Source organism: Bacillus sp. NEAU-Y102, assembly GCF_054788175.1.
The window spans coordinates 230,687-281,228 of the sequence record NZ_JBTWFK010000007.1 but is presented as its reverse complement, the minus strand read 5'-3'; the positions used below and the strand labels follow the sequence as shown (position 1 = coordinate 281,228).

The 50,542-nt window shown below is 38.0% G+C and carries 102 protein-coding genes; all 102 read right to left on the bottom strand.

The genetic code is table 11. The features are described from left to right. Window positions 1-127 precede the first annotated feature (127 nt). Window positions 128-412 carry a hypothetical protein gene (locus ACYFX0_RS20105; RefSeq protein ID WP_460271729.1) on the bottom strand — a complete coding sequence of 95 codons (285 nt, stop codon included), beginning with the start codon at window positions 410-412 and terminating at the stop codon, window positions 128-130. Between the two features lie 107 nt (window positions 413-519). After that, the gene (locus tag ACYFX0_RS20100; RefSeq protein ID WP_460271727.1) at window positions 520-714 is read right to left on the bottom strand and encodes a hypothetical protein; all 195 of its coding nucleotides are present in this window, start codon (window positions 712-714) and stop codon (window positions 520-522) included. Between the two features lie 156 nt (window positions 715-870). Next, window positions 871-1,278, bottom strand: coding sequence for a DUF4240 domain-containing protein (locus ACYFX0_RS20095; protein ID WP_460271725.1), 408 nt, complete (start codon window positions 1,276-1,278; stop codon window positions 871-873). A gap of 117 nt (window positions 1,279-1,395) precedes the next feature. Next, window positions 1,396-1,719, bottom strand: coding sequence for a hypothetical protein (locus ACYFX0_RS20090; protein WP_460271723.1), 324 nt, complete (start codon window positions 1,717-1,719; stop codon window positions 1,396-1,398). Window positions 1,720-1,810: 91 nt separating this feature from the next. Further along, window positions 1,811-2,233 (bottom strand): DUF4240 domain-containing protein, encoded by a 423-nt coding sequence (locus ACYFX0_RS20085; protein WP_460271721.1) that lies wholly within the window; start codon window positions 2,231-2,233, stop codon window positions 1,811-1,813. A 133-nt stretch (window positions 2,234-2,366) separates the two neighbouring features. After that, window positions 2,367-2,633, bottom strand: coding sequence for a hypothetical protein (locus tag ACYFX0_RS20080; protein ID WP_460271719.1), 267 nt, complete (start codon window positions 2,631-2,633; stop codon window positions 2,367-2,369). A gap of 170 nt (window positions 2,634-2,803) precedes the next feature. Beyond that, a complete protein-coding gene (locus ACYFX0_RS20075; RefSeq protein ID WP_460271717.1) occupies window positions 2,804-3,238 on the bottom strand; it encodes a DUF4240 domain-containing protein in 435 nt (144 codons plus the stop codon). Window positions 3,239-3,382: 144 nt separating this feature from the next. Next, a complete protein-coding gene (locus ACYFX0_RS20070) occupies window positions 3,383-3,736 on the bottom strand; it encodes a hypothetical protein (RefSeq protein ID WP_460271715.1) in 354 nt (117 codons plus the stop codon). A 25-nt stretch (window positions 3,737-3,761) separates the two neighbouring features. Beyond that, entirely contained in the window at window positions 3,762-4,034 is a 273-nt protein-coding gene (locus ACYFX0_RS20065) for a hypothetical protein (protein WP_460271712.1), read from the bottom strand. 31 nt (window positions 4,035-4,065) lie between these two features. Then, window positions 4,066-4,290, bottom strand: coding sequence for a hypothetical protein (locus ACYFX0_RS20060; protein WP_460271711.1), 225 nt, complete (start codon window positions 4,288-4,290; stop codon window positions 4,066-4,068). Window positions 4,291-4,465: 175 nt separating this feature from the next. Further along, window positions 4,466-4,795 carry a hypothetical protein gene (locus ACYFX0_RS20055; protein ID WP_460271709.1) on the bottom strand — a complete coding sequence of 110 codons (330 nt, stop codon included), beginning with the start codon at window positions 4,793-4,795 and terminating at the stop codon, window positions 4,466-4,468. 104 nt (window positions 4,796-4,899) lie between these two features. Further along, window positions 4,900-5,472, bottom strand: coding sequence for a hypothetical protein (locus tag ACYFX0_RS20050; RefSeq protein ID WP_460271707.1), 573 nt, complete (start codon window positions 5,470-5,472; stop codon window positions 4,900-4,902). After that, window positions 5,472-5,990: a hypothetical protein gene (locus ACYFX0_RS20045; RefSeq protein ID WP_460271705.1), complete on the bottom strand. Its 519-nt coding sequence runs from the start codon at window positions 5,988-5,990 to the stop codon at window positions 5,472-5,474. Before ACYFX0_RS20045 ends, ACYFX0_RS20050 begins: the two co-directional genes overlap by 1 nt. A gap of 15 nt (window positions 5,991-6,005) precedes the next feature. Further along, window positions 6,006-6,380: a hypothetical protein gene (locus ACYFX0_RS20040; protein ID WP_460271703.1), complete on the bottom strand. Its 375-nt coding sequence runs from the start codon at window positions 6,378-6,380 to the stop codon at window positions 6,006-6,008. Further along, window positions 6,364-6,609 (bottom strand): hypothetical protein, encoded by a 246-nt coding sequence (locus ACYFX0_RS20035; protein WP_221660564.1) that lies wholly within the window; start codon window positions 6,607-6,609, stop codon window positions 6,364-6,366. The genes ACYFX0_RS20040 and ACYFX0_RS20035 overlap by 17 nt, the downstream gene beginning before the upstream one ends. 22 nt (window positions 6,610-6,631) lie before the next feature. Next, complete coding sequence (locus tag ACYFX0_RS20030; RefSeq protein WP_460271701.1) at window positions 6,632-6,892, bottom strand: hypothetical protein; 261 nt, start codon at window positions 6,890-6,892, stop codon at window positions 6,632-6,634. Window positions 6,893-6,917: 25 nt separating this feature from the next. Next, window positions 6,918-7,187 carry a hypothetical protein gene (locus ACYFX0_RS20025; RefSeq protein WP_460271699.1) on the bottom strand — a complete coding sequence of 90 codons (270 nt, stop codon included), beginning with the start codon at window positions 7,185-7,187 and terminating at the stop codon, window positions 6,918-6,920. 16 nt (window positions 7,188-7,203) lie between these two features. Then, window positions 7,204-7,740 (bottom strand): hypothetical protein, encoded by a 537-nt coding sequence (locus ACYFX0_RS20020; protein WP_460271697.1) that lies wholly within the window; start codon window positions 7,738-7,740, stop codon window positions 7,204-7,206. Window positions 7,741-7,764: 24 nt separating this feature from the next. Then, the gene (locus tag ACYFX0_RS20015) at window positions 7,765-7,983 is read right to left on the bottom strand and encodes a hypothetical protein (protein WP_460271695.1); all 219 of its coding nucleotides are present in this window, start codon (window positions 7,981-7,983) and stop codon (window positions 7,765-7,767) included. A gap of 13 nt (window positions 7,984-7,996) precedes the next feature. Further along, entirely contained in the window at window positions 7,997-8,233 is a 237-nt protein-coding gene (locus ACYFX0_RS20010) for a hypothetical protein (protein ID WP_221660559.1), read from the bottom strand. A 12-nt stretch (window positions 8,234-8,245) separates the two neighbouring features. Then, complete coding sequence (locus tag ACYFX0_RS20005; protein ID WP_460271692.1) at window positions 8,246-8,440, bottom strand: hypothetical protein; 195 nt, start codon at window positions 8,438-8,440, stop codon at window positions 8,246-8,248. A 273-nt stretch (window positions 8,441-8,713) separates the two neighbouring features. Beyond that, window positions 8,714-9,208 (bottom strand): hypothetical protein, encoded by a 495-nt coding sequence (locus ACYFX0_RS20000; RefSeq protein WP_460271691.1) that lies wholly within the window; start codon window positions 9,206-9,208, stop codon window positions 8,714-8,716. A gap of 11 nt (window positions 9,209-9,219) precedes the next feature. Further along, window positions 9,220-9,777 (bottom strand): hypothetical protein, encoded by a 558-nt coding sequence (locus tag ACYFX0_RS19995; protein ID WP_460271690.1) that lies wholly within the window; start codon window positions 9,775-9,777, stop codon window positions 9,220-9,222. Beyond that, complete coding sequence (locus ACYFX0_RS19990) at window positions 9,767-10,063, bottom strand: hypothetical protein (protein ID WP_460271689.1); 297 nt, start codon at window positions 10,061-10,063, stop codon at window positions 9,767-9,769. Before ACYFX0_RS19990 ends, ACYFX0_RS19995 begins: the two co-directional genes overlap by 11 nt. After that, a complete protein-coding gene (locus tag ACYFX0_RS19985) occupies window positions 10,060-10,392 on the bottom strand; it encodes a hypothetical protein (RefSeq protein WP_460271688.1) in 333 nt (110 codons plus the stop codon). Before ACYFX0_RS19985 ends, ACYFX0_RS19990 begins: the two co-directional genes overlap by 4 nt. Before the next feature lie 19 nt (window positions 10,393-10,411). After that, the gene (locus ACYFX0_RS19980) at window positions 10,412-10,714 is read right to left on the bottom strand and encodes a hypothetical protein (RefSeq protein ID WP_460271686.1); all 303 of its coding nucleotides are present in this window, start codon (window positions 10,712-10,714) and stop codon (window positions 10,412-10,414) included. A 36-nt stretch (window positions 10,715-10,750) separates the two neighbouring features. Next, complete coding sequence (locus ACYFX0_RS19975) at window positions 10,751-11,095, bottom strand: hypothetical protein (protein ID WP_460271684.1); 345 nt, start codon at window positions 11,093-11,095, stop codon at window positions 10,751-10,753. A 13-nt stretch (window positions 11,096-11,108) separates the two neighbouring features. Continuing rightward, window positions 11,109-11,255: a hypothetical protein gene (locus ACYFX0_RS19970; protein WP_460271682.1), complete on the bottom strand. Its 147-nt coding sequence runs from the start codon at window positions 11,253-11,255 to the stop codon at window positions 11,109-11,111. Between the two features lie 11 nt (window positions 11,256-11,266). Beyond that, on the bottom strand, window positions 11,267-11,449 hold the full coding sequence (locus ACYFX0_RS19965; RefSeq protein ID WP_460271680.1) for a hypothetical protein: 183 nt from the start codon (window positions 11,447-11,449) through the stop codon (window positions 11,267-11,269). A gap of 147 nt (window positions 11,450-11,596) precedes the next feature. Next, complete coding sequence (locus ACYFX0_RS19960; protein WP_460271678.1) at window positions 11,597-11,776, bottom strand: hypothetical protein; 180 nt, start codon at window positions 11,774-11,776, stop codon at window positions 11,597-11,599. 133 nt (window positions 11,777-11,909) lie between these two features. Continuing rightward, a complete protein-coding gene (locus tag ACYFX0_RS19955; protein WP_460271677.1) occupies window positions 11,910-12,353 on the bottom strand; it encodes a hypothetical protein in 444 nt (147 codons plus the stop codon). A 106-nt stretch (window positions 12,354-12,459) separates the two neighbouring features. After that, window positions 12,460-13,122: an HD domain-containing protein gene (locus tag ACYFX0_RS19950; RefSeq protein ID WP_460271675.1), complete on the bottom strand. Its 663-nt coding sequence runs from the start codon at window positions 13,120-13,122 to the stop codon at window positions 12,460-12,462. Between the two features lie 55 nt (window positions 13,123-13,177). Continuing rightward, the gene (locus ACYFX0_RS19945) at window positions 13,178-13,387 is read right to left on the bottom strand and encodes a hypothetical protein (RefSeq protein WP_460271673.1); all 210 of its coding nucleotides are present in this window, start codon (window positions 13,385-13,387) and stop codon (window positions 13,178-13,180) included. 105 nt (window positions 13,388-13,492) lie between these two features. Further along, window positions 13,493-13,771, bottom strand: coding sequence for a hypothetical protein (locus ACYFX0_RS19940; RefSeq protein WP_460271671.1), 279 nt, complete (start codon window positions 13,769-13,771; stop codon window positions 13,493-13,495). Window positions 13,772-13,813: 42 nt separating this feature from the next. After that, window positions 13,814-14,095 (bottom strand): hypothetical protein, encoded by a 282-nt coding sequence (locus tag ACYFX0_RS19935; protein ID WP_460271670.1) that lies wholly within the window; start codon window positions 14,093-14,095, stop codon window positions 13,814-13,816. Window positions 14,096-14,198: 103 nt separating this feature from the next. Next, on the bottom strand, window positions 14,199-14,621 hold the full coding sequence (locus ACYFX0_RS19930) for a hypothetical protein (protein ID WP_460271668.1): 423 nt from the start codon (window positions 14,619-14,621) through the stop codon (window positions 14,199-14,201). Window positions 14,622-14,830: 209 nt separating this feature from the next. Then, on the bottom strand, window positions 14,831-15,067 hold the full coding sequence (locus ACYFX0_RS19925) for a hypothetical protein (RefSeq protein WP_460271666.1): 237 nt from the start codon (window positions 15,065-15,067) through the stop codon (window positions 14,831-14,833). 63 nt (window positions 15,068-15,130) lie between these two features. Further along, on the bottom strand, window positions 15,131-15,415 hold the full coding sequence (locus ACYFX0_RS19920; RefSeq protein ID WP_460271664.1) for a hypothetical protein: 285 nt from the start codon (window positions 15,413-15,415) through the stop codon (window positions 15,131-15,133). Between the two features lie 159 nt (window positions 15,416-15,574). Continuing rightward, window positions 15,575-16,036, bottom strand: a complete 462-nt coding sequence (locus tag ACYFX0_RS19915; RefSeq protein ID WP_460271662.1) for a hypothetical protein — start codon at window positions 16,034-16,036, stop codon at window positions 15,575-15,577. 138 nt (window positions 16,037-16,174) lie between these two features. After that, window positions 16,175-16,357 (bottom strand): hypothetical protein, encoded by a 183-nt coding sequence (locus ACYFX0_RS19910; RefSeq protein ID WP_460271660.1) that lies wholly within the window; start codon window positions 16,355-16,357, stop codon window positions 16,175-16,177. A 115-nt stretch (window positions 16,358-16,472) separates the two neighbouring features. Then, window positions 16,473-16,673 carry a hypothetical protein gene (locus ACYFX0_RS19905; RefSeq protein WP_460271658.1) on the bottom strand — a complete coding sequence of 67 codons (201 nt, stop codon included), beginning with the start codon at window positions 16,671-16,673 and terminating at the stop codon, window positions 16,473-16,475. 2 nt (window positions 16,674-16,675) lie between these two features. Beyond that, on the bottom strand, window positions 16,676-16,834 hold the full coding sequence (locus ACYFX0_RS19900; protein ID WP_460271656.1) for a hypothetical protein: 159 nt from the start codon (window positions 16,832-16,834) through the stop codon (window positions 16,676-16,678). 11 nt (window positions 16,835-16,845) lie between these two features. Next, entirely contained in the window at window positions 16,846-17,220 is a 375-nt protein-coding gene (locus tag ACYFX0_RS19895) for a hypothetical protein (protein WP_460271654.1), read from the bottom strand. Between the two features lie 152 nt (window positions 17,221-17,372). Beyond that, the gene (locus ACYFX0_RS19890; protein WP_460271652.1) at window positions 17,373-17,540 is read right to left on the bottom strand and encodes a hypothetical protein; all 168 of its coding nucleotides are present in this window, start codon (window positions 17,538-17,540) and stop codon (window positions 17,373-17,375) included. 18 nt (window positions 17,541-17,558) lie between these two features. After that, on the bottom strand, window positions 17,559-18,041 hold the full coding sequence (locus tag ACYFX0_RS19885; protein WP_460271651.1) for a dUTP diphosphatase: 483 nt from the start codon (window positions 18,039-18,041) through the stop codon (window positions 17,559-17,561). An 85-nt stretch (window positions 18,042-18,126) separates the two neighbouring features. After that, window positions 18,127-19,212: a hypothetical protein gene (locus ACYFX0_RS19880; RefSeq protein ID WP_460271649.1), complete on the bottom strand. Its 1,086-nt coding sequence runs from the start codon at window positions 19,210-19,212 to the stop codon at window positions 18,127-18,129. A 21-nt stretch (window positions 19,213-19,233) separates the two neighbouring features. Beyond that, window positions 19,234-19,467, bottom strand: coding sequence for a hypothetical protein (locus tag ACYFX0_RS19875; RefSeq protein WP_460271648.1), 234 nt, complete (start codon window positions 19,465-19,467; stop codon window positions 19,234-19,236). Window positions 19,468-19,511: 44 nt separating this feature from the next. Continuing rightward, the gene (locus tag ACYFX0_RS19870) at window positions 19,512-19,910 is read right to left on the bottom strand and encodes a hypothetical protein (protein ID WP_460271646.1); all 399 of its coding nucleotides are present in this window, start codon (window positions 19,908-19,910) and stop codon (window positions 19,512-19,514) included. 95 nt (window positions 19,911-20,005) lie between these two features. After that, complete coding sequence (locus tag ACYFX0_RS19865; RefSeq protein ID WP_460271644.1) at window positions 20,006-20,362, bottom strand: hypothetical protein; 357 nt, start codon at window positions 20,360-20,362, stop codon at window positions 20,006-20,008. A gap of 83 nt (window positions 20,363-20,445) precedes the next feature. After that, the gene (locus ACYFX0_RS19860) at window positions 20,446-20,715 is read right to left on the bottom strand and encodes a hypothetical protein (protein WP_221660530.1); all 270 of its coding nucleotides are present in this window, start codon (window positions 20,713-20,715) and stop codon (window positions 20,446-20,448) included. Between the two features lie 59 nt (window positions 20,716-20,774). Continuing rightward, window positions 20,775-20,957, bottom strand: coding sequence for a hypothetical protein (locus tag ACYFX0_RS19855; RefSeq protein WP_193635500.1), 183 nt, complete (start codon window positions 20,955-20,957; stop codon window positions 20,775-20,777). Between the two features lie 433 nt (window positions 20,958-21,390). Continuing rightward, window positions 21,391-21,633 (bottom strand): hypothetical protein, encoded by a 243-nt coding sequence (locus tag ACYFX0_RS19850; RefSeq protein ID WP_460271642.1) that lies wholly within the window; start codon window positions 21,631-21,633, stop codon window positions 21,391-21,393. 5 nt (window positions 21,634-21,638) lie between these two features. Continuing rightward, window positions 21,639-22,448 (bottom strand): ATP-grasp domain-containing protein, encoded by an 810-nt coding sequence (locus ACYFX0_RS19845; protein ID WP_460271640.1) that lies wholly within the window; start codon window positions 22,446-22,448, stop codon window positions 21,639-21,641. Window positions 22,449-22,460: 12 nt separating this feature from the next. Beyond that, the gene (locus ACYFX0_RS19840) at window positions 22,461-24,530 is read right to left on the bottom strand and encodes a class I SAM-dependent methyltransferase (RefSeq protein ID WP_460271638.1); all 2,070 of its coding nucleotides are present in this window, start codon (window positions 24,528-24,530) and stop codon (window positions 22,461-22,463) included. Window positions 24,531-24,545: 15 nt separating this feature from the next. Next, window positions 24,546-24,998 (bottom strand): hypothetical protein, encoded by a 453-nt coding sequence (locus tag ACYFX0_RS19835; RefSeq protein WP_460271637.1) that lies wholly within the window; start codon window positions 24,996-24,998, stop codon window positions 24,546-24,548. A gap of 104 nt (window positions 24,999-25,102) precedes the next feature. Then, window positions 25,103-25,609, bottom strand: a complete 507-nt coding sequence (locus ACYFX0_RS19830) for a hypothetical protein (protein WP_460271635.1) — start codon at window positions 25,607-25,609, stop codon at window positions 25,103-25,105. 102 nt (window positions 25,610-25,711) lie between these two features. Beyond that, window positions 25,712-26,443, bottom strand: coding sequence for a DNA polymerase beta superfamily protein (locus tag ACYFX0_RS19825; RefSeq protein WP_460271633.1), 732 nt, complete (start codon window positions 26,441-26,443; stop codon window positions 25,712-25,714). Between the two features lie 85 nt (window positions 26,444-26,528). Beyond that, window positions 26,529-26,672 (bottom strand): hypothetical protein, encoded by a 144-nt coding sequence (locus tag ACYFX0_RS19820; RefSeq protein WP_460271631.1) that lies wholly within the window; start codon window positions 26,670-26,672, stop codon window positions 26,529-26,531. 84 nt (window positions 26,673-26,756) lie between these two features. Next, a complete protein-coding gene (locus ACYFX0_RS19815; protein WP_460271630.1) occupies window positions 26,757-27,032 on the bottom strand; it encodes a hypothetical protein in 276 nt (91 codons plus the stop codon). A gap of 89 nt (window positions 27,033-27,121) precedes the next feature. Continuing rightward, window positions 27,122-27,310 (bottom strand): hypothetical protein, encoded by a 189-nt coding sequence (locus tag ACYFX0_RS19810; protein ID WP_460271628.1) that lies wholly within the window; start codon window positions 27,308-27,310, stop codon window positions 27,122-27,124. A gap of 3 nt (window positions 27,311-27,313) precedes the next feature. After that, window positions 27,314-27,508: a hypothetical protein gene (locus ACYFX0_RS19805; protein ID WP_460271626.1), complete on the bottom strand. Its 195-nt coding sequence runs from the start codon at window positions 27,506-27,508 to the stop codon at window positions 27,314-27,316. 18 nt (window positions 27,509-27,526) lie between these two features. Further along, window positions 27,527-27,694, bottom strand: coding sequence for a hypothetical protein (locus tag ACYFX0_RS19800; protein ID WP_460271625.1), 168 nt, complete (start codon window positions 27,692-27,694; stop codon window positions 27,527-27,529). A gap of 14 nt (window positions 27,695-27,708) precedes the next feature. After that, window positions 27,709-28,047 (bottom strand): hypothetical protein, encoded by a 339-nt coding sequence (locus tag ACYFX0_RS19795; RefSeq protein ID WP_460271624.1) that lies wholly within the window; start codon window positions 28,045-28,047, stop codon window positions 27,709-27,711. A 39-nt stretch (window positions 28,048-28,086) separates the two neighbouring features. Then, window positions 28,087-28,404 carry a hypothetical protein gene (locus ACYFX0_RS19790; RefSeq protein ID WP_460271622.1) on the bottom strand — a complete coding sequence of 106 codons (318 nt, stop codon included), beginning with the start codon at window positions 28,402-28,404 and terminating at the stop codon, window positions 28,087-28,089. A 152-nt stretch (window positions 28,405-28,556) separates the two neighbouring features. Next, window positions 28,557-29,066: a hypothetical protein gene (locus ACYFX0_RS19785; RefSeq protein WP_460271621.1), complete on the bottom strand. Its 510-nt coding sequence runs from the start codon at window positions 29,064-29,066 to the stop codon at window positions 28,557-28,559. A 54-nt stretch (window positions 29,067-29,120) separates the two neighbouring features. After that, complete coding sequence (locus ACYFX0_RS19780; RefSeq protein ID WP_460271620.1) at window positions 29,121-29,831, bottom strand: hypothetical protein; 711 nt, start codon at window positions 29,829-29,831, stop codon at window positions 29,121-29,123. Window positions 29,832-29,844: 13 nt separating this feature from the next. Next, window positions 29,845-30,375, bottom strand: coding sequence for a hypothetical protein (locus ACYFX0_RS19775; protein ID WP_460271619.1), 531 nt, complete (start codon window positions 30,373-30,375; stop codon window positions 29,845-29,847). A 114-nt stretch (window positions 30,376-30,489) separates the two neighbouring features. Then, a complete protein-coding gene (locus ACYFX0_RS19770) occupies window positions 30,490-30,816 on the bottom strand; it encodes a hypothetical protein (RefSeq protein ID WP_221660510.1) in 327 nt (108 codons plus the stop codon). A 56-nt stretch (window positions 30,817-30,872) separates the two neighbouring features. Beyond that, complete coding sequence (locus ACYFX0_RS19765) at window positions 30,873-31,103, bottom strand: hypothetical protein (protein ID WP_460271618.1); 231 nt, start codon at window positions 31,101-31,103, stop codon at window positions 30,873-30,875. Between the two features lie 93 nt (window positions 31,104-31,196). Then, window positions 31,197-31,772: a hypothetical protein gene (locus ACYFX0_RS19760; protein WP_460271617.1), complete on the bottom strand. Its 576-nt coding sequence runs from the start codon at window positions 31,770-31,772 to the stop codon at window positions 31,197-31,199. Between the two features lie 58 nt (window positions 31,773-31,830). Next, the gene (locus ACYFX0_RS19755; RefSeq protein ID WP_460271616.1) at window positions 31,831-32,205 is read right to left on the bottom strand and encodes a hypothetical protein; all 375 of its coding nucleotides are present in this window, start codon (window positions 32,203-32,205) and stop codon (window positions 31,831-31,833) included. Between the two features lie 99 nt (window positions 32,206-32,304). After that, window positions 32,305-33,384, bottom strand: a complete 1,080-nt coding sequence (locus ACYFX0_RS19750; RefSeq protein WP_460271615.1) for a hypothetical protein — start codon at window positions 33,382-33,384, stop codon at window positions 32,305-32,307. Between the two features lie 140 nt (window positions 33,385-33,524). Beyond that, a complete protein-coding gene (locus ACYFX0_RS19745) occupies window positions 33,525-33,797 on the bottom strand; it encodes a hypothetical protein (RefSeq protein ID WP_460271614.1) in 273 nt (90 codons plus the stop codon). A 3-nt stretch (window positions 33,798-33,800) separates the two neighbouring features. After that, a complete protein-coding gene (locus ACYFX0_RS19740; RefSeq protein ID WP_460271613.1) occupies window positions 33,801-34,007 on the bottom strand; it encodes a hypothetical protein in 207 nt (68 codons plus the stop codon). Window positions 34,008-34,043: 36 nt separating this feature from the next. After that, window positions 34,044-34,424: a hypothetical protein gene (locus ACYFX0_RS19735; RefSeq protein ID WP_460271612.1), complete on the bottom strand. Its 381-nt coding sequence runs from the start codon at window positions 34,422-34,424 to the stop codon at window positions 34,044-34,046. Between the two features lie 99 nt (window positions 34,425-34,523). Continuing rightward, window positions 34,524-35,711: a competence protein CoiA family protein gene (locus ACYFX0_RS19730; protein WP_460271611.1), complete on the bottom strand. Its 1,188-nt coding sequence runs from the start codon at window positions 35,709-35,711 to the stop codon at window positions 34,524-34,526. Between the two features lie 89 nt (window positions 35,712-35,800). Then, complete coding sequence (locus tag ACYFX0_RS19725; RefSeq protein ID WP_221660501.1) at window positions 35,801-36,160, bottom strand: hypothetical protein; 360 nt, start codon at window positions 36,158-36,160, stop codon at window positions 35,801-35,803. Between the two features lie 27 nt (window positions 36,161-36,187). Beyond that, the gene (locus ACYFX0_RS19720; RefSeq protein WP_460271610.1) at window positions 36,188-36,388 is read right to left on the bottom strand and encodes a defense against restriction DarA-related protein; all 201 of its coding nucleotides are present in this window, start codon (window positions 36,386-36,388) and stop codon (window positions 36,188-36,190) included. A gap of 19 nt (window positions 36,389-36,407) precedes the next feature. Further along, the gene (locus tag ACYFX0_RS19715; protein WP_460271608.1) at window positions 36,408-36,614 is read right to left on the bottom strand and encodes a hypothetical protein; all 207 of its coding nucleotides are present in this window, start codon (window positions 36,612-36,614) and stop codon (window positions 36,408-36,410) included. Window positions 36,615-36,724: 110 nt separating this feature from the next. Continuing rightward, entirely contained in the window at window positions 36,725-37,171 is a 447-nt protein-coding gene (locus tag ACYFX0_RS19710) for a hypothetical protein (RefSeq protein ID WP_460271607.1), read from the bottom strand. 28 nt (window positions 37,172-37,199) lie between these two features. After that, the gene (locus tag ACYFX0_RS19705; RefSeq protein ID WP_460271606.1) at window positions 37,200-37,595 is read right to left on the bottom strand and encodes a hypothetical protein; all 396 of its coding nucleotides are present in this window, start codon (window positions 37,593-37,595) and stop codon (window positions 37,200-37,202) included. A 40-nt stretch (window positions 37,596-37,635) separates the two neighbouring features. Then, complete coding sequence (locus ACYFX0_RS19700) at window positions 37,636-37,950, bottom strand: hypothetical protein (RefSeq protein ID WP_460271604.1); 315 nt, start codon at window positions 37,948-37,950, stop codon at window positions 37,636-37,638. Window positions 37,951-38,205: 255 nt separating this feature from the next. Then, entirely contained in the window at window positions 38,206-38,655 is a 450-nt protein-coding gene (locus tag ACYFX0_RS19695) for a hypothetical protein (RefSeq protein ID WP_193635468.1), read from the bottom strand. 91 nt (window positions 38,656-38,746) lie between these two features. Continuing rightward, on the bottom strand, window positions 38,747-40,234 hold the full coding sequence (locus tag ACYFX0_RS19690; protein ID WP_460271602.1) for an S-layer homology domain-containing protein: 1,488 nt from the start codon (window positions 40,232-40,234) through the stop codon (window positions 38,747-38,749). A gap of 494 nt (window positions 40,235-40,728) precedes the next feature. Next, complete coding sequence (locus ACYFX0_RS19685) at window positions 40,729-41,235, bottom strand: GNAT family N-acetyltransferase (protein ID WP_460271601.1); 507 nt, start codon at window positions 41,233-41,235, stop codon at window positions 40,729-40,731. A gap of 81 nt (window positions 41,236-41,316) precedes the next feature. Next, a complete protein-coding gene (locus tag ACYFX0_RS19680; protein WP_460271599.1) occupies window positions 41,317-42,006 on the bottom strand; it encodes a hypothetical protein in 690 nt (229 codons plus the stop codon). A 101-nt stretch (window positions 42,007-42,107) separates the two neighbouring features. Next, a complete protein-coding gene (locus tag ACYFX0_RS19675) occupies window positions 42,108-42,923 on the bottom strand; it encodes a hypothetical protein (RefSeq protein ID WP_221660492.1) in 816 nt (271 codons plus the stop codon). Between the two features lie 137 nt (window positions 42,924-43,060). Then, window positions 43,061-43,399: a hypothetical protein gene (locus ACYFX0_RS19670; RefSeq protein ID WP_460271597.1), complete on the bottom strand. Its 339-nt coding sequence runs from the start codon at window positions 43,397-43,399 to the stop codon at window positions 43,061-43,063. 102 nt (window positions 43,400-43,501) lie between these two features. After that, on the bottom strand, window positions 43,502-43,696 hold the full coding sequence (locus ACYFX0_RS19665) for a hypothetical protein (protein WP_460271595.1): 195 nt from the start codon (window positions 43,694-43,696) through the stop codon (window positions 43,502-43,504). A gap of 15 nt (window positions 43,697-43,711) precedes the next feature. Continuing rightward, entirely contained in the window at window positions 43,712-44,023 is a 312-nt protein-coding gene (locus tag ACYFX0_RS19660; protein ID WP_460271593.1) for a hypothetical protein, read from the bottom strand. A gap of 125 nt (window positions 44,024-44,148) precedes the next feature. Continuing rightward, complete coding sequence (locus tag ACYFX0_RS19655) at window positions 44,149-44,400, bottom strand: hypothetical protein (protein WP_460271591.1); 252 nt, start codon at window positions 44,398-44,400, stop codon at window positions 44,149-44,151. Then, window positions 44,401-44,637 (bottom strand): hypothetical protein, encoded by a 237-nt coding sequence (locus ACYFX0_RS19650; protein WP_460271589.1) that lies wholly within the window; start codon window positions 44,635-44,637, stop codon window positions 44,401-44,403. 35 nt (window positions 44,638-44,672) lie between these two features. Beyond that, the gene (locus ACYFX0_RS19645) at window positions 44,673-45,170 is read right to left on the bottom strand and encodes a hypothetical protein (protein WP_460271588.1); all 498 of its coding nucleotides are present in this window, start codon (window positions 45,168-45,170) and stop codon (window positions 44,673-44,675) included. 60 nt (window positions 45,171-45,230) lie between these two features. Continuing rightward, on the bottom strand, window positions 45,231-47,285 hold the full coding sequence (ligA, locus tag ACYFX0_RS19640; RefSeq protein WP_460271586.1) for an NAD-dependent DNA ligase LigA: 2,055 nt from the start codon (window positions 47,283-47,285) through the stop codon (window positions 45,231-45,233). 147 nt (window positions 47,286-47,432) lie between these two features. Further along, the gene (locus ACYFX0_RS19635; protein ID WP_460271584.1) at window positions 47,433-47,759 is read right to left on the bottom strand and encodes a hypothetical protein; all 327 of its coding nucleotides are present in this window, start codon (window positions 47,757-47,759) and stop codon (window positions 47,433-47,435) included. Between the two features lie 271 nt (window positions 47,760-48,030). Further along, entirely contained in the window at window positions 48,031-48,348 is a 318-nt protein-coding gene (locus ACYFX0_RS19630) for a hypothetical protein (RefSeq protein ID WP_460271582.1), read from the bottom strand. Window positions 48,349-48,414: 66 nt separating this feature from the next. Continuing rightward, on the bottom strand, window positions 48,415-48,774 hold the full coding sequence (locus ACYFX0_RS19625; RefSeq protein ID WP_460271581.1) for a hypothetical protein: 360 nt from the start codon (window positions 48,772-48,774) through the stop codon (window positions 48,415-48,417). 14 nt (window positions 48,775-48,788) lie between these two features. Beyond that, complete coding sequence (locus ACYFX0_RS19620) at window positions 48,789-49,214, bottom strand: hypothetical protein (RefSeq protein ID WP_460271579.1); 426 nt, start codon at window positions 49,212-49,214, stop codon at window positions 48,789-48,791. A gap of 31 nt (window positions 49,215-49,245) precedes the next feature. Next, a complete protein-coding gene (locus tag ACYFX0_RS19615) occupies window positions 49,246-49,602 on the bottom strand; it encodes a hypothetical protein (protein WP_460271577.1) in 357 nt (118 codons plus the stop codon). Between the two features lie 13 nt (window positions 49,603-49,615). Further along, complete coding sequence (locus ACYFX0_RS19610) at window positions 49,616-49,993, bottom strand: hypothetical protein (protein ID WP_460271575.1); 378 nt, start codon at window positions 49,991-49,993, stop codon at window positions 49,616-49,618. A 22-nt stretch (window positions 49,994-50,015) separates the two neighbouring features. Then, window positions 50,016-50,162, bottom strand: coding sequence for a hypothetical protein (locus ACYFX0_RS19605; protein ID WP_460271573.1), 147 nt, complete (start codon window positions 50,160-50,162; stop codon window positions 50,016-50,018). After that, entirely contained in the window at window positions 50,159-50,542 is a 384-nt protein-coding gene (locus tag ACYFX0_RS19600; protein WP_460271571.1) for a hypothetical protein, read from the bottom strand. The genes ACYFX0_RS19605 and ACYFX0_RS19600 overlap by 4 nt, the downstream gene beginning before the upstream one ends.

The window sequence follows — 50,542 nt, the reverse complement described above, 5'->3', positions numbered from 1 at the left end:
CATTACTTAGTACCTTATCCTTTTGTGAAGGGGTATATAAATCCTTACCCCTTCTTGTAACCCTACCTGCAAACCCTCTGCTTAGATTCACCATAACCAACCCTTTACATATAGCTACCTAGCCGCTTTATTTGCTAATTTCAATTTGTTCTAATGCCACGTTAATCCCATCTAGCTCATCACGTAAACGATTTCGTCGTTCCTTAAGCTCTTCCTCCAATTTCTCTAACGGCTCTATTCCCGTACAGAAGTGTTGATTGATTCCCGCCGTAACCATGTGAAGCGTTGGGTAAAACTCTTTCAGTTCATAATACACCTGCTCTGCCATCTTTGCGTTTGCCATAGATGCCTGACCGTTACCCCCATCCAAATCACGCTTTACCAATACTGCAGCATTACTTAATTCACTCATCTTCATTATCTCCTTTGTACTTTTATTGTTAGGTATTCTTTATTACAAAAAAGCAGGAGATTATACATCACCTGCTCCATACATTTATTATAAAATTTTTACTTATATCAAACCGTTACAGTCTTATCATTTCGCACCTTTTTCTTTCCTTTTCTTGCCACAATCAAAGTAATTGCAACAATGAATAACGGCAACCAAAATAGTGTAGCCAACACTCTCGTTATAGGCTTCCATTTCTCCGGTTTTTCAAAATACAGACCTACTAACACATTAACCAACGCTAGAGCAATACCCCACAACATAAACGAACAACCCCTTTGTTTTATTGTGCAGAACCTTGTTCGATAATGTAAATAGGCTCTGCCTTACCGTTACCTGTATTGTATCAGCTTCCCTTATTTAAAAGGCGTTAGTTGTTATCAAATAAAAAAGGCTTCACTATAGAAGCCTTTAACCTTTTACTTATCTTCCCAAAACTGTTGGAACACATAACCCATACACTCATATCTATAATCTTTAGGAGCTACCTTATGTTTTCTTTTATACTCAATAACCGCTATATGACCTCTTTCATTGAAATCCTTGTACAACGTTTCTCCTTGCGCCACTAACCAGTTTGCAAAATCCATATAGAAACCAACATCTCCGGTATTAACAAAGCCACCATTACCTTTATGTAACTTATCAAATTCAGCATCCTTACCCCACTTGCTTACGATACCTTGCCACTCTTCCTCGATTTTCTTTATATTCTCTTTAGGTAGTTTTGATAAAATCTTTTCTAAGTTTTTATATTGCGTTCTACTTGTCATAAATTCTTTTCCTGCTTTAGATTCTTCAATAACTTCCCACATTGTTTTTTCCATTTTATACAGCCCCTATCGGTTTATTTGTTTGTTGTTTGTTAACTTACTTATACTATACCATGTTATTATATTTTAGTCAACAATTGCACGTAAAAAAGACCTCTTTTCAGAAGTCTGTTATACTAAGTTATTTTCCTGCTGCATACGTCTCCAGTCACCATACAACTCTTCCACAACTAATCTAGCACTTTTCATTAACCCTTTATCTTGCACTTGTACATACTCTCCCGATTCCTTTGTTACTGCTGACATCTCCTGCAGCCTGTGGTTTACAATGATATATACCGGTACAGTGAATCCATCTAGCCTATGTGTTACCTCAATAACTCCCGGTTCATGTTCAAACTCCTCAGATAAATCAACCGTTTCAATTTTCGTAAGTATATACGTAGTTTTATTAATGACCTTTTCCATTTTATTTAATCCGCTTATAAATCCCACAACACAACACCCTTTCTTTTTGTTATTTCTATACTCATTAAAAGCACCCAGGTATTAGCATAGTTAACCTAATACCGGGCTACCCCTTACATCAATCCAAGTAAGGATGTAAAGCGTAAATCATGCACTCAAATCGGTACTCAGACTCCCCAATTTGATGTTTGTTTACGTAATCAACGACAGCCATGTGACCTCTTTCTTTCATTTCGTTATACAATTCTTCGCCTTGTACAAGAAGCCAATTTCTAAAATCCATGTAGAACCCGTCATCCCCGGCATTAACAAACCCACCTTCACTTATATGTAACTTGTTAAATTCTACATCATCATACCAAGCGTCCGTGATTTTTCTCCATTCAGTGTTTATAATTTTCACATTCTCTATATCTAAACTTGCTAAGACTTTTTCTAAATTTTCATATTGTTTTTGGCTATTTAAATACTCTTTACCATCCTTGGTTTCTTTTATAACTTCCCATAACGTTTTATACCCTTTAGACATTTCGATACCCATTTAAAACATCTCCTTAGTTATTACTTGTCTTCCTAACTTACTTATAATATACCATATTATTATATTTTAGTCAATATATTTATTGTAAATCAGGTTCTTAAGACATAACAACCTGATTTTATCCAGTAGTTTATTATTTCACTTCAAACTCGGTAAAATCCTTCCACGCATCAGGAGCAGTAAAATCAAACGCCATACCTCCATCAGCAAAAGACTCCTCGATAACTACAGGATGTACAAAATAGTTGGCATCCAACCGTGTTTCAATTACCTGTTCAGCTAACCACTCTGTAGGTAGTAGGCATCGCTCCGAGAACCCGTCAATATCCACCAACTCCATTGTTTCTAAATCCAAGTATTTATAACCCGTATCTTTATGTAAGATGAAAAACATTTTCATAATCCATACCTCCAGTATTTTTCCTTACTTATACTATACCATTTTATTATATTTTAGTCAACAGTTTGTGATGTGTTTAAACTACTTATAACAAAAAACAATCCCCGACGTTTTTAAACATAAATATACCCCACTTAATTCCAATAAGTGAGGTATCACCTTGCCTTTTATTAATCAATATAAGGATGAAACGCATATATCATACACTCAAACACATAATCATCTTCACTTACTTTATGTTTATTAACATATTCAGCGACCGCCTTAACACCTCTTGTTTTAAAATCATTGTATAACTCTTCCCCTTGAACCATTAACCAGTGAGCGAAATCCATATAAAACCCATCATCACCCGCCCATACAAAACCGCCGTTACCCCCATGTAACAAATTAAACACAACATCGTCATGCCACGGGCTTGTGATTTCCTTCCAATCTTTATAAACCTGTTTTATATTTTCTTCTTCCATTGTTGCTAAGATATTTTTCAAGTTTTCATATTGTGTTTCACTATCTAAATACTCTTTACCTGCTTTTGATTCTTCGATAACTTCCCATAACGTTTTATATTTTGTAGTTACTTCTTTAGTTAATTGTATATTCATTTTAAAAACAGCTCCTTAGCTATTATTTATATTTTAAGTTTTTATTTGTTGTTTTCCTTGTTAGCTTACTTATACTATACCACTTTATTATATTTCAGTCAATAGTATCGAATTAAAAAAGAGAGCCTTACGACCCTCTAACCGTTAGTCAAATTGCCCGCAATCCACTTGACCCTTTTTATATTTAGGCTCTAACGATACCCCACCGCCATCCATTTTTCGGGCATAAATATAGATGTATTTACATTGTGTATCTACATCACGCAGTAGTTTCATTTCTTCTATAGTATCGGTATCATGCCTTAAATCTTGGGTAGCTCCGTAGTCCTTTAACACCTCGAAGTCTCCCAACCTCTGAAGTTCTTTACCTTTATTGTTTTGTTTCCCGATTTCCTCGGCTGCTTGCTTTGAAGTTTTAGTGTTTTGAACATCAGAACCCCCACCGCAACCCGTTAGCACAATAGCAACCAATATAACCCCTATGACTTTTTTAAACATATAAAAGCTCCTTACTGCCTACTTTTTACTCATCTTTAACAAACGAGAAATTCTCAATTTCAGACTCAGAACTAGAAGGCGAGTCTGGGAATCCACCAGATACCTCAACCACATTAAATCCATGATTTTGTTTTAACGTATGCGCGATATCTTTAGCGCCGCCATCATATTTATGTTTATCTTCTACTTTATCTAGAATACTGTTCAGCTCTTTCTCACTTAAACCATCCGGAACCTCTACTGTAATATCACTTCTATATTTGATTGTTTCCTCTACAGAAATAACTACTTTAGCCATTACTCTTCTCCACCTTTACTGTTTTATTTACTTACATTTCAGCTACCACATACGTAAACGACCCGCTGCGCTCAAGCACCTCTAGCGTAACCGTTACGGGCTTGTAGTCGATACATAACTCATCCTCAATAATTTGATTTGCTAAACTATCAGAAGGTAAAAAACACTCCTCGTTTAACGTATCGGTATCTTCACCCTTCTTTACGTTATAAAACACATCTTCCTCATCTTTTCTCATAATTGCAACGAACTTCACGATATCCCCTCCTTCTTTTGCGTCTCTATTAACTCGATACCCTCGTCAAAGCTATAACCCTTACCAGTCTCATCGACAAACCACTGACCCTGCCCCTGACAATCCGGGCAAGGGATATGCATATACTCACTTCCAGTACCGCCACACCACTTACACTCTTTATATTCTAATTTTGTCATAACTCAATCTCTACCTTACGCTGAAACCAATCCTCTATCTTAGCAAAATCGGTCATAGTTAATTCCCAGTTTTCTAAGAACTCTGTAAAATCACTACGTCTTACCTCTTTCATAACCCCATACATAAACGCCACCAACCCTTTAGGTACATCCGGAGCAGCTCCTGACTCTTTAACCTTTACGACACTTGTCACGACCTTGTACGCCTCATCTTCAATACTTTGATAGTCTTCCATTGTTTGAATGGTTTCTGGCGTGAGGTCTAACTCGTCCATAACCTGCTTATCGATATGTACCTCTGCTTTTAGCGTTACGTCTAGCTTCAAATCAACACCCCCATACAAGAAATAAAATTCCTATATTTATATTACTAAATACATCATGGAAAAAGGTGCTAAATCTTATCAAAGACTCAACACCTCCCTATGTACTAATCTACTTTACTTTCATTTCGTGCCTCTTTTTCTGCGTCATAAATACAATCGTCACAAATAACACTCTCATTTACTACCTCACCGGAATCATTATCTGTAAAGGAGCTGCACCACAAACATTCATATAACCAACCATGTTTCATCATCTCTGCAAACGGTATTTTTTGCGTATCTGAGTATTTATCAAAATGGGGTTGTCTCTTGGCGCACATATCCTCCACATACCCACTCATACCGAATGCCTGACTCATCTTAATTGCTTTCCTACTTGTTTCTGCAAACACAACTTCATGCCCTGCCTCATCACCCTCACCTGTTTTATCCCAAACATGGTAAGCCTTTTTCTGCGGTTCATAATCTACGAACGTGTTCTCAAAGAAAAAGTTAAACGTCTTCTCACTTAGCATAACCTCATCATTGTTATCACCGAATCGTACATATAAACCTTCCTCTTTTATTGTATACGCCTCGATATTCTTACGTTTCTTACCCTCTAACACAACCCAATAGGTTTTCATACGTTCTATTACTTTACGCCCCGTATACGTAGCCGTAGCGACCTCACACATTACGCAACACCTTCTTCTGGATTTCGATTTAGATAATCCGTTCGAATCTTCATGTAATCCAATTCTGAAATGAACTCCATGTCTTTATGTAATAACTCATTTTTGTCATCTTTTTCATACGCCGTGAAGTAAAAATCATCGTCCATTGCGTGGAAATGATGGAATCGTGGCTGCCTAAATTGTGGTAATAAACCATACATTCGAATAACCGTCTTTAAGTCCATAAACTGAACTCCTGTTTCCTTTACAAATTCATCCCAGTCTTTTTTAACCTGTGAACGAACTTTAACCTCATAGTATCCATAGCCATTAGGATTTTTCTTGAATTGATTTTTTAACTCTTCCGGTACTTTTAATAGCTGTAAGTCTGTACTCCCCGCTAAATTATCTTCCATACTGCAACCAATAACCTTTTCAATTCTATCCTTGTTTTCAATTACCTTATCTATATCTCTTCCCGCAAGAACAAGGGAATCATATAACCTTGTTCCACGTTTTACTCTAATATAGCGAACCATGTTTACTCCCCCTTCTTAGTTGTGTAACGCTTCCCTATACGCATGTATCGATTCTTTTGTAATTTCGATAGCTTTTTCTAGTTTTTCTTTATAGTCTCCAGTAGCCCCACTTAACTCACGTTGTAGATACTCCAATTGGCTTTTTGCTCCCAACACAACAGACTCTAACCGTCTTTGTCTCTCCTGCATTATCTCCTCTTCCGTTGCGTAACGTTCTAACATATCTAGAGAAACCAATTGCTCACGTAAGTGGAACAACTCATCGACCTCAACGGCATCTTTATCTTCTACCCGAATAATCCGACAAATACAACCATCCAAGACAACCCAAGTCCCTACATCTGGAACACCTGTAATTGCGAGTTTACCTGCTTCAGCTTCCCAACTCATAACGAACCCCCTCACAATGCTCTAACAATGGATATGAGCTTTCATCCCAACACCCTTCATCTTGGTCGAATTTGTAGCAAAAAGCATTACCATCTTCATCCACAAAGGGATTTGTATACGTATCGTAAGGCGGTACTCCTTTTGCATAGTACGTCATGACCGTTTTCTTTAACATCGGGCAGTAAATTTCTCCCCACTCTACAGCGTTTTCCCAACTAAGTTCTCTCATATTCTTTACACCCTTCCCGTCTTTATTTGTTATGCCACACAACATGTAAAACCCCTAAGCTACCCTGCTTGTTTTCTAGATAACTCTTATTTTCCATTACATCCGACGGACTACACTCACCATCAAATACGACATAATTATTTAATAGAATCGCAGAAATAACACCGTCACTATCCGTGAATCCTCTACACTCACATCCACCAATAAACGCATCTAGCGTCATTACATCCCCGTCCGAATCTTCGTATTTCTTATGACTGTTACTGTTTATTTCAAATACCATTACTCTCGTTCCTCCCTTTTACAGCCTATAAAGACCCTCTTAAATTTTCACTTTTACGTCGTTTCATTTCATCTTCAATTTCTTTAGCCGTTGCCAACGAGCGGATATAAGATGCATTTGCTGTATAAATCTTTTCCCCATCCAGATACTCACCAATATGACTACCCTTCGAAGTAAATTTATCTATCCTCATAACAGCCGTATACCCTTTATACTCGTTGTAACCTATAAGTGCTACGATATCGCCTACACTGTACGTCTTTCCACGTATATGTACCTTTGTCACTTCTTCCATACATTAACCCTCCTTATTACCTAGCAGCGCTCCGTGGCACTCGTCTCCTACGTTCCTCTTGGTATTTTCTTCGGTACTCTTCTTTTTGCTTACGTTCATTTCTTAATTGCCTTTGCAACGAATCTACAACCGCAGGGTTTTTACTTCTAATCGTTTTATCCGCCTCACGGTACAACGACCGAATGAGTGAATCTTTTAACACCTGCTCATCCACTGTAAGCTCCTGCTTCCTTGCCCGCTTCACTAGTGTCCCGCCCAGATATACACCAACATGTTTAGGTATCTCGTCCTTTACTTTCTCGTACAGTTCCTCAGGCATTACATAGTAGTTAAAATGACCACAGAACGTTTTATTTGCTTTACTCCTAAAGTCCGCTAGCGACACTTTAACCTCATAGCAGCGCCAAATCCCCTTTGTATCGTACGTAATATAATCGACTCTTTCCTTACCGAACCACCCGATAGTAACCTCGAAACATGCAAACACACCCTTCTTTTTCGTAGCCGTGTATATTTGACGTTCCATCTCGGATGTAAGCTCTGTCTTTGCCACTTCCGCTCACCCTTTAGTGTTTATTTAGTAATCTATTGTGTACTCATGCGCTTTTACTTCTTGTAGCAGCAAAATTAAATCATCTACATCTTCCTTATTGATACGTACCGTCCCATTCTTTAACCCGTACAGGTGGAATTCTCCGTCCCCTACATCTTGCACATGAGGTCTGTTTTCCCCATTTTGTTCGAATCTAAGACCATTCCCATCGTAATCTACGATTTTGTTTTTAGGCTTCAACATACTTCTCAACCCCTTAGTAGTTCCCATCTTCATATAACCAGTATGCTAATTTATCCGCACAATCACTGAACATAAAATCAGCTAAGGTATCGTACTCCCTGTAATAATTCTCGGAGCGATATTCCTCTTCAATCCTAAACAATAATTTCTTTGCAAAACGTTCTTCATCTTCCTTATTCGGAAATTCATACTCCCCGTTATTGATGAACGTATCTTTAACCTTTTGTAGATTGTTTTCTGTATCTATCAATTTACTTCCTCCTTACTCCTTGTAGGTATGCCCCGACCCCTCTTTAACGAAAGACGGTAACTTATCTCCTGCTAGTACCCTATTCATCTTCCTGTCGATAGGTTTTCCTAACTTATCGACCCGTCTATAATAGATTTCACCGTCTTCTGTAACTCGAAAGACAGCAATCCTCTCTGTTCTATTTACCCAAAATCCTCGTAGATTCATATTTACTCATCCTCTACATCAACATCCGACCCACAGTCAGAGCAACGATGTACTCCTTCTGTATCGGCAAATGTCCCTACTTTATATTTGCAATTACAGCAATACCCTAGCAACACAACACACCCCTTAACCTGTTTTAAATACAGAAAAAGCAGGGATTGTCACCAACACCTGCTTATCCGAAGAACTAAGATGTGTCCCTAGTTCTTTCCCGTTAATTCAATTATATCAAGTCTTCCACAACCAGAATGGCTCGTCCTTATCACTGCCAGATTACTCCACTTCTATCTCAACAATTACAACAGTTGTGAAGTTCCTTTCCCACTCAACACACTCCCCACCTGTTTGATACCAATAGTTAAGCACACCCTCTTTTAATGCCGGTTCGTGCATGGTTTCCCCGCCTACACTGACATATACAGGAGCATCCCCAACTGGGAAGTCATCGTCATCAGTAGCGACCAACTGCAACTCGCCCTGCAATTCAGCCATCTTTTTATCGAATGCCTTTTCTGCCTTATCTAAACGTTTGAAGAATTTTTCATCTTCACATTCCCCATAAGGATTCATTTCGCACACTTTAAAGATTCTGTCTTTCTTTTTAAGCTCTGGGTTTTCCAGATACTCTAGTTGTTTTCGCAACTCTACCGTCTCCTGCAGCAACACTAACGATACTTGCTTATTAGAAGTTTCGTAGCCCTCAAGCTCTGCAATGATTTTCTTTGTTTCTTCAATCGCCTGTAATCGAATTTCCTCTTTTTGCTCCACATTAACCTCTCCTATCTATACGTTCTTGGAAACGTATCAGTATCTAACACAAGAACTGGGTCATCTGAAATATCCCCCAGTTCCTCGTCATGGAATTTAACCTCATAACTGCACTTCAGTTTCCCACTGTTCCACATCTCAATTCGACCTATATTAAACTCTGGTGCGTGTTTATATAACTCACGTAACCTAGTAATAATTTCATCTTCATTATCCCCAACGTATACTGTTTCCGTATAGTTTTGATGGTAGGCTATTCCCACTAACGTAACCTTACTTGCGAATTGATACCCGCCGAAATCAACCTCTTTAGGGTTATCTAACCTATCGACGTTGTACTCTACGGTAACATGCGGCTCAACCCCGCCGCTCGGCATAATATATTTGTATTTTCTAACAAGTTCCCCATCTTTACTTGCCTCAACGAACCCGTAAACAAACCCATCTTCTTTGCTAGACTTTCTTACTGCACGAATTACCTCAGCACCCTCAGTCCCTCTATATACCTGTACCTTATGTGTTTCTTGTACTGTATACACTAAAAAATCAATCTTATTTTCATTCAGCATCTTCTTTTACCTCCTGTAAAAATGACTCCACTTCTTCATCTACATCAAACTCAACATTTTCGAACCCCGGCATAAGCTCCATATCAGGTGTTTCCTCATAATCTAGACCCGAAACCCTATAGGTTCTTAGTTTTTTACCATCTTTCCATAACTCAATATAGCTATCTACAAACGACGAACTCTCACGGTATGCCTGTTGTAAGGCTTGAATTACTGCAGCCTTATCTGTACCCGCATACTCATTACTGATTCGTTCCTCATAATACACTAACCCAACAATCGTCATGCCGCAGCACCTCCTACCTTATTTTCAACACGCCAATCCAAACCTTTGCAAAGTTCACGGTACGCTTCCTTCTCAGCTGCATTTAATGAATCCATTCCCGGTAACCAACCCTCTTGGAAATGTGCTGCTTTGTGCATGTATCGTAACTCCCCATCGACCCATGTCTCTTTATACCCTGCAATAAACGAGCCAGATGTCTCCCAAGCCTTACCGATAACCTTCATTCCTTCTTTTGTATCCGTCCCTACATAAGCCACCTCTACTCCTTCTTGGCTGTGTATAACTGATACATACACAAAATTATGTGTACTACGTTTCATATCTAACATTTTAATAGCCTCCCAGTCTTTAACCCTGTACTGCAGCGCATTCCACTTTGTAACGCTTCTGCTTGTCACGCTGAACCTTCTTCACACCACTGTAATGGGGACATTTCGGTACTTTATGCTCTTCCTCCAACCCGCTCCACGCTATACACTTACACTCATGGATAATTGGATTATCCTCTCCTACCTCACGAAAGGCATATTTAGGTGTAGCCGTTGCTGTCTCTTCTCTGCGAATCGGACAATCATCCAACAAAACCTCTATCACTTCCGTACCAAATGTTCCAAACGAGCAATAACTCGCTAAAACCTCTTTTTTACCCAATATAAATCCCTCCCATACACGACAAGCAGCCCCTAATTAGGACTGCTTACCAACCTCTTTATCTAAACGGTCATCAAACTCTTTTCGACCCTCTTTGTCGAGCTTAGTATAGAACCATTCACGACTTGCCAACACAGTTGTAGTAGTTGTACCTTTAATCGCCGTACGAACCACTACAAACCCCTCAGGGCGTTTTTCAGAGTCTTGCAACCAGAGTGTCTCATTAACCTCCATAAGACCCGGACTCATACGACCATCTACGTTAGCATTTGAAAACGTGGCACTAAACGCACATACATCATCGCCCTGCGCCTCCATCACGTTTACCGCTAAATGTTCATATTTAAATTTATCGCTGAATAGCACATCTCTTTTAATCATTTCAATCTCTCCCTTATGTTTGTTTTAACCCCAGTGACTCGAACCCTTTTATAGAATCCTCTAGCTCTTTTGCTAATTTATCATCCCAACCAACACTCGCAGCATCTTCATATACTGGTACATCTTCTATCTCATTCTGAGTTTGAATGTGTTTCTCCAATCCACTACCTCCTAACCAACCTTAACCGCCCCTAGTAACCACTTGTTGAATTTTGGCATACTTTCTCCTACAACTTTGTTTGGACTAGAAGGTGTTTTATAAAAAACCATAACTCCGTGAATCGCTCTTATGGTTCGCTTGTACCTACCTTTTTGGAACGTTGCCCCCACTTTTACATCGCCCAACATCGCCATGTTTTTACACCACCCCTGCTTGCCATTTCTTACTATCAGTCTACCTGATTTACCTGCTGTTTATATGCCATTTGTTATCACAAAAAAGGAGGTTGCCAGTTATAACAACCCCCTTCGAACCCTAAACATATAATCTATTACCATCTTCTAATTATATTTCCTATAGATACTTACGACCGACTCTCCCAGACTCATAAAATCCATAACCTCTAAGGTAGACCCTTTATCTATCATATCAAAGTAATGAACCCTACTCAGTTTTTCCACATCTTCCTTATCTAACTTTTCCCTGTTTTCACGAACCCAACTAAATGCAACATCTGCCATGTGTAGCAACCTCCTAGTTCTGGTCTTGTTACCTTTAGTGTAAATGACCTACTAAGTGATTACTCCACTTTGCTTATCAAAACTCTTTTATAATAAAAAGAAAGCAGAGCATGTCCTTGCCCCGCTTTCTTACTTAATTTTTAGGTTTTTTCTTAATAACTCCATACTTCACTAAGTCCCTATGAATTTCTTTACCCGACTCCTTCGCCTCAGCGAAATCAAGATAAATCCCATCAAGCTCTTTTAATAAAGTCATAGCACGTTTTAACTGCTCCACACTACCTTTTAAATAGTTAGTATGTTCTTCTTCCGTTAAATGACCATCTAAACGAGCATCTTCTAATACCGCATGCTTAACCTTTAAGCCTAACAGAATAGATTCCATTGTAACCGCCTTACGTGGCACATCCTCGTTAAACTGCATAGACTCACGATGCGTATAACCCGCTACACCGTAAGGAAGTCCCCATTTGAACTCTTTTGTAATAGACGTAATTCTTTCGTGTTCCATACGTACCACTTGCTCTTCTTGTTGCCCCGATACTTCTACAGTTTCCTTTTCTTTAACCGTTGCCATTTCTTAGCCACCCCACACCTTTGTTTTGTTACCTTTAGTGTACCTCAAATATTCCTTTTATCATGAGCCATTCTTATCAGACACCTTATAAACTGTCTTACCTGATTTATTTCTCCGAAGCTACCGGATAGCGAAAACCACTTACATAATCAGTAAGTACCAAATCCTTACGGCTCGCAACGTAGTCCGCTAAATGTACAACTTGTTGCAAAGGTGTTTCTGGTTTAATACCTTTAACCGAAGTCCACTCTCCCGTAGCAATGTTACCCATATGTCTCTCAATAGCCGTCATAATAATATCAAACTCTTCCGTTTCAGCAAAAGCAAAAGCATACCCCTTAGATTTACTGCTCCCAAAGTAATCTCTAGGTAAGAACGGATGCATACCTATGTAACGCATATCTAAATCAATTCCATATTTCAAAATATCATGCCCGAACATTGCCGCAACTGCTAAGTCACGCTCTAAATCCGTTAACCCGAAAGTTCTAGCTAAGTCGTAAGCCACCTTTGCACCCATAACCACATGACGGACTAACCCACCTTTAGTTGTTGACCAATCTGCATGGAATTTACCTGACACCGAAGCAGGGACAACAAAGAAATACTCAGGAGCATTTTCCCACATATGCTCTACAAACACACGCACATTTATATCTTCAATTAAAGACATAACATCTGCAGCTAAATCCCAAGCAATGTTTTTATGTTCTTCTAACTCACCCGCTGAAATTTGTAACTCTTCACCTTTAACTACTACGTTTAACATAACAATTCCCCTACTTTCTTTTATTCTAAATTAGCTAGTGTACATTAACCCTCTATCAATTATTAAAATGGTCATTATAACTATTTTCATCTACCTCAATCCACAATCCTTTTTTGACTTGCTCCTCTATTTGATAACTTTCGCAAACAACAAAAGATTTAGGGTAATTATTCCAAAAAACATTAAACGCATTACCGACAAACCTTTCAAGTTTACAAAAAGCGTTATCATATGTTCTAAAATACATAATACCTTTAATCTCCATCTTCAATTTCCCCCTCGACTTGTTTTCCTTAGTTACAATATACCATTTTATTATATTTTAGTCAATAGTTGTTACTCAAAAAAAGAGAGGTACAAACCCCTCTTTTTACTCACTCATTACTTTATTTAATTTCTCCATCACACCCGCCAAGAATAGAAGCTCCTCGCCGTACTTTTTAGACTCTTCAGCAGTATGGATTCGCATACCTACTGCACCCACCTCGAACCCTTTATCATTAGAATTAAAAGTGACAAATTGTAAATCTTCATTCCTACCAACAAAGAAAAATGTCCAATCTCTATAATCGTCACATTTAGCTCTTGAAAACCCTGCATCCTTTAAGATTTCTAATACATTATTTAATTGCTCCTGAGATTTAAACATTGTTTTATTCCTCCAATACGTTTTATTATTTCGTTACCTCAATTACTCAGCTAACACTTTATTTAATTTATCTATTACATCAGATAAAAAGTTTAATTCCTCAGCGTACTTTTTAGCATCTTCCATATTGCGTATTACCATTCCAGTTGCGTTTATTTCAAAACCATCAGCGTAAAAATCAAGAAACGTAAATTTTAACCCTATATTTCTACCAATCTCAAAAAATGTACGATGGTCTGTATAATCCTCACAATTTGCTTTATGATACCCAGACTCCTTTAAAATTTCTACTACCTTATCAGCTTGCTCTTGTGATTTAAACATTGGTTTATTCCCCCGATATACGTTTTGTTCTTTCGTTACTTATAATATACCACTTTATTATATTTTAGTCAATAGTGTCCAAAACAAATAGGGTAGCTAAATCCTACCCATACATAACCTGCTTACCCTGACCAGGTGCAATTATTTTTAGTTCGGTTACATTCTCACTATGCAATACCCAATTATAATGAAAGGCTCTCATCTGTAACCCTTCAATTAATAAGGCTCCTGACTCGTTGATGTAGATATTAACCATCTTATTATATTCCCCAAGATTTAGACTTACATCCGTCCCTAACGTTTGTCTTGGCGTAGTATCCATATCCCGACCCATCACAGCCATATCTTTAACCACATGCAGCGATTCCCCAGAATCCTTAACTTCTAGTCGACCCTCTTTAATCTGCTTTATAAGGCTGTTAAACGCACCTACAACACCCTGCATATACAGTCTATCATTTTCATCCTTAGGCATAGAAGACTCTATCTGACTAACTTTCTTCCTTAAGTATTTCTCATCTAACACCACAGCTAACACCCCATTAACCGTTTTATCTAGAATATCTATTAACCTATTTATACCAAATTCGTTGACTACTTATTTACCGTTTGTTATCATTTTACTTGTCTTTGAGACTATTTTTACCAAATGGTTTATCGCAAATACCCTTTACAAAAGAACCCTCTCTTCGACAGGAGGGTTCTTTTATTCTTTCTTATTTACTTTTCGCTTTATTAGTCATCTAATCTCTGACTATGTATGTATTTACCTTCATACGGAATGCCAAACTCTTTTAACATCTTGATTCCCTGCTCCAAAGCAGCTTCGAATTGTTTTTGCGTAGCTTCTTCATATACAATTGTTTTCCACACTTTCAAAACACGATTCCCTACCTCCGGATTATGCTCCACTAACAAGTCAATAATCCGTTTGTTTTCCATTGCGTAGTACCATTTCGTTGTTTTTCTCAAGTCATCCACCTATTTTCAGTTTTTTATTTAACTCTTACCAAATGAGGTTATCCTCGACCCTATTTATTTCTTTAAAAACCCAAATACTGAACGTTTCTTTCCGCCTTTACCTGAGCCACCTGCAAGATAACTATTGTACACCTTCGTATCTAGATATATTTGTTGGCATTTATCACAAACCCAATGACCTTTCCAAATACCCTTAGTTGGCTCTATAATTTCCCCGTACTCATCACAACTATAAAAACCGTAATCCCTTGCGTCATTATTACAAACCCCTCTAGATGTTTTAGCTTTACATCTGAACCCATCTTCCATAATTATTTCTACAACTTTTTGATTACACAATGTGCATTCCTCCAACGTTTTTATTTATATAAATTGTTTTTTATTTCCTTACCTTGTACCTTTAGTATACCAGTTTATTATATTTTAGTCAATAGAAAACTATTTACCTGTTAGAATTAAAAAATACCCCGGCATTTACCGGGGTTACATTACTTATAATTAAATTAAAGCTACATGATTTTCATCAGATAAACATATTTCTTCTTTTTTAAGAGGGCGCATATCGTTTTCCATATCTACAACAATTCTAAAATTATCATGCATTCTATCTAATCCATTTAAATATGTACGCAGCTCATCGATTGTCATAGCTCCCATCTGCTCCGCCATAACCTCTATAGGTGATTTTTCTCGACCCGAATTTTCTTTAGGCTCTTCGTTACTTTCTTCCTCTTCCTCCGCAGATACACTTAGGTAGATTTGACCACAATCGCAGCAACGGTAATGACCATTCCAGAGTCCCTCTAACGGCTCCATTTCGTTACCTTCCTCGTCACAGTTCGAAAATCCTCCCCCTACATCCGTGTTACCGCAAACTCCTTTTTCTGTTTCTACCTCACATGTGAAATCATCATCACCCATATCTACCGCAATAATTTTTACTTCACCTTGTTTACACATTTTACATTCCTCCAACGTTTTTATCTATATAAATTGTTTTTATTTCCTTACCTTGTACCTTTAGTATACCAGTTTATTATATTTTAGTCAATAGTTACTTGTATAAAAAAGAGACTACGTAAAGTCTCTCTATACTGCTTACATTTCCCCACCGTTGTTTTCTATATGACAATCTAAATGTGCCACTTTACCACTTGGGTAATTCATAAGAGGTGTAGCAGGGCTTGCAACCTCCTCACAATGCACACACTTCTTCAAATCGAAAATAGGGTACTTCACACGATTGGCTAGCTCTGCAAGTTCTTTCTTTGATAACTGCACAGAAACGAAAGTATCCGTACCTTTTACACGTTGCTTTATTACTACAATATCCTATGCAACATCTGTAATAGTATCCTCATTTATATTAAGTTCTTTAACCATTGCAACCCACTCCTTAACCCGCTCTTTTTACTAATTGACAATCTTCACCGTACGCTGACCAATAAAAGTATTCGGTTACAACATCGCCACGAACACCGTTATGCCAGTAAGCAACTGTACCTCCAGTATTCGTGAAGTTTACCTCAAGAACCTCAAATGTCTCACCTGCGTAAGAGATAATATCTCCTGCATTAAAATCAAATTTCTTAGACATACTTAACCCTCTTTTCGCTTCTTATCTTCCTGCTCTTCACGCTTTTCCTCGCACTCTAAAGAACAAGTAGGCTCATATTCATTCGGCATCTTAACACCGCAAATCACACATTTATCTAAATCATAATCCTCATCATAGGAATACCCACCTGCATGCCTCATATAAATACCTCCTACACTAACCTAACATCTTTGACGTTGCTTTTAGATATAAACTCAAACCCGAACTTACCTTCAACCGCTAAAACATAACTACCTTGATTCAAACACTCCCAAATCTCTCCAACATCATCTAAATTCTGACCTAAATTCGGGTCATTAACAAGAACCTCACCTGTATGCAGCTCAATAACAATTTGTTTATCTCCCTCTTTTTCTTGCTTTAACTCCTCAGCTAATTTAATAATATCTTCCTTTGAAATTAACACGGAATCGGAATCGTAATCATATTCACTTTTAGCTAATGCTTTTAACTGATTAAATCGAACATTACCACCCTCATCAATAGCCACTAAATCCTCACGAATTTCTTTTGCTTTTTTACTCATTACGACCCGCTCCTTTATCTATACTTGCTAGTTTTTATTTTCCTTATTTGCTTGACTTAAATATACCACTTTTTTATATTTTAGTCAACTGTAAGTTTTACAAAATAAAAAAGGCAGCTGTTACACCACCTTACTGCATATTAAACTGTTTTCTAGATGATATCTACATGACATTTACTGACTTCCCAAACAGCATTATCTGCATCTCTTACCCTAAGCGTTTGTCCTTCATCTATAATTTGAACCACTACCCCAGAATTAGTTGTACCACTATCATCCGTTTTAAATTCAACCTTTGTTTTAAATAATTCGAACTCCATTTTATAATCCCCTTTTTATTATTGTTTTACAAGACTTTCATATAGCTCCTCTTCCGTATACCTATAATAGTTTCCGATAGCTAGTATAGTCCCTAACACTTCTTTGTAGTCTCTACCTATTGGTAGTTGATTGTTACTTGTACCCGCATACATCATAGAAAGTTTAAACATTACATGATGAAAGCTTTTAGTTAAATAAACCTTTAAAGGCGTAAATGTATCCAAATTAGAAAACTTATAGGTGAAGATTCTATTCTGGCAGCGCATTACAACACCTAAAGATAACACCCCTCTTAGTACACCCATATACGCATTAAATATAGTGTCCATAGCATCTTCATCGGTTAAATCGAACCGTTTACTTACTTGTGACAGTTTACCTATTTCAGTTTGCAGAGAAATGATTTTATCCCATAAAAAATCCACATTGTTTTCGCCTTTTTCCTTAGCAATTTCACAATCTATACCCGTTTGAAATTCGAAAAATTTAACAATATCCACAACCCGTCACCCTCTCCATATTTCGTTGGTTTAAATATACCATTTTATTATATTTTAGTCAATATATTATAAAAAGAAATAAGGGTCATACTCGACCCCAGTATTTTTCGTTATAATCTAAATATCTCTTAACCGCTAAATCCTTAAACTCTTCCGGAGGAATCCCATTAACCGCAGCTAACTCGGATGCTAACTCCTTAACCGCATTCCCCGTTTTAGATTCTTCATCATTTCCATGCGCAGCCAACATTCTTGCATGTGCTGACAACTCAACTAAATGTGTAGCCAATATACTAGCCTTTACAGACTCTCCATACATTTCTTCATACTTTTTATCTGCCAGTTCTTGAAAATCAGACACAGAAAACTCAATCGCAGATAACACCGTATTAGTTAACCCAAGTAACGTGTTTATTCCAGACACCACAGTAGCACTCTGCGTCTTTTCTTTTAATTTTTTAGATTTAGCAACTACCACTGCCATCTTATTCATATATTCATTTATTTCTTTATCTAAGCCAATCTGATAATACGCCACCACTGCATGTGTTAACTCATTCGTTTCTCTCTGTAACTCCATAACCTCAGACATCTCAGCCTTTTCACTATTTTCAATACCTGACATAAGATTTAAAACATCCTCTAACACTTCAGCCTGTTTATAGTCCCTCTTTTTTATTCCCTTTGCACTTTTTATTTTGTTCTCAATTTGACCCTTTAAACCTTCCCACTTATCCATACCTACACCCCTGTCTGTATCCTTACTTACTAAAACATCCCAAGTATTTGTACCTGTATCTACAACTAATTCGTAATCCGTACCCTTTTCCTCAGTAATATAGAACTCAAAACACCTATTATACTTTTCTATACTTAACCCTTTATCTTTGCAGACTTGATACGCCTCGGTACTGTACCAGACTGCCTCCGCTTCAACATCTTCACAACCATCATAAGGATTTGCTTCCATAACCTGCGTCCTTGCGTACCCTTTTCTTTCTAGATAATTGACAATATGTAAATAATCATCGCTATTAGCGGAATTAAAGAAGATAAACCCTTTTGTTGTATCACTCAATACCCCTTTTATTACGTTCGGACTAAGAAAAACCTCCGCATGTTTACATACTGCACGTAACTCTGATTGAATAACATTTCCTTTACTTACCACATTATTACCCTCCCACTTATATCAATCTTCACAACCATCAATCTGTCGTAATCTATCTACTTTTCTAAACGTTGATAAAATTTTATATGGATTCTCAGCCATATCCCAACTTTTACAGTATAAATGACTACATAACTCGTAGTATTTACTGCCTTTCTCTGCTATCTTCATATACCTTTTTTCTTGGAAATTAACCAGGTAATACTCATCCGCATCTCTGTCCCAGAAAAACGCCTGACTGCTTGTAATTTGCATAATATGAACCTCCTAAGCATTTTGAACCTTATATTACTAAACCTTTAATTTAAATCCATACTCCAACTATTTCTCACATCATCAACCGTATACCCATCTTTATTCATGAGACTTTGCCCTCTGTATGCCCACGCTGTACGCCGATACCACTCATCTTTTATTTGAAACTCGCAGTACCCCGAACCTAACACTTTAACCGAACTTGCTCCACATTTCTTTACAACCTCCTGCAGCGAATTTCCAGAAGCAATGACCCCATCCTCTTTTGTACACACAAACCAATTACGCTTTCTTCGAATACCTAACATGTGTTCATTGTACTCAGACATAACCCGAATCTCTAAAAAACTAAGGTCAGGCATTAAAAAACTCTTGCCCATTCCCATACCTCCAAGTTTAGGTACGACTAAGTTACTCATATCTACACTATCTCTGTTTATCACGCATATACACCCTTTCTGAGCCTTGCTCTTCTTTTTATATAGTATTTGTCGCTCTTTATAGAAAGAGGGCTTATATAAGCCCCCAGTACCTTACATTAACCCGAAATGTACTTGGACTCTTCATACTCGAATTTAGTATCCGTCCAGAACTCAGCCACCACTACTTTGCGTGTACTGTCCTTGTCCTGCCAAGTAAACACTTTTTCTTCTCCGCACTGAGTCCACTCGTTACCCTGCTCATCTTTTTGAGCAAATTTAAGTTTAAATACTGTATACCACTCGTCATTATAAAAGGCGAAAATAACCCTTCCGTTATCTACTACCATAGCATAGTAAGGTTTAAATACTGTCAGATACTTATCATCCACCTGTTTTACTTTATCTAAATCAATGTCACGCATTGTTTTATCTTCATGTTTGAACTTATATTCACCTTCATACAACTTCTCCATCATAACTCCCCCTTAGATTGTCTCATCAGTACGGAGAGCGCTACTCTTCCGTAGACATGCAGGAATCCCCACATGTTTCGACCTTATCGGATAGCTGTGTACTCAACCTCTTCTACACCCTCAAAACAGCTTGCAATTAGATTTTGAATGTTTGCACAGTCCATTGTACTTGCCCCATTTTTTGATTTGTAATAAATTTCAGAGCCAACTTTTCGTAGGCTATTCACCACATAACACTCACCAAAATTCAATACAGACACAACAAATCTTCCGTAGTCTCTACTTTTTTCATCTTCCACCTTATTCACAAAAATATCATAACGTGTTGCAGAAGCAGTACCTGTAATAAACATACTTACCATCTCCATTTCCTATTTTTATTCTATATTATACATGTTAATCCCCAAGGAGCTTATAGCTCCTCAGCGAAATCTTCCAACTCTTCTTTTTGGTTACGTAAGTTTATATAAATGGCTTCCAGTTTTTTATCCTCAGCAGAACCACTTTCATGTGTATTTACGTTTAACGAATCTAACTCGTTTGCTACCGCCTCTAGTCGTCCCGCAAGTTCTAATAACTGTTCTCTAAGTTCCATTTTCCTTACCCCCAAAGTTTGTTTGTTTTTCTTGTCTTAAATATACCACTTTATTATATTTTAGTCAATGTTTTATGTTTCTATAATTCTTCCCTTATCTAATAAATAGATAGAACAAATTAATTCAAAATAATATCTAATTTTCGTTATAAACATATATCTAAAAGTCTATTATATAAGGCTAAAACATTTTAGAAACTTTTTTAAAAAATAAATAAGGAGTTTTGCGTTTTTAGCTCAATACAGTAATAGGAGGTGGTAGACATGAAACAATTTATGAAAAAAGCATGGGGCGTTACAAAGAAAGTATGTAAAGTTTTAAAAGAGTTACTTTATATTGTTGCAGGAATTATAACCGTTTATATGTTCTTTATAGGTTAATAGAAAAAGCTATCTCTTATGTTGAGATAGCTTTTTAATTCATCTATACGTATTACACCCCAATAACCTTTGCGTAATGTACCCAGACCTTACCTTCACTTAGAAACTCAAAGATAAATTCTGTACCGTTCGCATGCTTATAATAAGAACCTAGCACATAATCCGCATCTATAGGAAGCCCTTTTCCTTCTTCTTTTACATCGTAATGGTACTCATTAAAGTCCTTCACTTCTACTGTTCTAGACTGTAACGACGTTTTATCCTCTTTGGTATATTGCATCTCTAACACTTTCATGACCATTAACCCTCCTGTATTTTGTTTATGGCTTGTACGATAGCAACCTCATCGCAACCATACAGACCAGATGTATTCGTATTGTTATATTCCACAACCTTAAATCCATCAGGTGTTTCCGCTACATCAATAACATAAGAATCCGCTACCCAGAACTCGAAAACCCTACCTTCCACATAGTCTAACAGACTATCCGATATAGGCTTTGTTACATCTGTCTTACCGTTTACTTGATAACTAGAACCTGCAATAACCCGCTGATTCACAACAAAGAATCGATATTCTGAAAGCAGTTCTCGTACTGGAGACATCATCAATCTTTGCCCCTCATACGGACTACCCTCCCGGTTTTCACGCTCCTGCCAATCCAAGAACTCTTCTCTTGTAACCACCTGACCCGTAAACAGTTTTGTATTTCCCGTAGGTCTAATAAAGAACTTATCTGCAATCGGTGTAAGCTCCTGCAGCTCCCCACAAACAAAATCATGGTTTACCAGTTCATTTCCTAACCAACCACGGAACACATCAAACTCAAAGTTCTCGTTATGGAACGTACCCGGATACAACCCCATAGTTTTTGCTATATCCGACAGTGTTTTTGAACCATATACCACAACCCTGTGACCGTTTGTAAAGTTGTTGAGAACCCTATCCGAGTCCTCAACAGGTACTTTCGTTTCTTTATCTAACACCGTAAGCGTACTATCCTCTTCTATCTTCACTAATAGGTATTCCGTATTGCACTCATCTAGTGCCTTCATCATTCGGACACTATTTTCTCCTTTGTTTAAAAACTCCTGCACCAACCATCTCATACAACAACCCCCTTACTCCGCTTTTTCTAACACCATAAAGAACGTACTATTTGGTAAATCTACTGCGTTTCCTGACTCATCTTCAAAATCGATTTGTTTACTTAAATGAGATGTATACCCGTCCTGCAGGTAACTCATTGCCTGCACAATTTGTACCTTATCCCCAAATACTTCTTTTACACATTCTTTGTACTCGTTTGGCGTGTAAATTCCGAATTGCTCCTGCACCTCATGTACGAAGGACTCCTCACCCCACGTATATGTATATAGAAACTCCATCGCATCGTTAACCAACATTTTGACCGTATTCTCTGCCACTACCTCATATCGGATTTCACGACCTTTAAACTCATGAGCGTACTGCTCTAAGAACTTCATCCCGCTCGCATCTTTAAAGCGAATCACACGTTTTAACCCTTTGTCTTCGGTCATAATTCCGTCACGGATAATAATACGACCTCCCGGCTTTAAAACGTTGTATGCGCTTTGTAGACCCATTTTAATTACATCATGGTTGAACTTTTTACCCTCATAAGGAATATACGAGAACAACTCATGTAAAATAGAAGAATACACGATTGTATCAATGGATTCTTTTTCAAACGAGCCACTAAAATCTAACGCATCACCTTTAATGACATTCCAAGAGCGTGACTCATCCTGCTTTTTCTTTTTAAGTGCATCAATTACGTTTTCAGAAATATCAATACCGTAGATTTTCTTACCCTCGGTTTCTTCCTCAATCATGTCTAACATGACTCCACCACCGGGTCCCACATCTACAATCGTCTCGCCTTTAAGGTAATCGAGAATAACCCGTTTATCATCGGCTGAACTATTCATATGTTCCAAATACACTTCCTCGTTGTGGAATCGGTCATATGCATCTTTACGTAACCCAAAGAAATCAAACAGCATTACAGTTGCTCTTGCATGCATCATATCGACCTTCTCAGCCTCTACACAGAACGTTATAATCGCCTCACCCATACCAGAGAACTGGAACGAAACATGCGCCGTTTTCATTTCCTCATCAATACCGACCTCAAATGAAACATGCGTTGTATCCGGGTTTTTCGTTTCACGATATTCACGTAAATACTTCTCAATAACTCGTTTACGGTACACGTTATCCTTCTTCTCACCTTTGAAATCGTAATGTAATTGCTGCATTAGTTTTTCAAAGTGGATATGCCGTACATCTTTATCCCCGACTGCTTTCTTAACCAGAACAAGTACCGTCCAAACATCCTCGAAACTAAGTGAGTGCATAGCAGGTTCTACATACCATAAGTCCTTATTTGCTAAAAAGTTTTTGATATCCCATTTTTGGCTGCCCATGATATCAAGTTTCTCACTAACTGACTCATTATGTTTTGCTGTTAACCTATGTATACGTGACGTAAACGGCTCTTTATGTCCCTCAAAAATACCTTCAATCGCAATAACCACATCATTTTTAACTTCATTCCATAGAGACTCAGACACACCCGCAATAATGCAGTGATTCAAATGACGTAACACATCCTTTAGCTTTTCCACACCATATTTTTGTTTATGGGCATGTACCAACTCGTAATGGGACTCTAGACGAGCCTCACCTCGAATATACTGACCAATTAACCCATGTGTTCTAATTAGGTCTCTGATGAACGCATAATATGTATCCTGTAAACCATCTCCATCTCCATCTCCATCTTCGTCTTCGTCGTCACCCAGACAAATATTTTTATAAATATCAGCAGAACCCTCGTTGTGTACCATCAAGTTAAACCCTTTACTTATCCACTCTTCACGCTGCTTTAAAGACCCTGCCTTTGCTAGTTCGCTATATGTTAAAACCGTCTCAATAATTTGATACAATTCCTCGTCTATATTTAACCCATCCAACACCTGCAACGTTCGATACACGTACTGTAGCACCGCATCGGTTTTTATTGTCCCTAACGTTTTTACATTTTCATAATTCTGATGAACCTCTTCCGCTGACACTAAATGCATTAACCACTCAGGATAACCGAATTCTTCGCCCGCTAAATAATCCTCAATTACATCAATACTCTTCACCTTATTTACCCCCACACCTCAGATTTATTTTTAACCTAGCGCACGTAATACATTAAGACCTACCCCTGTCAACCGTACTGCCCCTTTTGGACAACCCTCACACGGATATCTCTCAATTAATTTTTTATTTAACAATGACTGCACTGTTCGTTTGTTATACTCCTCAATTGGATGTGGTCGATGGTACGCATGATTTAGTTTGTATAACACCTTCTTCTGCGCATCACTTACCTGCAACCCTTTTAACACATGTTCATATTTAAACGTGTTACCGACTACTTTTCCCTGACGTGTTAGATATAACATCCCGCCCGTAGGTAGATGCTGTACCCTCTCAACCAAACCCATTTTTGTTAGTTGTCGAACGGCAATCCCTAACTCCCCAGAGAACGTGTAACCCGGATGACCGTCTCTAAATTTTGGATTTGGCTTCATCAAAATACGTATCGCCTTTTTATGTACTTCATTTAAGTTATAATCCATAACCAACACTCCCTATGCTTTCTAACCTAAGTGTAACTTACTGAAAACCCTGTATGTTGTTCTCGCTTATCACCGACATCTTCCAAGACTAAGGAGTTAAATCCCTAGTCCCGTACTTCATATTTAGCTATTTTGTCTTGGTACATTTCATTCTTCCAACCCTCACGATATAGTTCCGGCGCAATTAACTTTGTGTTGTCACAGGCAAGCACCTCGCAAGCGAAAGCAACCATATGTCCCCAACTACCCTCAAACACACAAGACTCATCTTTACCGAACCCGAAAAATAATTGAGGATGTGAATTTGACTGAATAAGATTAACCCTTTTACCACCACTAACACAATCAACAGGGAAATCGACTTCCTTATCGTAAATACAACCTACATAACCACTGTTTGACCACCCACGGTTATATAACTTAGGTGCAATTAACCAAGTGTTTTGACTTCCTAACACCTCACAGGCGAAAGAAACAATATCACCCCAACTACCTTTAAAATCATCACCTACATAAAAATCTGTCATCCATTCGCTATCTGCGATAGATATACTCCCAGAAGCGACTATCTCTTTATCAGGAAACTCTTCAATTACTTTAATTTCATCCATTTCATTTCTCCCTCTCGTTTACAAGTTCTTTGTTTTCGTTAGTTAAACTATACCATTTTATTATATTTTAGTCAATAGTAAGTCAGTTTAAAGGCAAGGTCTTTAGTTAGACCCTGCCACGCTTAAATCTCTAGCGACAAACTCCATTGTTACAGCCTCTAAAACAGCCTCTAATCGTCTCTTTGTTTCTTTAAATTCTTCTTCGCTATGATTCTTGAAAATTTCTTCTTTTAAATTAAGAACCTCTTTTTCTTTACCTTTAACTAGCTTTAACGCCTCGTCATACGGGATTTCCCCACTCTTAATACGTAACATAAATTCTCGCTCTTCACCGCTATATAAAAGAGCAGAGCCGAAATCCGTAAACCCATTACCGTAATACTTAAGGAATAAATCCAGTACACGATACGCCCTCATCAACTCTTTACCTTTTCTAGACTCATCATCCGTTTTCGCCGCCCATTTCATACTGTTTAACGCTGTCCCTAAGCAGCAAGAAATAAACCCCGGTAAATTCATCTTGGCAATATCGTCCCTCAAGTTGTACAACAGATTGAAAAACTCCTCGGTTTCTTCGTTTGTTGTAAACTCTTTAGAAAATAAAATCTCAATGGAGTCTGGATTTGCTCTCGTAAATAAGTTGACTAGACTCCGAATATCTTTAACCACTATATCTACGCTTTCACTAATTTTTGTGTCTTCAATTTTGACATTGTGGAACATATCTAAAAACGTAGGTACATAAAATTCCTTTTTATCTACATCCGAAGTCTCATCATCCAACCCATGATTATGACTCCCACCAACCATACCAAACAGCAATCTTCTTTTCATTCTAAACACCTCTCCGCTTATTTTCTACTTATAGTATACCAATTTATTATATTTTAGTCAATATTTACCCATAAGAAAAAGGGCTTTATTTAGCCCCTTCTTGAACTTTCCGCATTCCCCACTGGTACTCCCACTCTACAAGTATTTCACCTAATTCTCTGGCGTTTACCTGCTTCCCCTCACTAGACATCTCTTGGAAATACTCAGCAACTCTAGTTTGTATAAACATGTTTTTATCTTCCACAACCCTCACCAATCCTTCTAAAAATCATAAGTTACTATTTAACGATTTTAGTATTATACTAGTTATTTCTTACCGAGACTCCTTGCTAACTTCATCCAAGATATCATCTATAGAGTAAGAAATCGTAGTGTTGTCTTCTATTGTGGTAAACCCATATTCTTTACATAACACTTCACATATGTTATTTACATCTAAAGTTCTACCTTCATACTTAGCAAACCGAACCGCTTTTGTTAGTACATCTTTAAATTCTTCTTCAGTAAAATCAGTAACATGAAATAGATTTTCCCAACCCCAGTCACTACTAGAAAATGGGTCACCTAATTTAATTTTGTAAATGTACATCCTCATCTTCCTCCTTATGTATTCCCGTATATTTCCGCACCTTAACCTCTTTACAACAAGATGTAACTGACATCCCTGCAAGTTTTGAACTATCGCCAGTCTTCTGGAAAATCATAAGCTATTGTTTCACGGTTTTCGATTTTACCAACTAACTCCTCCAAGCAGCTATCACACAATTCAACTTTTACCTTTGCAATTTTGACACGATTGTTTGCTGTATTTTCACAGTCAGCGCATGGTGTATACAGACCATCCGCAAACTTTTTTACTTTAATCATGACCTATTCCTCCTCTAGTTTAGCTAACTCCTTACCACAAAAAGGACAGTAATCAACTGGGAACTCCATACGTTCATTTCCCATTTGCCCCGTTACTTCCCAGATGTTCAACTCCAGGTCTTTCTCTACAGAAACCTTATCGTAGTTAGGCAAACTCCCATTAACCTCTATCATTCTATCGCAAACATGACCCGCCATACTTTACACCTCTTTACCTTAGTAATTGTTTTCGTTATATACTAAATCAAATACCTGTTCCTCACTTAACTCGTTCCTTTTATTGAACGCATCCATTTCCTCTTGATAATGCTTATCAAACTCTTCTTTTGTTTTTAACGTTTCCCCACAAAATGTACAGTAAAATGGATGAAGTACATCTGCCACATTAACCACTCCTTTTATTTAGTAAGTCCAGAAACATCAATTAATCCAGATATTTTAACTGGTGTATGTTCCCATTCAATAAATAAGTATTGTCCATACTCTAAAAACTGCTTTCTTACCGGGAAGACTTCCTTTGACATCCAACCTGCCGGAGTACGTTCTGGCTTACATTCCCATACCTGTGCAGTTCTATTCTTATCTTTTGCAATGTATCGGTAACCTAACATATATAAATACTGCAACTCAACCTGTTCTTTTTGTGTTAGTGACTTTGCTGCTTCCACAACATCTACCGTTTTCTCAATAACCTCATTTTGAACCTTTTTACGCTCACCGTAACCAACCACCTGCATCTTTTGAACCCCCTTTGTGTAAGACTGAAGTACACAGACCTACGCTGTGTACTTCACGACCTTCGCTTCAACTGTGACTTCCTTATCGTATTCAAACCAGCTCTTAACCGTACGTAGAACCGCTCTCGCACGATTCATAGCATCTTTTCCCTCATCTGCTGTATATGTATTCGTTACCCAACACTCTATATACTCTTTTGGATTGTTTGCATCATAACAGAATATTTCAACGTCAAAACCATCTTCGCCACGCTCAGACCAATCATAGACTTTAACCATTACTAAAGCGTTGCTAAGTCTACCTACCTCTTTATGTAACTCTGGTTTAATTTCTACCATTTTTTCTTGTACTTGCATCTTGATTTCCTCCTTATGTTTTCCCTTAATTTCCTTGTCTTAAATATACCAGAATTTTATATTATAGTCAATAGATAAACAAAAAGAAGCAGGTGACCAAACCCGCTCCTTCTACTAGAACCGCCTATACAATCATAACATAGTCATCATCTTTACGCTTCTCTTACAATTTTCAATGCTTCTTCATACGCTTCGTATCTCCCTTTCGAATGACTAGCAGCTAGACTTGCTCCCGTCTTCAGAGAATCTTGTTCCGCATCTTTGCTCTTACCTGCAAGTTTTACTACCTGTACAATCACCTCATCTATAGGTAAATCCTCATAGAATTGAATCACTTTCTTATATGCAGAACACATACCATCCCAATATTCGAACTTCTCTTTATCACCTAGCTGTATGGCTGTTACTGCCATATCAGATGCTTCACGTCTTTTCGTTTCTAACCCCACACTTACTCTGCGTTCCTGTAATGTCTCGTTCAGCTCCTGCAGATGTTTCCAATCTTCGGATGTCATTTCCTCCAATAAAGAAAGTTCAATTGCCTCAGGCTCTCCCTTATCGTGTTGTACCCAAGTACCCCACACCTCATCTACTACTCTTGTAAAGATTCCATAAATTGTTTTACCTGCATACTTAGACTTATATAATCTACCTCGAATCATAATAACCGCTCCTTTATTTAAACTACCTGGAGGGATTCACCCCTCCATCAACTATCAATAATTCTTTTCCACCAATAACCCTTTTAGTTTTTTGTTTAAATCGCGGTACTCCAGAATAGAATCCTCTTTCCCCTCATCTAACATTTGGTTTGTCTTTGTTACAATTTGCGCTCTACGTTCATATACGTCAACCGCTAAGGCATATAGCTCAAAATCGATTTCACCCATGTACAGGCACTTGTCGGACGTTTCAAGTAATTCGGAATAATCATACTTCCCTTTAACAAACCCATATTTCTTACCACACTTAAAGACTGTATACTCTTCCTCATCGTTTAACACGTAATGCCCTACATAATAATTCGGGTCATCTTCTAATTTTCCACTTTTCCAACCTACACATGAACGTGTCTGTAACTTAGGCTGTAATTCATATACAACGTTTTTTAGTATCGCAACTACTTTTTCATTTGGAAGCTCTTCTTTTTTATAATCATACATTCGATACGTTGGTGTTTTCCATGCGAAACTTACATATAAGAACTCATCGAATAGTTTTAACCTTGTGTACGTTCGTACATTCTCCGATAAGTGAATCAAGCATAAAGCAGGTTTACTAGTATATTTCCCGTCCACTACCTCCTCGCTATTATCGACAATCGTTACTGGATAGTTTGCATACTGTGTATTTGTAATAATCATCCCGAACTTGTTGTCCATTGGATGGTTTTTATATTTTTCTACTTTTAAATTAAACGGTATCATACGTACCTCTCCCTTATTTTAAAATTAAAACTTCGCGACCAATTGCTGCCTCGACAGGACTTACACCTGCAGGTAGTTGACTGACCGCAGCCCCTATCATTTTGATTTCATGTCCTCGCTTTTTGAAACGATTCCCATAAGCGTCCTCTAGGTGATACATGTTTTGCCCTAATTCGGATTTGATTTCTTTAATAGTAGCCTTCGCTTTCCCATCTTTCATAAGAACCTCTTTTAACTCATTGTATACCTCAATTTTACCCGTATATTCCGCAGCCTTTTTGTAATCACCACGACTACTAAAATCACGCTCTCTTACCTTTGCATGGTACTCCCAAGTATGTAAGAACTTCCACATTTCATCTAACATGGCAAGTAAATATAAATCCTTTACTTTACCATACGCAAGCAGTCTCCCGTATTGTTTTCCTGCTTCTTCATTATCTTTCCAGTTGTTACTCTCGTTAAATTTGCTTAACGCTTTCTCTTGTAAACCCTTTGCTACTTCCATTCCGCCCTCAGCGATTTTTAACATATCTACAGTCATTTTATGTAGCCCCTTCCGTTTCTTTATTCCCTTTTGTTTTCCTTTGTTACTTATACTATACCAGTTTATTATATTTTAGTCAATATTATAAAGAAAAAAGAGCATAGGCTTTCATTAACCTATAACTCCGTTATGTACCAACATATTATTTATCTCCACAAATACTGCTTTTCTACCACTAAAGAACGCTAACTCATCCTCGCTTAGAACATTAGCTACACTACGTTCCCAATCCCTAGATACATACAGCCACTTACTTGTTTGCTTTTGTAACTCTTTGATTCCTCTTTTCTCTAGTATTATAGAAATCTCAGAATACCCATCTAACCTCCCACGAAGCTTTCGCCCCTCTACTGTATCTCGATTGTCCCCAAGCTCAAGAACTCCTTTTTCTACTTCTGCCAACTCTGTACTCACTTTCTCTCTAAGTTGTCTCAACATTCCACCCTCACCCTTCCTATATAACGCTCTACATACTTTCCCATAATTACCAAATTTCACCCTGCTGCTTTTTGATTCTCTTCCTTTATTTCACGCATACACTCCAGAATTAAATGAAAATTATCCTCTTGATAGGTTGTATCATTCATTAAATCAACCAATGTTTGTTTAAATCTCTTCTTCCTTTCCGCATGTTTACGTTGATTTTCCTCTATATCTTTTTCGAACTGTTCCGGCTTTAACCCGTACTTACTGGAGTGGTCTAATCGTTTTGGTCTATATTTCACAACAAATCCCCCTGTCTGTTCTTTCTTTATAATATACCAGTTTATTATATTTTAGTCAATAAATAGACATAAGAAAAGGGGGTATGCTGCCCCCTAGCTCTCAACCTTCTGCTTCTGCAGTACCACGTTTTTATCCTCTTCTTTAATCGAATCTGCCAACTGGAACGCTATAGCGAGTGATGATAACTCCCTCGGTGTATACGTTCTTGCTTCGTGTTTCTCCTTAACCTTCTTTACATGCCCTTGAATTTGGGCGATTTCATTTAAAATTCCCGGGTATCTTTGAGACAACTTCCAGATTGGCTCTGTTATCTCCATATAATCCTTAGCATGCCGTCTATGCTGACGAATTATATTTAAATCTTTACCCGCCTTATCGAAGTCTACATCCTTAAGCAGCTCTAGCGCATGTAGAATATCTTCCTGTAACCCCTGTGTTGCTTCCAAATCCGCCAGAGCTGACTCATACTGCTTAGGTACACTACCAAATAATGTACGACAGGCATCAAATAATTTCTGAAAACCACTTGTACCCGCAGCATTGGTAAGTTTTAACCCCATCGCAAACGCTGCGTCCTTATCCTCGTTCTTTTTAATTCCTGCATCAAACATGTCTATAACTTCCTGCAGCTTTTTACGCTCATCCTCAGTTAACTGAGCAGTCTGCATAACATCCAGTACATGAACCTTAGCCTCTCTAAAACCCAAACCCATGAATCTCTCACCCCTAGTTAGTTTTTTCTACATCTTCCTTTTCTTTACTGTCTTCCTCTCCTTCGCCAGCACCGCCATCATCTTCTTCATCTTCGTCTTCCAAATCTTCATCTTCCAAATCTTCATCATCTTCATACCCCAATAGATTTTCAATAGCGAATTTTATATCCATTCCGATATCCCAAATGACAAAAGGCAACCAAAATATCATCACCATCGAAATAAGAACTCCGTATATTATTTTATAATCAAATGGGGTAGTCTCACTTACACCATCAGCCATTTTCTTAATAGCTGTTTCATTGTAAATAAGTACCACATTAATCCCTACCAATAGGTAAATACCTACCCACTTAATCATAATCAGTAACATATCTCCAGAAGTCATAACCTACACATCCTTTACACTCTCTACTATACAAGGATGTTACTTAGATTTCCTTATTCAGTTTATCAAAAAAGAGAGGTAAATTTACCCCTCTTTCCTTTAACTACTAACTACTGTTTTATCTTCTGCCGTAGTAATCCCTAGCTGCTCATATACCTTATTGATAAACAGAGAACGCCCTACCGGATGCATACTTGCAAATTTAACATCCATTTCCTTAGAAAGCTTCACAACCCCTTTTGTTCCGCTACCGTTACCGCCATGCCCGATGAACTCTAACATTAGGATGGCTACATCTGCTTTTTCAAGATTTTTACGGATAGTTACCTCACGTTCTTTCTTTCCGTGTAACCAAAGGAACTTCCCACCTCGACCAGTAACCTCTTCCTCCATCTTCGCTCGACCCGGTTCAAAACCAACCATAAGGACTGTCTTACCTTTCAATGTTTGTTGGTATGCCTTTTTCACCTTTTCTTTTTTCTTAGAAAACGTAACCGTGTTTGAGAAATCCATAACAAAATCAGAATCATACCTCCAAACAACCCTTACAATATCAGGGTTGCTCTTAGAATATGCCACATCAATCGCATCCCCACTTACAACCCCTAAGTTTTCTACATCACCCTCGGGAAGTCTTAGCGGTTCTGTTTTCCCATTAACCATAATTGGGTTTCTTGACATATCCATCTTTACACAGAGACACCCATCTTCAAAATCTGTATCTACAATAGCATAAGGAATAACAACCCTGTCCTCGTTTGGTGGCATATTTCTTCTCTCCGCTACTTCGAATTTATGTTTCGGTTTTCCTTTACCTGTCAACCCATCATCGACAGCGTACACCAAATCCCCATGCTCAATCTCTAAATCCCTAACTATCTGCTCCGGTACAAAACAATCTTTTCCTTGTAACTGCCCGCCACGTAACCTTCTTTCGAAAACATAAGCTTTTTTGACCTCTGAAACCTCTGTATTGTTTGTTGAATCATTCAATACAGTAACCTTCTCAATCGCATTAAGACTACCTATATCCGGAAGTTCTATAACTTTTTTCATAACATCAAAATATTTCTGCAATTTACCCTCTGTATCCGAAATAGACTCAACTGTAAACCCTATACCACCTGTAAGTGTTTTTATATCTTCATGTAACTCTACTAAAACCCTCTGCTTATCCATAGACCTCATCCTTTTTCTATATTAGTTGAATAAAACAAGATAAATAAAAATAAAACCACCAGAACAATAACTTATTTCGCTCTACTGGCTTTATTTTACACTGTATACGTATTAAAAACACGTACACCCTTATCAAGCAATTACTTACCCTCTACAGCTTCCTTCTCGTACTCTTCTAACTTTCTAGAGTAATATTCAAACATCATAGCGTGTGAGTTAAAGTACATCTCATTGATTAGATTTCTCATAAACTGAACACCACTGTCATCCTCACTAACCCCATTATCTAACCAATGCTCAATGTTCTTATTACAAGCCTCGATAATCCCATCACGGCTGAAACATATCTTCAAATTCTTTACTATCCACTTTACCCCGTCTTTTGGCGGATTCTCATTATATATTTTTCTCATTACTTATCTCCTCTTTCCTACTATGTATTTACGGTAATCTCTAAGCGTTTTATTTACCGATTCTGGCTTGTTTTTAATCTTATTGAATGTTTCCAGTACCTTTATATCAGAAATAGGCTCATCACCTAAATCAGCAGCTACATCGTTGTTTAATTCCCGAATAGCTACCTTTAACCTCTTGTTTTGCTTCTTTGTTACCCGATTATTCACACCTTTACCCCCAAGCACATATGATTGTGTACTGCTTTACGCCACACACTCACGAGCCAATATTTTGTCTACCTTTTCCCTACCTATACAATCCTCAGCAGGGTTTACTGCATCTACAAACCAATATAGTGAGCGCAAATCCTCAACTAACGAACGCAATATGGATACTTTTTCACCTACTTCAACTGCTACATCCTCTTTACTCTTAAAACTATCAAGTGTTCGTGCAGCTCTTACATAAGCTTCTAACCTTTGTTTACGCCCCTTCGCATTAACCAGTTTTGAAAACTCACGGCGAACCACCTGCACTCTTGCTCTATCCCCATTATCTAAATGTCGACTTGCCAACAACTTACTGATTACGTCAAGCCCATTATCCTTCTTTTCATCTATTACTCGAACTACTGTATCCTTCATAACCACTGCAACCCCTTCTTGTTCCCTTTTGTTACTTATACTATACCAATTTATTATATTTTAGTCAATAGCTAGTCAGGAAAAAGCAGGGTAATCCTGCTAGTCAATAAAATCGTAGTCATCTATTTCTTTCTCTACCCAACCTTTTTTAACTGCAGCAACCGCAGAATCTAACACCTTATGTAACTCCTCACCTATAATTGTACTGTTAGGCAGCAGCACATTAATTCCTACTGCTTTTGCATATCTACCTCCGCCACCATAATCCACAAGAACCTCCATAGCGTAGAATTGTTGCAATTCAGATATAAGAGCATATAATAGATTTCTTTCATTTGCCACAATAAACGAGTTATTGATGGTTAACCATTGCTTGTCATCCTTACCTGACTGATAAGAAATCCCCAACAACTCTACCCTTCTACTTACATTTCTTTTATATACCTTCGCCTCAATACTGTTCATTTTCTTATACGTGCGCCCATTAATAAAGTCCCTTAAGTTAACCGCCTTCAACTTCCTTTCCACCTCTGAAAATGCCTTATCTTTGTAACTAGATAGCAACTCACCTGTTAACCTCTGTTCAGCTACCCGCAACACATCAGACTTAAACTCCTCGTAACAAACATCCGTCACCTTCTTTGAAATATCCCCCGCTATACTATTAATAAACTCAGAAATAAAACAATCCTCAACTTGGAATACAAAATCCTTTCCAACCCTGACCGGAACTACCTCAATGTAATGTATATTACTGTCCCGAAAATACTTAACTTTACTATCTTCGTTTCTATGCGTCACAAATACTTCGAACACAAAAGGCTTCATATCTTCTTCAACCACATCCATAGCATTATAATCACCTAAAACCCCTACATCAGCCACATAATCACCCACAGGGTACTCAACAAAACTGATATCTCTAACCTTCTTGTAATGTGCTAACACATCTAAGACTGAAATTTTATAATCCTCTACCCCTAAGGAACAAAACACATTTTTAATTCTAGATGGAAAGTAATCTAACCCTATACCTAATTTTATATCTTCGCCCCTCTTAATAGCCCTCGATATGTAATGCTTTGCCTCAAAGTGCAACAACGTCTCCTTTGTGACCGAACACTGACTATCAGGTTTATGACTAAAATGGTGTTCCCGCTTGCTCCCTTTTCGAAACACGACATCCTCACCGCAATGAGGACATGTATAAATCACACCACGCAATAACCTATCGTCTATAGAGACTATTGCGTCTCCTTGTAATGCAAAATTCAACTTTACACCCATATAATTACACTCCCCTTTCTTGTTTCTTTGTTTTATTTCCGCTACCTAATTCTTGTTCATTTCAAACAAAAAAGTGAGTATCTACATACTCACCTCACTGTTTTTACTGACTCTTTAACATGCATTTTCCGATGTAAAATGGTCAATAAACTGTCCATTTCTCGGCGGTATGACGGGAAACCGTACCAAAACTCCAACCTATTTTTAGCCTTCTTTGTAAGCTTATGATAGAACTTATTACCACGTACAGCGACAGACATATCTCCCTCAACCCAACCACCAGTATGTAGTGAATTTCCGGTATTTCGGTTTATGACATATGGCAGCTTTACACCGTTCTCATCCTCTAACCAACACTTATAATCAGCACCCTCATTGCAAATTAGTTTGTAATTCTGTTTGTACATAAGCAGCAAAACTGACAACTGCGGTCTCGATATTCCTTTCATAGTAACCCCTCCTCCAATCCCTACTGTTTACTTACTTTCCCCTAACATCTTCGCATCTGCTTCCGGAATTACGAATAACTCGTAATTGTCTAATTCCTGTTCCGTTAATTCCCTGTTATACGCAACCGCTCCGAATTTTCCAAATGACTCATCTGTATCTACAAAATCTCTAGGCTGACAACCCGGACTGCATCCTCTTAATGTATATCCATACCAATGTTTTCCCATAAACCCTTACCCCCAGTTATTATTTTAGGAACTCTTTACCTGCAGCAGTTAATCGAATTGCCCCATGTAAAAACCCTTGATAGTGATACTTTTCTACTAAACCTTTTTCAATAAGGCTACCTATTGTTCTTTGATTATACGCATCAGATGGATGGCGTGACACGTTTTCGCTAAACGGATTTACCAACGCCTGTAATACTTTTTCTTGTGCCTTTGATACTTTCATTTATAAAACCTCCCGTAATTTACATATCGCTTTATTACCTAAAGTATACCATAATATTATATTTTAGTCAATATTCTCTTATATAGAACTAATAAGAAAGCCCCCACATATCAATCGCCGCTTTTCCATCCTCTATCTGTCAGTATCAAGGAATAGTTCGCATTAACATGTTTTATATCTCCGATTTGATACGGCTTTCCTGTACTTGGATTGATTTCCTTAACCTCCTCATAAACCCTGCACATACCCTCGTATCCAGTTATATACGTCTGCTTATTTCTTCCCCGACCGTACGGTTTTGTTTGAATAATGTAACCTACCTGTATCTCTACGTAGTCATGCTCATTTTTATATAAACGATAGAACCATGAAGTATCTTTACATCTAAATTTACGTATTCTCATGTTAAAAGAACTATGGTACTGAAACCCGAAACGTTTTAAGATTTCCTCAATCTTTTTTGTTGCTTCCAACACACCCTCTTCATTATCCCTAGGATAAAACTTCCCATCAAATTGTTTAAGGTAATTTAACATTTGCTCCCACGTAAAACTCATGATTCTATCTCCTCTCTATTCCTCTTTGTTATGCACTTGCCTTTTCCCAGTAACTGTACAGTGCTGACTCCCCACAATCCCACGTATCGTAGAAATATCCATCTTCACAAGTCACAATATGTTTTGCTACCTGTAATACAAACGTACCTTCCTTGTTACTGATTGCGAATGACTGTACTTTTGGTCTTTTTGTCCCCTTCTTATTTGAAATCTTATGCTCAATGAAATTGTTTCGTCTTAAATACTCTCTCCATGCATCCTTATCGTTTGGCATTACCTTCAACTCAAACCCTAAAGCATATAACTCCTTGTATACCGTATCCCAGTCCTTACCCGTAGCCTTACAAAGCGCCCTAACTACACAGTCGCTTGTATCGTTCTTTTTAGGATTTGGATTATAATATCTATTTCTTGTCTTTGCCATTACCCGCAGCCCCTCTCAACTATTTATACGTATTAAAAACTTAATTACCCTTCTTTGTTTCTTCAGTAATAAATCTCTCCATTTCAGTAATTGCTTCCTTTTGAGAACTTTGCAGCATACTTGAACAACGTCGCTTACCAATAACCGATAAGTACATACCTTTTGGGTCACCCTTCATTCCTCGAATGCTATGATAAATTGTGCTTTCACGTTGCTCTAATCGGAAAGAAAGTACACGGTCTCCTAGAGCTACTCGAATAACCACACAAACTTCATCCCCATACGCTTCTCTATCTTCTATTTCATGCCCTTGTTCTTTTACCCATTTACGTACTTTAGTGAATGTTTTTGCCATTTTCTTTCCCTCCGATTAGTTTATATAACGTATTTTTACTTCCGCTTATTACTTGACTTGTTACCTTTACTATACCAGTTTATTATATTTTAGTCAATAATGAAGTAAAAGAGAAGCTGACCTCTTTATGAAATCAGCTTATATCTCTTTAAGGTTTTCAGTAACCCTTCCCGTCTTTTTCTCCTGCCTCGTTCCACTCCCCGGTAACTTTAGTCACTTCATTACTCACATGGAACATAACATGAAAACCATCTTCTACTTGTAGTATTTATGGTATATATCATGGTCTTCTTTTGTTCCTCCTAAACCATCACCGTTAAAATCCTCTATATACGGGTTGTCGGGCGTTGTGTCCGTTTCTACACCATCCATGAAGACTGACACCACAGAAACTAAAAACCACCCTACAAGAGCCACAATAACCGCTATCCCACCTAGACAACCCCATGTAGCTAAATCGCTAGGTGCATTGTACACTTTTCCGTTATTTACATACACTTCCTGTATCCGATTATCCTTACTTACTTTAATAAAGAGCGTAATATCGTTACCATTTTCCTTTGTATGTATCCTCTTAAACCCCGGCATATCTCGAAATGTAAACTCATCAAGCTCCTCTATTGTATCGAGCAACCCTTTTGTCTTATCCTCATCATATTTTGTGTACTGCAGCTTTTGCCTAAAGTCACTAAACCAAGCCGACATCGTAAACCCCCATTACTTACCTAGTATTTTATACAGAAATAGCGGGAGTACCTAAACCCCCGCTATCTTACATACTCTCGTGTATACCGATTTATGCCTTTCTTACAATTTCATTATATAAGAACTGTGCATACTGCTCACGTTTTACTACTGTGTTACCTGCGAACTCGTTATTTCCCATACCGTTTGAGATATTGTTACCTAGAAGGATTCGAGTGTAATCATATGCCCAATGCCCCTTAGGTACATCCGCAAAGTTTTCCACCCCTTTAGCCTCTAGTTTAAACGCTTTTTTAAGTACAGCAGATAGCTCGTAGCGTGTTAATCCATCGTTTGGACGGAAGTTACCAGAACCATCACCAACCATAATCCCTGCATGGTTTACATTCTTGATATCTTGCTCAAAGATATCACCTTTAATATCCCCAAACTCTGTTCCACCTTGAACATCCGCTAGTTTCAGATGACGGCTGATTAAAGAAGCTACCTGACCACGAGTCACGTTATCGCCAAAACCAAAGCGTCCGTCTCCGTAACCTTTAACCAACCCGTCTTTTGCTAATTGGTCGATTGCCTTTTTAGCCCAGCTATCTTTAGGCACATCTGTAAACGCTGAACCATCTACTTCTGGTTTAACTTCCGGCTTAACTTCTGGTTTAGCTTCCACTGTTACTTTTCGTTTTGCTGTAACTTCATGCCCTTTTGAGTCAACAACCTTATACGTAACCTCGTACACTCCCGGTACGTTTACATCTACATTTCCGCTATACGTTACTTTAGAAGTGATATTCCCATCTTCCTTATCGTTAGCAGTTACGCCATCCATCACCTTAAACTCAGAACCCTCAGTAATTGTAACTTCGCCCGGAACGTTCAGCACAGGTGCTTGGTCTTCTACCTGCTTCTTAGGTAACACCTTTAAGATTTTTTCCTCCACAGCCAGATTCCCATCACTATCTTTAACCGTAAACTGTAATTTGTAGTCGCCCTCTTGACTTAGTACGCTTAGCGGCTTCCATGTTTTTAAATCGAACACCTTAACCTTACCCGTAATGTCTCCATCCTCGTCATCAATGGCTTTAATGTAATCAGCAGGGTTAAATGTATCACCTACATACGCCACCATATCTTCAGTCTTAAACGAAATGATAGGCTTTCCTGACTCCACAACATGCACTACAGCTTCACCTTTACCTACAAATCTAGCTAACCCATTATCGTCCGTTTTATCTAAATTAAACATCACACGATAATCCCCTACTTGATTCACATCTACAGAATTAACATCGTACTTCACATAGTAATCTAAATTTCTAATACCTTCTGAAGTCTGTACCTGAGCTTTTAAACCTAAAATATCTACTAAATTATGTACAAAACCTTGTGTTCCCTTTTTAACAGTATACTCAGGCTTATCAAATGTAATAGGTACATTGTATTGTGCTACTCCTTGTGCGTAAGCAGCCTCACCTACTTTTAATGTATCTACTGTTTGTGCTTGTGCTACCCCTGATACCATTGTAACCGCCATTACAGCAGTTGCGGCAACCCCTACCATCTTCTTATATTGTTTTTTCATTTGTAATTCCCTCTTCCTTTTATATTTTTTGTTTTTATTGTTTTCAATATTTTTCTATACACATTATACAATATATTAGCCCCCAGACTTCCTTTATTTTAGTCCGTAAACACATATTTATGTACTTAGCTATCAAAACCAGGCTTATTTATATTACTAATCTTCTTATCCGCACATACTAGAAAACATGCAGCTAAGTTGTTGTTAAGGTTAGTATATACCTGCTTTTGTTTTTCATGTTCATCATTGTTATCAAAAATAAATCTTTTATCTATATTCCTATTTTCAAAGGAAAACCCTAAAGTTTTCCTTCGTTTATTAAACCCACAACTTCATCGACTGCAAGCTCTGGGTTCTCTAACAGAGCGTTTGTCAATCTATACAAACCCATCCGACTCAAGTCCTCCGGTGTATCCCTAAATGTACATGTTACAAACACCTGATATTCCTTATCCTTGTACCACACATCCGCTACTTTTCCATACATATAAACCCTACCAATCTCTCCTAAAGTTGTAGTTGTACTCAGCGTTTATTACGTTATGCTCTTCATAAAACCCAAATCGCTTATACCAAACCTTTAACCTCGCTACATCGCCACCTAACTCACCTGTAACAAACGCCAGTAGTGGTTTCTTTCTAGAAGCAGCGAAATCAATAACTTTTTGTAACGCTTTGCTACCATGACCCCTGTTTTTATAACCGGGAGACACCTTAATCGCCGCCAAATACACGTATTCATCAAACTCCTCTACAGTCACTTTAACATAGTTATTATGTAGAGGTATCTCTAACTCCCATAACGTATCTCCCAATTTTTGTTTTGTTTTCAAACTCTTACCGATTAGTTTATTTAAACTTTTTACCCCATCCCAGTTACCGCTAGCATTAGCCTTATCTGCAGCTACTGCTAACTCCTTACTGTACTTAACAATAACTTCCTCAATATCTTTAATACTATCGGAAATAACCTGCTTACGCTCTTCGTCCTTTAACGACATCCTGCCAACCCCCTTATAGTACCTTCTTATTTTATCCTACCTTTATATACTTTGGTCAATAGGGGAAATCCCCTAAGACCTTTACTTTCGACTACCTTTAACCTCTTTAACCAAGGTGCGATAATGGAATCGTTGTATCTCACCACTCGCAGGGATTGTGTTCAACTGAACCTCCGCAAGCTCCCCAACTACAAAACCATCGATACCGCCTTTTTCGTTAATATGTAAATGGGATGCATCTACAATCTTTCCTGCTTTCTTTTCTACTCTATCAATTATCCCGTAATACCTCTGGATTATATCTAAACGAAACCAACGTTCCGCCTGTTGTTCTGTCTTAACCACAAACGAGATATCTGCCTTACTGATTTTTCCTTCACGCACTAATTTACTACGCTCGCTATCTGTCATAACATCATTCCCGTATTTCTCCTGTAAGTCGTTATACCAACGCATATCGTGTTCGAAAACTCGGTCTAAGAAATCAACAATAACTCTTCGTCCTGACTCTATCCATCCCGCACGTTCAATAAAGTATTTTGCCTCGGGTAACTTATCTTCCCACTGCTGCTTATGTCGTAAGTGCAAACCTATCATATGATTTAAATGTGACACATCATGCCAATCGCCCTTTTTAGCAGCCTTTTCTAGCGCCTTAGCCATCTTTTTACCTTCATTGAAAATATTGGATTCAAGTTCTTTTACATAATCCTCAACACGTTTCTTATAATCCTCCGCACCTTGTAGTGTATCTAATGGACTTTCTGTCATATTAACCGCTCCCTTTCCTGTTTTCGTTATGTATCTTTTGTTGTTTTCAATATACCACATTATTATATTTTAGTCAATAGTAAGTAAAAAGAGGACTATCGCTAATCCTCTACTACCCTACATCGAGTCAATACTGTTTGCTTTTCCTCACGATATTCAGTATGGTCTTTAACCGTTCCTTTTAGTTTGATTTTCTTGTCATCATCTGCATAGGCTTCTAGGTTTTTCTGCGTTTTCCACATAAATATGTTACCCTTTTCATCCTGCATTTTATTAATATATGTGTAGCCATACATACCTTCAAGCTCAATAGAAACCATAACCGTTAGGTCTAATTCTAGCTTATCCCCAACTTCCCCGACGTACTGGCTTTGATACTCATTCGCAAGCCTGACCGATTTAATATAATCCTTTGTGAACTCAGGACTACACACATATACAGCACCATAATCCGTATAAGCAACTAACTCCTCCACGTTTAACTCAGCTGTTGGATACTTCTCTGGTTTATCTGTAAAGTAATAACCCACCCCTGATATATGTTTAGCTCCTGCTTCTTTTAACTCTTTTCGTAGGGAGAAAATATCCCCTAGAACCATATGTATTGTCCCTTTGTGAAAACCTAAGTCCTCCATCTTCTGCTTATTTGTTTCTTTCGCCTTCTCCCGACGTTCTGCCAACCTTTTCTCTTCTCGTTTTTGTCTTCTAGCCTCTAGTTTAGCAGCATGCTCTGGTGTGTATACTTTACGCTTCGCATTCATACGTCCATCCCCGCCGCATTGATAACATACACGTCCTGTAAGCTTCCATCTATCGCTAAAACCTGCCCCACCACATCGACTACAGTTTGTCTCCACTATTTGGTGTTTTGTCCCGTTTCTATCAATTCTTTCGGATAGTACAACATCTTTTCGCATATTCCCCATCCCCATTTCCTTTTTGTTGTTTTAAATATACCAGTTTATTATATTTTAGTCAATGTGTTACCTTAATAAAAAGGCTAGGATTACCTAACCTTATCGGTTCTCTATATAACCTGTTATTGTTGTTAGCTCTATCTGCCGTTATCTATGGCTCTTTTTCCGTAATTCTCAATATTCTCTACATTCCAAGTATATGTATACACTTCGCTTGCCAAACGTTTTAACTGCGTAACCTGTTTGGGTGAAAGCTCCTCATCATCGTTTAATCTTTTAACAAAACTATTTATATACCCCCAACCACTATGTCTTGCACTCTTGAATTTTTCAATATCGATTTCTTTAGTACACTGAACGAGTTCCTCAACTGAACCGAACATTTCACCCCACTTTTTACCGTTAAACTCATGCGGTCTTAACTCCGAAATAGTACCGTTCCAATTTTCACGACTCTCTCTTGAAATATATAACATTGCAATCCCTCCAGTGTTTTTTTTTCGTTTATCTTGTATTAACTATACCAAGAAATTATATTTTAGTCAATGACATTATAAAAAGAAAAGGCTGCCGCAGCCTTATGAACATTTAAGCGCAACCCTCTCATCGACCACCTCTACAGCAGCTCCATGCTCCTCGTAGTATAAAACTGCCCCGAGTGCATCTTCCATTACTGTAAAAGTTTCCTTTACCTCAGTCCCACCATTAACAGGTATAGAAAGTACCATATCCCTATCATTATGTATACATAAACGTAATCCAATTACACCCATTATCAACACCCCTATTTACTTGAATAGTTTATTCATATTGTCTTTAATAAAAGAATTTCCATCACTAGGTAAATCAGTAGAACCCTTCTCGTTATCTTCTTTTACACTCTCTTTTACCTTATCTACCTTAGTGTCTACACCGCTTTTTACATTTGTACCCGCATCTTTAATGTCTTTCCAATAAAACAGGTACACTGCAAAAACGATAGGTATAATAACAACAACCGCTGCTGTTATCTGCAAAATACGTGAGCCTACACCACGCTTTTTCGGTTTTTTATTTGCCTTTTCTTCCTTTTTGACCGAAATGTTTAAGTCCCTAACCATCTCAGAACCTCCTACTCCTTTATACCCTTATACAGAACTTTCCCACTCTGTTTACATTCCCATAAAAAATAGAGGGTACATACCCTCTATACGTAAACCATTTGATATAAAGCAAAAATAAGTCCCTAAACAAATAGATAACCAACAACCTCTACTGTTCTTTTTATTGCTACAACAAAAAGCAATGATATACCTACTACCCCACAAACGTACTTTACCTTACGCTCTTTTGGTACAAGACTGTAAACTCTGCGAATCTCGAATATCTTACAATCCTTTGCGTATTTATTTTGATACCAACCGAGTAAATAATGAGATATAACTATAGCCCCTATAAACTGAACAATAGCCAACAATGCTTCGACCACCCAATTCATTTACAACACCCCCAGCATCTTCGCTACACATCTACCTGCTTCACAGACAGACATGAGAATTAATACCATATACGGCAGCATTAACCCCGTTCCGTTTAACCTTTTATGGTCAAATTTGAAAAAGGAATACTTACCTTTCTCAGAAACTTTCCACTCAATCCCTTTCATTAACCCAATACAGAGAATTAACATAATCGTATCAGGAACTAACAACATCAAATCTACGTTTTGGAACAAATTAACCCCAACCTTTACACTAGATACCTACACACTTAAAAATTCTCCGATTCAGCAAAAACCCATGATTCAAATTTTTGCTCATCTTTAAACGTTTTTTCTACTCCAAGTCCTTTGTTCTCAACCTTTAAATCCCCGCTATCTAACTCTGAAAATACCCAACCATCACGAACCAAATTCTGTATAGTCATAGTAAACACTCGTGTATTTGTAACAAATGGCGCAATTTTTACCTCTGTAGGTGTCTCTTTTTCAACCTTATCTTCTAACGATTTAACGAGTGCCGCGAAACTGTAATCTAATGGCTTAAGGAGTGTATTATCTTTTGTATCTACCACATAATAATCACTTTTATCGTCTGCATATCGAGAATTCCCTTTAAACCCATAATCTACAAATATCTTATAACGGTTTCCCACAATCTTTAAACACTTAAAGGAAATATCGCTATGTGCCATGAACAACTTACCATCTCTGTACTCCAATGTTTCACTTGTAAATGGTTTAAATTTTTCTTCCTGACTGTAATTCATAATTACCCTCCTGCAAATTATATATTTCATAAAGAAAGGAGACATAAAGCCCCCTCTCAATTACATCAATTCTTTTAGTTTGTTTTCAGAGATAATTTGAATCTCAGACCCTTTTTCCTGCAGGTCTAATGCATTCTTATGTTTAGAACTCATTTTACCACCTTCAAACTCCCCTGTCTCATCGTTATAGCCACCTAAGACTAGATAAGACGTTTTTGCAGAGACAGAACCACTAACCTTACCACCAAGGTTTTTAATACGCTTGGCGATATTGTCTCGAGACTCTGACAACTTACCCGTAATAACGAACGATAGCCCATCTAGTGAAGGTTCAACTTCAGACGGCTCTTCAATTGGCTCATCCACACAATACCCTTCCCAAAGCAGGAACTGCATTGTCTCACGTACATCTTCATTACCTACGAAATTAACGATTTCACCTGCCAGTACATGACTGATTCCGTCCAGTTCAATTACTTCATCACGAAGCGTACCTGCTGCGTAGGCTCTCACAATATGTTCCCAACTGTGATACTTATCAGCAAGGATTTTAGATACGTTTTTACCAATGTTTCGAACACCTAAGCTAGACATAACACGGGATAATGGCGTTCCTTTTGTTTGCTCAATCCCTTTCAACATCTTCTCAACACTACCTTTACCCATACCAGATAACCCCGCAATCTCTTCTGCACGGCTTTGTAACTTAAAGATGTCTGTAATTCCATTCACAAACCCTTTTTGGTACAGCATTGTTACTGTTTTCTCACCTAAACCATCGATATCCATAGCAGGTCGAGACACGAAATACTGTAGCACACGTTCTACCTGTGCTTGGCAACTACTACTTACGCAGTACAGAGAAATGGACTCATCCCCATGCTTATCTTTACCGATAACACGCTCTACATGACCCCCACATACAGGACATTCTGTAGGCTCTTGAATCTCTACCTCTTCCCCAGTTCGTAACTCTTTAACCGCTGAAGTGACTTGCGGAATTACATCATTTGCTCTAGCCACTACAACCGTATCCCCTACACGAATATCTCGTCTCTGGATGTTTGAAATGTTAGCAAGAGATGCTCGTCTAATCGTTGCCCCTGCAATCGTAACTGGCTCTAATACTGCATTTGGTGTTAACTGTCCCGTTTTACCTACCGTCCAAACTTTATCTAACATCTTCGTTGTTGCATCCATTGAATCGAACTTAAATGCAATCGCATATTTAGGATGTTTGTTTGTTGACCCCGCACGTACATGTTCTTCCTTCTCGTTAACTGTAATAACTAGCCCGTCGATTAAGTGGTCAATATGAGGACGCTTTTCCTCTGCGTACGTTAAGCAGTATTCAATTAACTCTTCAATTTCATCGGACTGGAATAGTTTTGTTGTGCTTACTGTAAAGCCCCACTTACGCAACTGCTCCATGTCCCCCATAGCCGTAGACGTACCATTTTCAACAATTTGATATGCACGTAGCTGTACTCCACGCTCTAACGCCACCTTTGCCTCGAAGGAACGAATTGAACCACTTGCAAGGTTACGTGGAGAAGCGTATGGCTCTTTCCCTTCACGAATTAGCTCCGCATTAATACGTTCAAATTCCTCAAACGGAATAATAGCCTCTGCACGAATCTCGACTAACCCTTCTGCATCAATAACTTTCGGTACGCTTGGCAGCACATGAATTGCATGCGTAACATCCTCACCTACTGTACCGTCCCCACGTGTAACCCCTTGCTGTAACAACCCATCTAGGTACATAAGCCCGATTGTTAGACCATCTTCCTTATCATCTACTTTAAATGAACAATTTAGGAAACGTCTAAGAAACGCCGTTAACCCTTCCCTATCTGTAGCTTTCTCTAACGATAGCAGCTTGTTACGATGCTTTACTTCCATCAACCCTTTACGTACAAACGCATAAATTCGTTGTGTAGGTGAATCTTCGCTTTGATACTCTGGATTCTTCTGCTCCAAATCAACAAGCAAATTATACAACATATCGTACTCCGTATCTGTAATTACAGGTCGCTCATCAGCGTATAATTTATCATGGCGAATAACCTCGCCCCGTAACTCATCAATCTTCTTTTTGATTTCCTGACTCATATGTAATTCCGCCCTTCCTTAATTTCTGTCTTTAGTATACCGCTTTATTATATTTTAGTCAATAGTTACTTGTCTTTCTATTCCTAACTATATCAAAAGACTACCTAAGAATCTCGGTTGTTTGTATCAAAAAAGGAAGCCCCAACTTTAGGCTTCCTTACTTACCATTTTTATTTTTCGGAACACTAACACACCACATAATATCTCAAGTATCGCCGGAATCAATAACCCTGATACAGACACCCATAACGACATCAATCCGATAGCTACCATACACGTACCGTATACAAACCTATTTATCTTTGACATAACCAAACTTAACCCAAGAGCCAGTACCTGAGCTACCAAAATAACCCCGACAGCCCCAGATGTATTCCAATCAAACATTTGCAGTTTGTATCCATATAAAATCGTGTCCAACACACCGAATGCACTTCCCAACAAACCTACATAAAACTCAACAACCCTACGCATAACACGTCCTCCAATATATTATTTCTATACAACTACACCCTTTTCAGAACATACTTCATTTCTATACCCTAGTTTGGCTAGTCAACATAAAGTCAACTTAAATGTGTACTTAAGTCAACATGGGTTCTTCTTCCCTTTATTCGTATACACCTTCCCATATACCAAAGGTGTATGGCTGAATTACAAGTCAACATTAAATACACATTACGTCTACATAAAATCACATACATTTTTAGACAAAATAAAAAGGATTGCTCGAACACAACCCTTATTATCTCTTATTCTCACCAATAACCACTTTGTTTTTATATTCATACACCGGAATATCAGTACCCTCTACCGCCTTGTTATACTGTTCCTTGTTTACCCCTATAGAATACGATTTACCAGATACATCTACTTTTAAATCTCCATAAGACTTATCCGAACCGCTTGTTACTTCTTTAGACACAACATAAGCCTTCTCACTTTTACCTTTATCGATAACTGCTTGTTTCTCTGTATTTGCATACACCTTTAACCCAGATACGGAAACTACAATTGTACATAAAACAGCACCTAACGTGACAATCGCTTTCTTTTTACTCATGTAACCTCTCCTTGTACAAATGACTTTCACTTATCTATTTGCACTTTCAAGGAGTTTGTTTATATCCTACTTATCTTTCAATATAACTTTATCTTCATATTCAATAACATTAATTTTATCGCCAATCTGTAAGGACTCATACAACTTATCATCTACATCTATATCGTGATTCTTCTTCCCTACGTACACCTTAATACTGCACGTATCTGGGTCATCTGAAAGCGGAACAGGCATCCCACTTGTTAGGAGCATGTTCGAACCACCTTGTACCATTTCTTTGTCTACAACAACCGCCTGCACTTCTCTACCATTCTTCAATGCTTCTTTTTCACGGACTCCTTTATCTATCGAAAACCCGATTGATACCACAATGAACACCAACAGTAGACCTACTGCAATAAACCACTGCTTCGTATTCTCAAACATTAAGACACCTACCTTTATCGTTTAAATTCATTAATCGGGACACCGTTCCCTTGTAACCAAACAACATCTAGATTCTTCATTACCTCTAAGGTGTCCCCCTTATTTACTCTGTTATATGTATCTTTATCTGCATGAATCCTGTACTCTTTCCCATCAACTTGAACGGTTATAAAACAATCACTTACACCATCTGCAGTCGAGTTTGTATACACAGGCATAATTACCGGAACAGCTAACACCGCGACATAACTATGCTCTGTTACCTCATTCTCTACTTCTTCTTTACCTACAACGGTAGCATTAACAACCTCCGCACTCTTTTCGATATCATCAGTCGTGGTTACAGCAAGTCGGTAGAAGTTGTACCCCATACTCCCCATAAACAAGAGAAGGACTACCGCAGTAACCAATAGACCAAACATACCCTTTGATTCACCCATACGAACCCTCCTGTCTACAAGCAGCTCTCACTTACTTACCGTAAGCCGTATCCTCTGCATAATATGCCTCAGACGTAGCAGTATAAATCACTACACCATTTTTAATTTTTAATTGAATATCATCGTTGATTTCACCCTTATGTAATGGGTTATCTAATCTCCCTAAATGCAGTCTCTTAATCCCGACTTTGATAATTTTATCAGGAGTGTAAACCTCGCTGCCGATAACTTCTCCTGATTTGATAGCACTAACCATCCTTTTTAAAACAAGGTCTCTATCCCCATTCATCTCTAAGTTTAGCCCGAAATTCTCATGTGTTATTAACCTAGAATAAGACTTAATTCCATCCTCCTGCGTTACAATTAAAAAGTAGTCGTTATTATCCATATTAACCGCCCTCTCATACTTGTTTTACATAAAATTTACCGTTGTACTCAGTAATCGCTATCGTATCTCCGATTTTTACATCCTTATATACCTTACCGTCTACGCCAATTTGTATTGTTTCTCCTTCCCCGTTCACACAGATTTCGTACCGTGTATCTTCATCAGCCCTGTCATTTCTGCTCTTTTCAAGCACTGTCACGTATGTAGCGTTACCCTCTTTAATTGCTGCTTCTTGTACCTGAGGTTCGTAAAAATCCAAATAAAGTACATACGCAACAATCCCAACCATTATAAGAAACACAGGGATACTGGCTTTAATCGTAATGTCATCGAAACATCTCCAACGACCTAAGCCTTTCCCCTTTTTACTTACCTTCTCTTCTCGAGACATACAAAGCATCCTTTCAAATTCGTTACCCTATAAATACTTTATGTAATGCCAATGCTGTTGCTAAAATTCCTAGTATCGACCCAACATACAAAAGCTCCGTCAGTATTTTATATTCTAACCACATCTGCTTTCTTTTCTTGTGCATATCTTCCTTAGACTGACTCTTCATAGCCCTAAACCCTGTAGAAGATACGTAAGTGCGACTAATAATGCTACAGAGCCTAAAAATACAAACCCAAAATGTCTCTTTACCCAAGGAATATCTCCGCTATAAGGACGACTGTAAAACTCATCGCTTATATTCCAAAGAAACTCCCCGTCTTTATCCTCTAACATTAACCATTTAGCTCCTACGCCGTGGCTGTGTGCAATAGACCCCAGTACCTCAGGGTCAATCCCATTTTCACGCAGCTCCGGACAGTTTGCAATATGGACGTAACGAACTCCATCCGTATCGAATATCTCACGTATTGCTTTTGCCTCTTCTTTTGTTGCATGAAAACTTTCTCCTTGGTACATCTTTTGAAACGCACCTACTAAATCACTCAT

Coding starts and splice junctions, on each gene's coding strand:
- ACYFX0_RS20105 (WP_460271729.1), bottom strand. CDS start 412: ATGAGTGAATTAAGTAATGCTGCAGTATTGGTAAAGCGTGATTTGGAT.
- ACYFX0_RS20100 (WP_460271727.1), bottom strand. CDS start 714: ATGTTGTGGGGTATTGCTCTAGCGTTGGTTAATGTGTTAGTAGGTCTG.
- ACYFX0_RS20095 (WP_460271725.1), bottom strand. CDS start 1,278: ATGGAAAAAACAATGTGGGAAGTTATTGAAGAATCTAAAGCAGGAAAA.
- ACYFX0_RS20085 (WP_460271721.1), bottom strand. CDS start 2,233: ATGGGTATCGAAATGTCTAAAGGGTATAAAACGTTATGGGAAGTTATA.
- ACYFX0_RS20080 (WP_460271719.1), bottom strand. CDS start 2,633: ATGAAAATGTTTTTCATCTTACATAAAGATACGGGTTATAAATACTTG.
- ACYFX0_RS20075 (WP_460271717.1), bottom strand. CDS start 3,238: ATGAATATACAATTAACTAAAGAAGTAACTACAAAATATAAAACGTTA.
- ACYFX0_RS20070 (WP_460271715.1), bottom strand. CDS start 3,736: ATGTTTAAAAAAGTCATAGGGGTTATATTGGTTGCTATTGTGCTAACG.
- ACYFX0_RS20065 (WP_460271712.1), bottom strand. CDS start 4,034: ATGGCTAAAGTAGTTATTTCTGTAGAGGAAACAATCAAATATAGAAGT.
- ACYFX0_RS20050 (WP_460271707.1), bottom strand. CDS start 5,472: ATGTGTGAGGTCGCTACGGCTACGTATACGGGGCGTAAAGTAATAGAA.
- ACYFX0_RS20045 (WP_460271705.1), bottom strand. CDS start 5,990: ATGGTTCGCTATATTAGAGTAAAACGTGGAACAAGGTTATATGATTCC.
- ACYFX0_RS20040 (WP_460271703.1), bottom strand. CDS start 6,380: ATGAGTTGGGAAGCTGAAGCAGGTAAACTCGCAATTACAGGTGTTCCA.
- ACYFX0_RS20035 (WP_221660564.1), bottom strand. CDS start 6,609: ATGAGAGAACTTAGTTGGGAAAACGCTGTAGAGTGGGGAGAAATTTAC.
- ACYFX0_RS20030 (WP_460271701.1), bottom strand. CDS start 6,892: ATGGTATTTGAAATAAACAGTAACAGTCATAAGAAATACGAAGATTCG.
- ACYFX0_RS20025 (WP_460271699.1), bottom strand. CDS start 7,187: ATGGAAGAAGTGACAAAGGTACATATACGTGGAAAGACGTACAGTGTA.
- ACYFX0_RS20015 (WP_460271695.1), bottom strand. CDS start 7,983: ATGTTGAAGCCTAAAAACAAAATCGTAGATTACGATGGGAATGGTCTT.
- ACYFX0_RS20005 (WP_460271692.1), bottom strand. CDS start 8,440: ATGAATCTACGAGGATTTTGGGTAAATAGAACAGAGAGGATTGCTGTC.
- ACYFX0_RS19995 (WP_460271690.1), bottom strand. CDS start 9,777: ATGCTGAATGAAAATAAGATTGATTTTTTAGTGTATACAGTACAAGAA.
- ACYFX0_RS19990 (WP_460271689.1), bottom strand. CDS start 10,063: ATGACGATTGTTGGGTTAGTGTATTATGAGGAACGAATCAGTAATGAG.
- ACYFX0_RS19985 (WP_460271688.1), bottom strand. CDS start 10,392: ATGTTAGATATGAAACGTAGTACACATAATTTTGTGTATGTATCAGTT.
- ACYFX0_RS19975 (WP_460271684.1), bottom strand. CDS start 11,095: ATGATTAAAAGAGATGTGCTATTCAGCGATAAATTTAAATATGAACAT.
- ACYFX0_RS19965 (WP_460271680.1), bottom strand. CDS start 11,449: ATGGCGATGTTGGGCGATGTAAAAGTGGGGGCAACGTTCCAAAAAGGT.
- ACYFX0_RS19960 (WP_460271678.1), bottom strand. CDS start 11,776: ATGGCAGATGTTGCATTTAGTTGGGTTCGTGAAAACAGGGAAAAGTTA.
- ACYFX0_RS19955 (WP_460271677.1), bottom strand. CDS start 12,353: ATGGCAACGGTTAAAGAAAAGGAAACTGTAGAAGTATCGGGGCAACAA.
- ACYFX0_RS19950 (WP_460271675.1), bottom strand. CDS start 13,122: ATGTTAAACGTAGTAGTTAAAGGTGAAGAGTTACAAATTTCAGCGGGT.
- ACYFX0_RS19945 (WP_460271673.1), bottom strand. CDS start 13,387: ATGGAGATTAAAGGTATTATGTATTTTAGAACATATGATAACGCTTTT.
- ACYFX0_RS19940 (WP_460271671.1), bottom strand. CDS start 13,771: ATGTTTAAATCTCAGGAGCAATTAAATAATGTATTAGAAATCTTAAAG.
- ACYFX0_RS19935 (WP_460271670.1), bottom strand. CDS start 14,095: ATGTTTAAATCACAAGAGCAAGCTGATAAGGTAGTAGAAATTTTAAAG.
- ACYFX0_RS19915 (WP_460271662.1), bottom strand. CDS start 16,036: ATGTGTAAACAAGGTGAAGTAAAAATTATTGCGGTAGATATGGGTGAT.
- ACYFX0_RS19905 (WP_460271658.1), bottom strand. CDS start 16,673: ATGTCTAAGAAATTTGATTTTAATGCAGGAGATATTATCTCTTACGCA.
- ACYFX0_RS19900 (WP_460271656.1), bottom strand. CDS start 16,834: ATGAGGCATGCAGGTGGGTATTCCTATGATGAGGATTATGATTTAGAT.
- ACYFX0_RS19895 (WP_460271654.1), bottom strand. CDS start 17,220: ATGAGTAAAAAAGCAAAAGAAATTCGTGAGGATTTAGTGGCTATTGAT.
- ACYFX0_RS19890 (WP_460271652.1), bottom strand. CDS start 17,540: ATGGAGTTCGAATTATTTAAAACAAAGGTTGAATTTAAAACGGATGAT.
- ACYFX0_RS19875 (WP_460271648.1), bottom strand. CDS start 19,467: ATGCAAATTACAAGCAGTCAGGCGTTTTTCTGGGACAGAGATGCGGAT.
- ACYFX0_RS19865 (WP_460271644.1), bottom strand. CDS start 20,362: ATGGAGAAGTTGTATGAAGGTGAATATAAGTTCAAACATGAAGATAAA.
- ACYFX0_RS19860 (WP_221660530.1), bottom strand. CDS start 20,715: ATGTTTATTACAGGTACTGCTTCTGCAACACGTTATGATATTTTTGTG.
- ACYFX0_RS19855 (WP_193635500.1), bottom strand. CDS start 20,957: ATGGAACTTAGAGAACAGTTATTAGAACTTGCGGGACGACTAGAGGCG.
- ACYFX0_RS19850 (WP_460271642.1), bottom strand. CDS start 21,633: ATGAAAGTGTTAGAGATGCAATATACCAAAGAGGATAAAACGTCGTTA.
- ACYFX0_RS19845 (WP_460271640.1), bottom strand. CDS start 22,448: ATGAGATGGTTGGTGCAGGAGTTTTTAAACAAAGGAGAAAATAGTGTC.
- ACYFX0_RS19835 (WP_460271637.1), bottom strand. CDS start 24,998: ATGGATTATAACTTAAATGAAGTACATAAAAAGGCGATACGTATTTTG.
- ACYFX0_RS19830 (WP_460271635.1), bottom strand. CDS start 25,609: ATGGATGAAATTAAAGTAATTGAAGAGTTTCCTGATAAAGAGATAGTC.
- ACYFX0_RS19825 (WP_460271633.1), bottom strand. CDS start 26,443: ATGAAAAGAAGATTGCTGTTTGGTATGGTTGGTGGGAGTCATAATCAT.
- ACYFX0_RS19820 (WP_460271631.1), bottom strand. CDS start 26,672: ATGTTTATACAAACTAGAGTTGCTGAGTATTTCCAAGAGATGTCTAGT.
- ACYFX0_RS19815 (WP_460271630.1), bottom strand. CDS start 27,032: ATGTACATTTACAAAATTAAATTAGGTGACCCATTTTCTAGTAGTGAC.
- ACYFX0_RS19810 (WP_460271628.1), bottom strand. CDS start 27,310: ATGATTAAAGTAAAAAAGTTTGCGGATGGTCTGTATACACCATGCGCT.
- ACYFX0_RS19805 (WP_460271626.1), bottom strand. CDS start 27,508: ATGGCGGGTCATGTTTGCGATAGAATGATAGAGGTTAATGGGAGTTTG.
- ACYFX0_RS19795 (WP_460271624.1), bottom strand. CDS start 28,047: ATGCAGGTGGTTGGTTACGGTGAGCGTAAAAAGGTTCAAAATGAGGTT.
- ACYFX0_RS19790 (WP_460271622.1), bottom strand. CDS start 28,404: ATGCAAGTACAAGAAAAAATGGTAGAAATTAAACCAGAGTTACATAAA.
- ACYFX0_RS19785 (WP_460271621.1), bottom strand. CDS start 29,066: ATGATTCGAGGTAGATTATATAAGTCTAAGTATGCAGGTAAAACAATT.
- ACYFX0_RS19780 (WP_460271620.1), bottom strand. CDS start 29,831: ATGATACCGTTTAATTTAAAAGTAGAAAAATATAAAAACCATCCAATG.
- ACYFX0_RS19775 (WP_460271619.1), bottom strand. CDS start 30,375: ATGACTGTAGATATGTTAAAAATCGCTGAGGGCGGAATGGAAGTAGCA.
- ACYFX0_RS19770 (WP_221660510.1), bottom strand. CDS start 30,816: ATGTTGAGACAACTTAGAGAGAAAGTGAGTACAGAGTTGGCAGAAGTA.
- ACYFX0_RS19760 (WP_460271617.1), bottom strand. CDS start 31,772: ATGCAGACTGCTCAGTTAACTGAGGATGAGCGTAAAAAGCTGCAGGAA.
- ACYFX0_RS19755 (WP_460271616.1), bottom strand. CDS start 32,205: ATGACTTCTGGAGATATGTTACTGATTATGATTAAGTGGGTAGGTATT.
- ACYFX0_RS19750 (WP_460271615.1), bottom strand. CDS start 33,384: ATGGATAAGCAGAGGGTTTTAGTAGAGTTACATGAAGATATAAAAACA.
- ACYFX0_RS19745 (WP_460271614.1), bottom strand. CDS start 33,797: ATGAGAAAAATATATAATGAGAATCCGCCAAAAGACGGGGTAAAGTGG.
- ACYFX0_RS19735 (WP_460271612.1), bottom strand. CDS start 34,424: ATGAAGGATACAGTAGTTCGAGTAATAGATGAAAAGAAGGATAATGGG.
- ACYFX0_RS19730 (WP_460271611.1), bottom strand. CDS start 35,711: ATGGGTGTAAAGTTGAATTTTGCATTACAAGGAGACGCAATAGTCTCT.
- ACYFX0_RS19725 (WP_221660501.1), bottom strand. CDS start 36,160: ATGAAAGGAATATCGAGACCGCAGTTGTCAGTTTTGCTGCTTATGTAC.
- ACYFX0_RS19720 (WP_460271610.1), bottom strand. CDS start 36,388: ATGGGAAAACATTGGTATGGATATACATTAAGAGGATGCAGTCCGGGT.
- ACYFX0_RS19715 (WP_460271608.1), bottom strand. CDS start 36,614: ATGAAAGTATCAAAGGCACAAGAAAAAGTATTACAGGCGTTGGTAAAT.
- ACYFX0_RS19710 (WP_460271607.1), bottom strand. CDS start 37,171: ATGAGTTTTACGTGGGAGCAAATGTTAAATTACCTTAAACAATTTGAT.
- ACYFX0_RS19705 (WP_460271606.1), bottom strand. CDS start 37,595: ATGGCAAAGACAAGAAATAGATATTATAATCCAAATCCTAAAAAGAAC.
- ACYFX0_RS19700 (WP_460271604.1), bottom strand. CDS start 37,950: ATGGCAAAAACATTCACTAAAGTACGTAAATGGGTAAAAGAACAAGGG.
- ACYFX0_RS19695 (WP_193635468.1), bottom strand. CDS start 38,655: ATGTCGGCTTGGTTTAGTGACTTTAGGCAAAAGCTGCAGTACACAAAA.
- ACYFX0_RS19690 (WP_460271602.1), bottom strand. CDS start 40,234: ATGAAAAAACAATATAAGAAGATGGTAGGGGTTGCCGCAACTGCTGTA.
- ACYFX0_RS19685 (WP_460271601.1), bottom strand. CDS start 41,235: ATGTCGTTAAAGGACGAAGAGCGTAAGCAGGTTATTTCCGATAGTATT.
- ACYFX0_RS19680 (WP_460271599.1), bottom strand. CDS start 42,006: ATGACAGAAAGTCCATTAGATACACTACAAGGTGCGGAGGATTATAAG.
- ACYFX0_RS19675 (WP_221660492.1), bottom strand. CDS start 42,923: ATGCGAAAAGATGTTGTACTATCCGAAAGAATTGATAGAAACGGGACA.
- ACYFX0_RS19670 (WP_460271597.1), bottom strand. CDS start 43,399: ATGTTATATATTTCAAGAGAGAGTCGTGAAAATTGGAACGGTACTATT.
- ACYFX0_RS19665 (WP_460271595.1), bottom strand. CDS start 43,696: ATGGGTGTAATTGGATTACGTTTATGTATACATAATGATAGGGATATG.
- ACYFX0_RS19660 (WP_460271593.1), bottom strand. CDS start 44,023: ATGGTTAGGGACTTAAACATTTCGGTCAAAAAGGAAGAAAAGGCAAAT.
- ACYFX0_RS19655 (WP_460271591.1), bottom strand. CDS start 44,400: ATGAATTGGGTGGTCGAAGCATTGTTGGCTATTGTTCAGTTTATAGGG.
- ACYFX0_RS19645 (WP_460271588.1), bottom strand. CDS start 45,170: ATGAATTACAGTCAGGAAGAAAAATTTAAACCATTTACAAGTGAAACA.
- ligA (WP_460271586.1), bottom strand. CDS start 47,285: ATGAGTCAGGAAATCAAAAAGAAGATTGATGAGTTACGGGGCGAGGTT.
- ACYFX0_RS19635 (WP_460271584.1), bottom strand. CDS start 47,759: ATGCGTAGGGTTGTTGAGTTTTATGTAGGTTTGTTGGGAAGTGCATTC.
- ACYFX0_RS19630 (WP_460271582.1), bottom strand. CDS start 48,348: ATGAGTAAAAAGAAAGCGATTGTCACGTTAGGTGCTGTTTTATGTACA.
- ACYFX0_RS19625 (WP_460271581.1), bottom strand. CDS start 48,774: ATGTTTGAGAATACGAAGCAGTGGTTTATTGCAGTAGGTCTACTGTTG.
- ACYFX0_RS19620 (WP_460271579.1), bottom strand. CDS start 49,214: ATGGGTGAATCAAAGGGTATGTTTGGTCTATTGGTTACTGCGGTAGTC.
- ACYFX0_RS19615 (WP_460271577.1), bottom strand. CDS start 49,602: ATGGATAATAACGACTACTTTTTAATTGTAACGCAGGAGGATGGAATT.
- ACYFX0_RS19610 (WP_460271575.1), bottom strand. CDS start 49,993: ATGTCTCGAGAAGAGAAGGTAAGTAAAAAGGGGAAAGGCTTAGGTCGT.
- ACYFX0_RS19605 (WP_460271573.1), bottom strand. CDS start 50,162: ATGAAGAGTCAGTCTAAGGAAGATATGCACAAGAAAAGAAAGCAGATG.
- ACYFX0_RS19600 (WP_460271571.1), bottom strand. CDS start 50,542: ATGAGTGATTTAGTAGGTGCGTTTCAAAAGATGTACCAAGGAGAAAGT.